56 protein-coding genes and 1 tRNA gene (2 of these 57 only partly in view) are annotated in these 56,218 nt (G+C 62.1%); 25 read left to right on the plus strand and 32 right to left on the minus strand.

The features are described from left to right. Positions 1–170 carry the 5' portion of a phosphopyruvate hydratase gene (gene eno, locus LZ496_RS01990; RefSeq protein WP_249902917.1) on the minus strand. The gene continues 1,120 nt to the left of window position 1, outside the view, so only the first 170 of its 1,290 coding nucleotides appear in the window; its start codon is at positions 168–170; the stop codon falls past the left edge of the window. Positions 171–319: 149 nt separating this feature from the next. On the opposite strand from eno, the gene LZ496_RS01995 reads away from it, so the two are divergent. Genes LZ496_RS01995 through LZ496_RS02015 form a run of 5 tightly spaced genes read left to right on the plus strand, consistent with a single transcriptional unit; the run spans position 320 to position 2,244 of the window. After that, a complete protein-coding gene (locus LZ496_RS01995; protein WP_249902918.1) occupies positions 320–808 on the plus strand; it encodes a hypothetical protein in 489 nt (162 codons plus the stop codon). A 3-nt stretch (positions 809–811) separates the two neighbouring features. Further along, positions 812–1,150 (plus strand): phage holin family protein, encoded by a 339-nt coding sequence (locus LZ496_RS02000; RefSeq protein ID WP_249902919.1) that lies wholly within the window; start codon positions 812–814, stop codon positions 1,148–1,150. Further along, positions 1,147–1,566 carry a DUF3618 domain-containing protein gene (locus tag LZ496_RS02005; protein WP_249902920.1) on the plus strand — a complete coding sequence of 140 codons (420 nt, stop codon included), beginning with the start codon at positions 1,147–1,149 and terminating at the stop codon, positions 1,564–1,566. The genes LZ496_RS02000 and LZ496_RS02005 overlap by 4 nt, the downstream gene beginning before the upstream one ends. Further along, positions 1,566–1,970: a hypothetical protein gene (locus LZ496_RS02010; protein WP_249902921.1), complete on the plus strand. Its 405-nt coding sequence runs from the start codon at positions 1,566–1,568 to the stop codon at positions 1,968–1,970. Before LZ496_RS02005 ends, LZ496_RS02010 begins: the two co-directional genes overlap by 1 nt. A gap of 37 nt (positions 1,971–2,007) precedes the next feature. Beyond that, positions 2,008–2,244: a DUF4170 domain-containing protein gene (locus tag LZ496_RS02015; protein WP_249902922.1), complete on the plus strand. Its 237-nt coding sequence runs from the start codon at positions 2,008–2,010 to the stop codon at positions 2,242–2,244. Here LZ496_RS02015 and LZ496_RS02020 read toward each other — a convergent pair. The 7 genes from LZ496_RS02020 to carA all read right to left on the minus strand — a co-directional run bounded on the left by LZ496_RS02020 (position 2,241) and on the right by carA (position 9,016). Continuing rightward, positions 2,241–2,855 (minus strand): rhomboid family intramembrane serine protease, encoded by a 615-nt coding sequence (locus LZ496_RS02020; RefSeq protein WP_249902923.1) that lies wholly within the window; start codon positions 2,853–2,855, stop codon positions 2,241–2,243. The two genes, LZ496_RS02015 and LZ496_RS02020, sit on opposite strands and share 4 nt — an antisense overlap. Positions 2,856–2,868: 13 nt before the next feature. Next, complete coding sequence (greA, locus tag LZ496_RS02025; protein ID WP_249902924.1) at positions 2,869–3,345, minus strand: transcription elongation factor GreA; 477 nt, start codon at positions 3,343–3,345, stop codon at positions 2,869–2,871. An 80-nt stretch (positions 3,346–3,425) separates the two neighbouring features. Then, a complete protein-coding gene (gene carB, locus LZ496_RS02030; protein ID WP_249902925.1) occupies positions 3,426–6,764 on the minus strand; it encodes a carbamoyl-phosphate synthase large subunit in 3,339 nt (1,112 codons plus the stop codon). A 1-nt stretch (position 6,765) separates the two neighbouring features. After that, the gene (locus tag LZ496_RS02035; RefSeq protein ID WP_249902926.1) at positions 6,766–7,098 is read right to left on the minus strand and encodes a ribonuclease E inhibitor RraB; all 333 of its coding nucleotides are present in this window, start codon (positions 7,096–7,098) and stop codon (positions 6,766–6,768) included. Continuing rightward, the gene (locus LZ496_RS02040; RefSeq protein ID WP_249902927.1) at positions 7,098–7,376 is read right to left on the minus strand and encodes a hypothetical protein; all 279 of its coding nucleotides are present in this window, start codon (positions 7,374–7,376) and stop codon (positions 7,098–7,100) included. The genes LZ496_RS02035 and LZ496_RS02040 overlap by 1 nt, the downstream gene beginning before the upstream one ends. 3 nt (positions 7,377–7,379) lie before the next feature. Beyond that, on the minus strand, positions 7,380–7,838 hold the full coding sequence (locus LZ496_RS02045; protein ID WP_249902928.1) for a hypothetical protein: 459 nt from the start codon (positions 7,836–7,838) through the stop codon (positions 7,380–7,382). A gap of 2 nt (positions 7,839–7,840) precedes the next feature. Next, positions 7,841–9,016 (minus strand): glutamine-hydrolyzing carbamoyl-phosphate synthase small subunit, encoded by a 1,176-nt coding sequence (gene carA / locus LZ496_RS02050; RefSeq protein WP_249902930.1) that lies wholly within the window; start codon positions 9,014–9,016, stop codon positions 7,841–7,843. Between the two features lie 148 nt (positions 9,017–9,164). On the opposite strand from carA, the gene LZ496_RS02055 reads away from it, so the two are divergent. After that, positions 9,165–9,617, plus strand: a complete 453-nt coding sequence (locus LZ496_RS02055; RefSeq protein ID WP_249902931.1) for a GatB/YqeY domain-containing protein — start codon at positions 9,165–9,167, stop codon at positions 9,615–9,617. A gap of 63 nt (positions 9,618–9,680) precedes the next feature. Here the strand turns inward: LZ496_RS02055 and LZ496_RS02060 are convergent, their stop codons facing one another. Continuing rightward, complete coding sequence (locus LZ496_RS02060; protein WP_249902932.1) at positions 9,681–10,028, minus strand: hypothetical protein; 348 nt, start codon at positions 10,026–10,028, stop codon at positions 9,681–9,683. A gap of 212 nt (positions 10,029–10,240) precedes the next feature. Here LZ496_RS02060 and dnaG point away from each other — a divergent pair, with 212 nt between their 5' ends. Together dnaG and rpoD are read left to right on the plus strand one after the other, a co-directional pair. Then, the gene (dnaG, locus tag LZ496_RS02065) at positions 10,241–12,106 is read left to right on the plus strand and encodes a DNA primase (RefSeq protein ID WP_249902933.1); all 1,866 of its coding nucleotides are present in this window, start codon (positions 10,241–10,243) and stop codon (positions 12,104–12,106) included. 14 nt (positions 12,107–12,120) lie between these two features. Beyond that, a complete protein-coding gene (gene rpoD / locus LZ496_RS02070; protein WP_249902934.1) occupies positions 12,121–14,151 on the plus strand; it encodes an RNA polymerase sigma factor RpoD in 2,031 nt (676 codons plus the stop codon). Between the two features lie 160 nt (positions 14,152–14,311). Here rpoD and LZ496_RS02075 read toward each other — a convergent pair whose 3' ends face one another. Further along, a complete protein-coding gene (locus LZ496_RS02075; protein WP_366516675.1) occupies positions 14,312–15,334 on the minus strand; it encodes a DUF1353 domain-containing protein in 1,023 nt (340 codons plus the stop codon). Between the two features lie 160 nt (positions 15,335–15,494). Here LZ496_RS02075 and LZ496_RS02080 point away from each other — a divergent pair, with 160 nt between their 5' ends. After that, positions 15,495–16,190 (plus strand): hypothetical protein, encoded by a 696-nt coding sequence (locus LZ496_RS02080; RefSeq protein WP_249902936.1) that lies wholly within the window; start codon positions 15,495–15,497, stop codon positions 16,188–16,190. 175 nt (positions 16,191–16,365) lie between these two features. Here the strand turns inward: LZ496_RS02080 and LZ496_RS02085 are convergent, their stop codons facing one another. After that, positions 16,366–16,692: a nuclear transport factor 2 family protein gene (locus LZ496_RS02085; RefSeq protein WP_249902937.1), complete on the minus strand. Its 327-nt coding sequence runs from the start codon at positions 16,690–16,692 to the stop codon at positions 16,366–16,368. Between the two features lie 134 nt (positions 16,693–16,826). Continuing rightward, positions 16,827–17,405 carry a TetR/AcrR family transcriptional regulator gene (locus LZ496_RS02090; protein WP_249902938.1) on the minus strand — a complete coding sequence of 193 codons (579 nt, stop codon included), beginning with the start codon at positions 17,403–17,405 and terminating at the stop codon, positions 16,827–16,829. A gap of 80 nt (positions 17,406–17,485) precedes the next feature. On the opposite strand from LZ496_RS02090, the gene LZ496_RS02095 reads away from it, so the two are divergent. Next, positions 17,486–18,124 carry an NAD(P)H-dependent oxidoreductase gene (locus LZ496_RS02095; protein WP_249902939.1) on the plus strand — a complete coding sequence of 213 codons (639 nt, stop codon included), beginning with the start codon at positions 17,486–17,488 and terminating at the stop codon, positions 18,122–18,124. A gap of 380 nt (positions 18,125–18,504) precedes the next feature. Here LZ496_RS02095 and LZ496_RS02100 read toward each other — a convergent pair whose 3' ends face one another. Beyond that, positions 18,505–19,569, minus strand: a complete 1,065-nt coding sequence (locus tag LZ496_RS02100; RefSeq protein ID WP_366516676.1) for a glycosyl transferase — start codon at positions 19,567–19,569, stop codon at positions 18,505–18,507. Between the two features lie 118 nt (positions 19,570–19,687). Between LZ496_RS02100 and LZ496_RS02105 the strand changes: the two genes are divergently transcribed. Then, positions 19,688–20,692 (plus strand): glycosyltransferase, encoded by a 1,005-nt coding sequence (locus LZ496_RS02105; RefSeq protein ID WP_249902940.1) that lies wholly within the window; start codon positions 19,688–19,690, stop codon positions 20,690–20,692. On the opposite strand, the gene LZ496_RS02110 is transcribed toward LZ496_RS02105, so the two are convergent. From LZ496_RS02110 to LZ496_RS02120, 3 genes are all read right to left on the minus strand, one after another. Then, the gene (locus LZ496_RS02110) at positions 20,689–21,588 is read right to left on the minus strand and encodes a glycosyltransferase (protein ID WP_366516677.1); all 900 of its coding nucleotides are present in this window, start codon (positions 21,586–21,588) and stop codon (positions 20,689–20,691) included. The two genes, LZ496_RS02105 and LZ496_RS02110, sit on opposite strands and share 4 nt — an antisense overlap. A gap of 277 nt (positions 21,589–21,865) precedes the next feature. Beyond that, positions 21,866–22,336 carry a PilZ domain-containing protein gene (locus LZ496_RS02115; protein ID WP_283937863.1) on the minus strand — a complete coding sequence of 157 codons (471 nt, stop codon included), beginning with the start codon at positions 22,334–22,336 and terminating at the stop codon, positions 21,866–21,868. A gap of 142 nt (positions 22,337–22,478) precedes the next feature. After that, complete coding sequence (locus LZ496_RS02120; protein WP_249902942.1) at positions 22,479–22,997, minus strand: hypothetical protein; 519 nt, start codon at positions 22,995–22,997, stop codon at positions 22,479–22,481. Positions 22,998–23,227: 230 nt separating this feature from the next. Here LZ496_RS02120 and LZ496_RS02125 point away from each other — a divergent pair, with 230 nt between their 5' ends. Together LZ496_RS02125 and LZ496_RS02130 are read left to right on the plus strand one after the other, a co-directional pair. After that, on the plus strand, positions 23,228–23,914 hold the full coding sequence (locus LZ496_RS02125; protein WP_249902943.1) for a hypothetical protein: 687 nt from the start codon (positions 23,228–23,230) through the stop codon (positions 23,912–23,914). Between the two features lie 191 nt (positions 23,915–24,105). Continuing rightward, complete coding sequence (locus LZ496_RS02130) at positions 24,106–25,008, plus strand: hypothetical protein (RefSeq protein ID WP_249902944.1); 903 nt, start codon at positions 24,106–24,108, stop codon at positions 25,006–25,008. Here the strand turns inward: LZ496_RS02130 and LZ496_RS02135 are convergent. From LZ496_RS02135 to LZ496_RS02145, 3 genes are read right to left on the minus strand one after another with little or no spacing between them, the layout of a single operon-like run. Continuing rightward, on the minus strand, positions 25,005–25,628 hold the full coding sequence (locus LZ496_RS02135) for a TorF family putative porin (RefSeq protein WP_249902945.1): 624 nt from the start codon (positions 25,626–25,628) through the stop codon (positions 25,005–25,007). The genes LZ496_RS02130 and LZ496_RS02135 overlap by 4 nt on opposite strands. Before the next feature lie 6 nt (positions 25,629–25,634). After that, entirely contained in the window at positions 25,635–26,651 is a 1,017-nt protein-coding gene (locus LZ496_RS02140) for an inorganic phosphate transporter (protein ID WP_249902946.1), read from the minus strand. A 15-nt stretch (positions 26,652–26,666) separates the two neighbouring features. Beyond that, positions 26,667–27,773 (minus strand): DUF47 family protein, encoded by a 1,107-nt coding sequence (locus tag LZ496_RS02145; RefSeq protein ID WP_249902947.1) that lies wholly within the window; start codon positions 27,771–27,773, stop codon positions 26,667–26,669. 230 nt (positions 27,774–28,003) lie between these two features. On the opposite strand from LZ496_RS02145, the gene ppk2 reads away from it, so the two are divergent. The 3 genes from ppk2 to LZ496_RS02160 all read left to right on the plus strand — a co-directional run bounded on the left by ppk2 (position 28,004) and on the right by LZ496_RS02160 (position 31,108). Continuing rightward, complete coding sequence (ppk2, locus tag LZ496_RS02150; RefSeq protein ID WP_249902949.1) at positions 28,004–28,876, plus strand: polyphosphate kinase 2; 873 nt, start codon at positions 28,004–28,006, stop codon at positions 28,874–28,876. Between the two features lies 1 nt (position 28,877). After that, positions 28,878–30,584 (plus strand): SulP family inorganic anion transporter, encoded by a 1,707-nt coding sequence (locus tag LZ496_RS02155; RefSeq protein ID WP_249902950.1) that lies wholly within the window; start codon positions 28,878–28,880, stop codon positions 30,582–30,584. A 209-nt stretch (positions 30,585–30,793) separates the two neighbouring features. Beyond that, entirely contained in the window at positions 30,794–31,108 is a 315-nt protein-coding gene (locus LZ496_RS02160; protein WP_249902951.1) for a PspC domain-containing protein, read from the plus strand. Between the two features lie 229 nt (positions 31,109–31,337). Here the strand turns inward: LZ496_RS02160 and LZ496_RS02165 are convergent, their stop codons facing one another. Then, entirely contained in the window at positions 31,338–31,544 is a 207-nt protein-coding gene (locus tag LZ496_RS02165; RefSeq protein ID WP_249902952.1) for a hypothetical protein, read from the minus strand. On the opposite strand from LZ496_RS02165, the gene LZ496_RS02170 reads away from it, so the two are divergent. Beyond that, a complete protein-coding gene (locus LZ496_RS02170) occupies positions 31,494–32,057 on the plus strand; it encodes a DUF6975 family protein (protein WP_436286459.1) in 564 nt (187 codons plus the stop codon). The two genes, LZ496_RS02165 and LZ496_RS02170, sit on opposite strands and share 51 nt — an antisense overlap. A 44-nt stretch (positions 32,058–32,101) precedes the next feature. Next, entirely contained in the window at positions 32,102–32,944 is an 843-nt protein-coding gene (locus tag LZ496_RS02175; protein ID WP_249902954.1) for an AAA family ATPase, read from the plus strand. 18 nt (positions 32,945–32,962) lie between these two features. Here LZ496_RS02175 and LZ496_RS02180 read toward each other — a convergent pair whose 3' ends face one another. Continuing rightward, the gene (locus tag LZ496_RS02180) at positions 32,963–34,360 is read right to left on the minus strand and encodes a methyl-accepting chemotaxis protein (RefSeq protein ID WP_249902956.1); all 1,398 of its coding nucleotides are present in this window, start codon (positions 34,358–34,360) and stop codon (positions 32,963–32,965) included. An 83-nt stretch (positions 34,361–34,443) separates the two neighbouring features. Beyond that, on the minus strand, positions 34,444–35,841 hold the full coding sequence (locus LZ496_RS02185) for a methyl-accepting chemotaxis protein (RefSeq protein ID WP_249902957.1): 1,398 nt from the start codon (positions 35,839–35,841) through the stop codon (positions 34,444–34,446). A 158-nt stretch (positions 35,842–35,999) separates the two neighbouring features. On the opposite strand from LZ496_RS02185, the gene LZ496_RS02190 reads away from it, so the two are divergent. After that, the gene (locus LZ496_RS02190; RefSeq protein WP_249902958.1) at positions 36,000–37,178 is read left to right on the plus strand and encodes a vWA domain-containing protein; all 1,179 of its coding nucleotides are present in this window, start codon (positions 36,000–36,002) and stop codon (positions 37,176–37,178) included. 4 nt (positions 37,179–37,182) lie between these two features. Here LZ496_RS02190 and LZ496_RS02195 read toward each other — a convergent pair whose 3' ends face one another. The 5 genes from LZ496_RS02195 to LZ496_RS02215 form a co-directional block, all read right to left on the minus strand. Continuing rightward, positions 37,183–37,752, minus strand: coding sequence for an energy transducer TonB (locus LZ496_RS02195; RefSeq protein WP_249902959.1), 570 nt, complete (start codon positions 37,750–37,752; stop codon positions 37,183–37,185). 132 nt (positions 37,753–37,884) lie between these two features. Next, entirely contained in the window at positions 37,885–38,466 is a 582-nt protein-coding gene (locus LZ496_RS02200; RefSeq protein ID WP_249902960.1) for an energy transducer TonB, read from the minus strand. A 78-nt stretch (positions 38,467–38,544) separates the two neighbouring features. Beyond that, positions 38,545–39,087, minus strand: coding sequence for an energy transducer TonB (locus LZ496_RS02205; RefSeq protein ID WP_249902961.1), 543 nt, complete (start codon positions 39,085–39,087; stop codon positions 38,545–38,547). A gap of 79 nt (positions 39,088–39,166) precedes the next feature. Then, positions 39,167–40,372 carry an exo-beta-N-acetylmuramidase NamZ family protein gene (locus tag LZ496_RS02210; RefSeq protein WP_249902962.1) on the minus strand — a complete coding sequence of 402 codons (1,206 nt, stop codon included), beginning with the start codon at positions 40,370–40,372 and terminating at the stop codon, positions 39,167–39,169. Beyond that, the gene (locus tag LZ496_RS02215; protein ID WP_249902963.1) at positions 40,369–41,031 is read right to left on the minus strand and encodes a DOMON domain-containing protein; all 663 of its coding nucleotides are present in this window, start codon (positions 41,029–41,031) and stop codon (positions 40,369–40,371) included. Before LZ496_RS02215 ends, LZ496_RS02210 begins: the two co-directional genes overlap by 4 nt. On the opposite strand from LZ496_RS02215, the gene tyrS reads away from it, so the two are divergent. Next, the gene (gene tyrS / locus LZ496_RS02220) at positions 41,012–42,238 is read left to right on the plus strand and encodes a tyrosine--tRNA ligase (RefSeq protein WP_249902964.1); all 1,227 of its coding nucleotides are present in this window, start codon (positions 41,012–41,014) and stop codon (positions 42,236–42,238) included. The genes LZ496_RS02215 and tyrS overlap by 20 nt on opposite strands. On the opposite strand, the gene LZ496_RS02225 is transcribed toward tyrS, so the two are convergent. Together LZ496_RS02225 and recG are read right to left on the minus strand one after the other, a co-directional pair. Further along, the gene (locus tag LZ496_RS02225) at positions 42,235–42,684 is read right to left on the minus strand and encodes a DMT family transporter (protein ID WP_249902965.1); all 450 of its coding nucleotides are present in this window, start codon (positions 42,682–42,684) and stop codon (positions 42,235–42,237) included. The two genes, tyrS and LZ496_RS02225, sit on opposite strands and share 4 nt — an antisense overlap. A gap of 10 nt (positions 42,685–42,694) precedes the next feature. Next, positions 42,695–44,752, minus strand: a complete 2,058-nt coding sequence (recG, locus tag LZ496_RS02230; protein WP_249902966.1) for an ATP-dependent DNA helicase RecG — start codon at positions 44,750–44,752, stop codon at positions 42,695–42,697. Positions 44,753–44,910: 158 nt separating this feature from the next. Here recG and LZ496_RS02235 point away from each other — a divergent pair, with 158 nt between their 5' ends. Further along, a complete protein-coding gene (locus LZ496_RS02235; RefSeq protein ID WP_249902967.1) occupies positions 44,911–45,171 on the plus strand; it encodes an FAD assembly factor SdhE in 261 nt (86 codons plus the stop codon). 133 nt (positions 45,172–45,304) lie between these two features. Then, the gene (gene mfd / locus LZ496_RS02240) at positions 45,305–48,805 is read left to right on the plus strand and encodes a transcription-repair coupling factor (protein WP_249902969.1); all 3,501 of its coding nucleotides are present in this window, start codon (positions 45,305–45,307) and stop codon (positions 48,803–48,805) included. Here mfd and LZ496_RS02245 read toward each other — a convergent pair. Continuing rightward, the gene (locus LZ496_RS02245) at positions 48,802–49,578 is read right to left on the minus strand and encodes an EAL domain-containing protein (RefSeq protein ID WP_249902971.1); all 777 of its coding nucleotides are present in this window, start codon (positions 49,576–49,578) and stop codon (positions 48,802–48,804) included. The two genes, mfd and LZ496_RS02245, sit on opposite strands and share 4 nt — an antisense overlap. A gap of 216 nt (positions 49,579–49,794) precedes the next feature. On the opposite strand from LZ496_RS02245, the gene LZ496_RS02250 reads away from it, so the two are divergent. The 3 genes from LZ496_RS02250 to LZ496_RS13875 all read left to right on the plus strand — a co-directional run bounded on the left by LZ496_RS02250 (position 49,795) and on the right by LZ496_RS13875 (position 51,273). Next, positions 49,795–50,553 (plus strand): NAD kinase, encoded by a 759-nt coding sequence (locus tag LZ496_RS02250; protein ID WP_249903839.1) that lies wholly within the window; start codon positions 49,795–49,797, stop codon positions 50,551–50,553. 99 nt (positions 50,554–50,652) lie between these two features. After that, positions 50,653–50,727: transfer RNA gene (locus LZ496_RS02255), tRNA-Asn, on the plus strand. 132 nt (positions 50,728–50,859) lie between these two features. Then, positions 50,860–51,273 (plus strand): hypothetical protein, encoded by a 414-nt coding sequence (locus LZ496_RS13875; RefSeq protein WP_283937865.1) that lies wholly within the window; start codon positions 50,860–50,862, stop codon positions 51,271–51,273. A gap of 166 nt (positions 51,274–51,439) precedes the next feature. Here LZ496_RS13875 and putA read toward each other — a convergent pair whose 3' ends face one another. Together putA and secA are read right to left on the minus strand one after the other, a co-directional pair. Then, positions 51,440–54,553 (minus strand): bifunctional proline dehydrogenase/L-glutamate gamma-semialdehyde dehydrogenase PutA, encoded by a 3,114-nt coding sequence (putA, locus tag LZ496_RS02265; RefSeq protein WP_249902973.1) that lies wholly within the window; start codon positions 54,551–54,553, stop codon positions 51,440–51,442. Positions 54,554–54,567: 14 nt separating this feature from the next. Then, a protein-coding gene (gene secA / locus LZ496_RS02270; RefSeq protein ID WP_249902974.1) for a preprotein translocase subunit SecA crosses the window boundary here: on the minus strand, positions 54,568–56,218 show its 3' portion. Its footprint extends 1,097 nt past the window's final position; only the last 1,651 of its 2,748 coding nucleotides appear in the window; its start codon lies off the right edge, out of view — the gene reads right to left on this strand; it ends in the stop codon at positions 54,568–54,570.

Here is a 56,218-nt window from a genome sequence, read left to right on the forward strand (position 1 = left end):
GACTTGTCGCCGTCGCGACGCTCGACCGCTTCGTGTGCGCCGGTCGAAGCGCCGGAGGGAACCGCGGCCCGGCCCATCGAGCCGTCTTCCAGAGTCACATCGACCTCAACCGTCGGATTGCCTCGGCTGTCGAGGATCTGGCGGGCGTGAATGTCGACGATCGCGGTCATGTGGGTCCCTTTTTCGATGAAGAGCCAAGTGAATTCGTTGCGGCCCCTATACGGCGCGCGGCAAAGGGTGCAACTTATGGATCGTTGCGAATGCGACGCCGGAACGAGGGTGGGCGTGCCGGGTTGAAGTGCGAAAGGAGGATTTCAACATGGCCGACCCGAAAGAACTTCCCGAAGGCACGGATGCCGTTATTGCCGGCGCATCCATTACCGAAAGTGAGGAGGCACTGATCGTGCGTGAACCCACTGCCCGTGACAAAGCGATCGAAAAGCTGCGCGGCAGCACCGACAAGATTTCCGGCCAGGCCGCCGATAAGGCACGCGAGCTGGTGGGCCAGGGCCTTGAGCGCGGCGGCGAAGCATTGGCCAACGTCTCGAAGCTGGTTGGCGACACGGCCGCGAGCCTCGATGACCGGCTGGGCGAGGAATATGGCGAATACGCGCGCCGTGCCGCTTCCGCGCTGGAAGATGCCGCCGGTAAAATTGCGGCCAAGAATCCTGACGAGCTGATCGACGACACTCGCGAATTCGTCCGCAAGAGCCCGGGCGTCGCCTTGGCCGGAGCGGCGATCATCGGTTTCGCGCTGGTCCGGCTGGTGAAGGCCGGCCTCGATCAGGGCAATAACGACAAGAGCTAGACCATGGCCAACGGGGGCGACGACGATCTTCAGGAGCGGCCGATTGGCGAGCTGTTCGGCCAGCTGATCGACGAAGGAAAGGCTTACGCCAAGGCTGAACTGGGGCTTGCCAAGGCCACGGCGGAGGCGAAGGCGGACGCGGCGAAGAAGCCTGCTCTGCTGGCCGGAGCAGCGCTGCTGTTCCTGATCGCAGGTGTCGTGGTCCTCTGCATGACATTGGCGCTGGCCCTCGCAACGCTGGTCGGTCCCTTGGCAGGCGGCCTCATCGCCGCGCTCGTCACGTTCGGGATCGCCGGATGGCTCGGGCTCTGGGCCAAGAAGGAATTGGGGAAACTCAAATGACCGACACGCCCAAGGTCTCGGCGGCCCGGATAAAGGTGGCGCGAACTCGTGCGTCGCTGATCGACACGGCGCGCGAGCTTCAGGTTCGCCTGCAGCCGAAAACGCTGGCCAATGAGGCTTGGGAAAAGGCCAAGGACAAGGGTGCGGACCTGGCCGAGGATGCGGTGGACGCGGTGAAGAAGCGGCCGGTGGCGGCCGGTGGTGTGGTTGCGGCGTTGACGATGTTCCTGGCGCGGGAGCCGATCAAAGACGCAGTGAGCAATTTGTACGACGCCATGACGTCAAAAAAGGAACCCAAGCGCAAAGCTGCGGCGTTGAAACCCAAAGCAACGTCAACCAAGTCGGGTAAGGCGCCCGCACGGCGGCCGGCTCGAACGACCGCCCGCACGGCACCGAAGAAAGTGGAGAAAGCGTAATGGCCAGGCAGCAGCAGAAAAAGAACCAGACCAGCTCGGCTCAAAGTCCACGCGAACGGGCGATCGAAGCTTATGACAGCGCTCGCGAACGGACCCGTGACGGGATCGACGCCGCCCCGATCATGGCCTTGGGTGGTGGGCTTGCCCTTGGCGCGCTCATCGCCGCGCTGCTGCCGAGGACGGAAACCGAAAAGAAGCTTGTGGGACCGCTTGGCGGGCGGATCACCGATGGCGCCCGTGCCGCGGCAAGCGCGGCAAAGGAAGCAAGCCGTGAGAAACTATCCGAGCTCAACATCACGCGGGAAGCCGGCAAGGGCGTCGTCCAGTCCGTTCTCGATGGAATCGGAGAGGCCGCACGAACGGGCGGGCAGGCGGCCGTCGGCGCAGTCCGGAACAAGGGCTGATTGAAGGGCACGCGGTTTTGATGCTAGCGGCCTCGCTATGAGCAAACTTCATCTCGTCTTCGGTGGCCGGGTCAAGGATCCGCAGGGCCTGGAATTCGTCGACCTCGAGAAGATCGACCTGGTCGGCCTGTACGACAGCTATGCGGCGGCCGAGGATGCCTGGCGCGGCGCCGCACAGCGGTCGGTCGACGATGCCGAGATGAAATATGTGGTCGTCCACCTCCACCGGCTGCTTGAGCCGGACATGGAAGGGATATCCCGCCCGAAGGCCTAGGCTTTCCGGTATCTCCACAGCAGCAATGGCCGCTGGAGCAACAATCCGGCGATGAATCCGCCGATGTGCGCTGGGGTGGCGAGCATTACGCCCCCGCCGCCAGCAAGATAACCTGCCATCCATTGTAGCACGACCCAGGCCACCAGCAGCCATGCGACGTGGAGCCAGCGGTTGAGTTTCTGGTTGCGAGTGACCTGCTTTGGTGCGCCGAAGAACAGAGCGTATAGGCCGAATAGCGCGCTGATCGCACCGCTTGCGCCGACCATTGGGATCGGGCTGCCCGGATCGACGATGAATTGGGAGAATGCGGCGACAAGCGCACCGATCACATAGGCGAACAGCAAACCTGTCCCGCCAATGACCCGCTCCACCATCGAGCCGGCGAACACCAACATCAGCATGTTGACGCCGAGGTGTAGCCAGCCGCCATGCACGAGTGCGGAGCTGAACGGCGTAATCCATGCCGGCAATGCGCCCGCCAACTGAACCACGCCGGATATCCGGGCCGGAATGAAGCCGGCGAACACAGCCGAATAATCGACGCCCCAGAAGATCGCGATCGCAGACACCGCCACCGTGACGATGGCGATGATAGCGGTCGCGCTTCTCAATTTCAGCACGTGCCTAGATGAACTCGATCTTGGCGACTTCGTAATAGCGGTCGCCCGCCGGAGTGGTCACTTCGACCTCATCGCCGACCTCGCGGCCGATGAGGGCGCGGCCAAGCGGCGAATTATAGCTGATCCGCCCGACCTTCGCGTCTGCTTCCTGCTGGCCAACCAGCTGATAGCGGATCTCCTTGTCGTCCTCGTCGACGAGCGTAACGGTTGCACCGAACACGACCTTGTCGCCGGAAAGCGTCGTCGGGTCGATAACCAGGGCGCGGCTCAGCCGGTCGTCGATATCGGCGATACTGGCTTCGATATGACCCTGACGTTCCTTTGCGGCATGATATTCCGCGTTCTCGCTGAGATCGCCATGGGCGCGAGCTTCCTCGATCGCGTCGATTACCGCCGGGCGTTCGACGGTCTTCAGCCGCTTTACCTCATCGGTCAGCGCCCGGTGGCCTTCGGCCAACATCGGCACCTTGTCGCTCGCCATTGTTCACTCACCTCTTGATCAAAAACCCGCCCGGGCGCCGGACCCAATGTCGGCGCGTGCTCAGGCACATTGTAAGAAAATTACGCTTTGGACGCTGAATAATAGGATTGGAGCGATTTTACTTCAAGCGCATGTCCGCGAAGCGCCTCGATCGCCCGCGCTGTCGCCACGCTTGCCGGCGCCGTCGTGAAGTAGGGCACCTTGTTTTTCAGGGCAGCTTCGCGGATCGCCTGGCTGTCTTTCAAGGACTGCCAGCCTTCCGTTGTGTTAAACACCAGCTGCACGTCTCCGTCGACGATCCGGTCGACAATGTGCGGGCGGCCCTGCGCTACCTTGTTGACCCGCTCGACCGGCAGGCCCTGATTTTCGAGATGCGTGGCCGTACCACCCGTAGCGATGAGCCGGAATCCCAGCTCCACCATCTTGGCCGCCGCCGCGACGATATGCTGCTTGTCGGTGTCCTTGACCGACACGAACACCGTTCCCTGCTCCGGAAGATGCACGCCGCCACCAAGTTGTGACTTGGCGAATGCGATATCGAAATTACTATCGATTCCCATGACTTCGCCGGTACTCTTCATTTCTGGCGAGAGGACGGGATCGGTGCCCGGGAAGCGCGCGAAGGGGAAAACCGACTCCTTGATCGCGATATGTCCGATGTCGCGGTCGATCGGATCGAAACTGCTGAGCGGCTCACCGGCCATCACCCTTGCGGCGATCTTGGCGATCGGGCGACCGATGGCCTTGGCCACGAAGGGCACGGTGCGGCTGGCGCGTGGATTGACCTCGATCAGGTACAATTCGTCGTTCTTGACCGCATATTGGACGTTCATCAGTCCCTTGACGTTGAGCGCAAGCGCCAACGCCCTGGTCTGGCGTTCAATCTCCGCAACGATCTTGTCGGACAGGCTATAAGGCGGGATCGAACAAGCGCTGTCGCCCGAATGAACGCCGGCTTCCTCGATGTGCTGCAGAATTCCGGTGACCGCCACGTCTTTGCCATCGCAGATCGCGTCTACGTCGACTTCTACGGCGTCGCGAAGGTAGCGATCGATCAGCACCGGCGAAGTTCCCGATACCTGGACGGCCGTGGCGATATAGTGATCGAGCTGTTCCGGTCCGTCGACGACCTCCATGGCACGGCCGCCGAGGACATAGCTGGGTCGCAGCAAGACGGGGTAACCGATGCGCTCAGCGACCGCGATCGCCTCGTCACGGCTACGGGCAAGGCCGTTTGCCGGTTGCTTCAGGCCAAGCTTGTCCACCAGCTTCGCGAAACGCTCGCGGTCTTCGGCGAGATCGATGCTGTCGGGGGTCGTTCCGAGGATCGGAATGCCGTCGGCGAGAAGCTCTGCCGCAAGTTTCAGCGGGGTCTGCCCCCCAAGCTGGACGACCACGCCCTCGAGCTTGCCCTTCTCGGCCTCTCGGTGGACGATTTCCAGCACGTCTTCGGCGGTCAGGGGCTCGAAATAGAGCCGGTCGCTGGTCTCGGGATCGGTCGAGACCGTCTCCGGGTTGCAATTGACCATGATCGTTTCGAATCCGGCGTCCTTCAGCGCGAAGGAAGCGTGGCAGCAGCAATAGTCGAACTCGATCCCCTGCCCGATGCGGTTCGGCCCACCGCCGAGGATGACCACCTTGCGCCGGTCGCTGATCTCCGCTTCGTCCTCGGGCTCGCCGAACAACGGGGCTTCGTAGGTCGAATAGAGGTAGGGCGTCGCCGCATCGAACTCGGCCGCGCAGCTGTCGATCCGCTTGAACACCGGACGAACGCCGAGCTTCAGGCGCGCCTTGCGCACTTCCGCCTCGGTGACACCGCCGGTCAGGCCTCGAAGGGCGTCATGAACAACGCCGCCGCCGCGGGCTGCGACTTCGGACATTTGACGTTCCACATTGGCCGAGCGCAGCGCGAGCTGTGAAAGACGCTTGTCGGAGAAGCCCATGGCCTTCAGCTGACGCATGCCCGCCGCGTCGTGGGGAAGCCCCTCGTCGCGAACTTGCTCCTCGGCCCGGACGACTTCGGCGAGGCGCTCGATGAACCAGGGATCGAATCCGCTGATTTCGTGGATACGCTGAATGGTGAAGCCATGACGAAGCGCTTCGGCCGCAACGAGCAAGCGGTCGGGCGTCGGTCGGCCCAGGGCATTCTCGATTTCCTGTTCCGACGCATTCATCAGGTCGGGCACGCGATCGAGACCTGACAAGCCTGTTTCCATGCCACGCAGCGCCTTCTGAAGGCTCTCGGCGAAGTTGCGACCGATCGCCATCGCCTCGCCGACCGACTTCATCGCGGTCGAGAGTTGATCGGACGCACCCTTGAATTTCTCGAAGGCGAAGCGCGGGACCTTTGTCACGACATAGTCGATCGTCGGCTCGAAACTTGCCGGCGTGGCGCCGCCGGTGATGTCGTTGGAGATTTCATCCAGCGTGTAGCCTACCGCAAGGCGTGCGGCGACCTTTGCGATCGGGAAGCCCGTGGCCTTGGAAGCCAGTGCCGACGACCGCGACACGCGGGGGTTCATCTCGATCACGATCATCCGTCCATTCTTCGGATTGATCGCGAACTGGACGTTGGAACCGCCCGTTTCGACGCCGATTTCACGGAGCACCGCGATCGATGCCGACCGCATCCGCTGATACTCTTTGTCGGTCAGCGTAAGCGCGGGCGCGACGGTGATACTGTCGCCGGTATGGACGCCCATCGGATCGACATTCTCGATCGAGCAGATGATGATGGCGTTATCGGCACGATCGCGGACCACCTCCATCTCATATTCCTTCCAGCCGAGCAGCGATTCCTCGATAAGCACCTCGTTGGTCGGGCTTGCGTCGAGGCCGCTCTTCACGATCTCGACGAATTCCTCGCGGTTGTAGGCGACGCCGCCACCGGTGCCGCCGAGCGTGAAACTCGGCCGGATGATTGAGGGAAGGCCTGTGGATTCAAGGACCTTCAGCGCGTCTTCAAGATTGTGCGCGATGCCCGAACGGGCGCTCTCCAACCCGATCTTGTCCATCGCCTCGCGGAACTTCTGCCGATCCTCGGCCTTGTCGATCGCCTCTGCCTGGGCGCCGATCAGCTTTACCCCATGCTTCTCCAGCACCCCCGTGCGGTTGAGCGTCAGAGCCGTATTGAGCGCAGTCTGTCCGCCCATCGTCGGCAGAAGCGCATCGGGCCGCTCCTTTTCGATGATCCTTTCGACGATCTCCGGCGTGATGGGCTCGATATAGGTTGCATCGGCCAGCTCCGGATCGGTCATGATCGTAGCCGGGTTCGAATTGACGACGATGACGCGATAGCCCTCGGCCTTCAGCGCCTTGACCGCCTGCGATCCTGAATAATCGAATTCCGCCGCCTGTCCGATGACGATCGGGCCGGCGCCGATAATGAGGATGGAGCTGATATCAGTACGCTTGGGCAATTTAGTTCTGCTTTCCCTTGCGGACCATGGATGCTTCCCAACCGTCGTATTCCGCGCCGAACCGGTTGGCCAAATCGCACATTTTCTTCATCTCGGATTCCGACCAGTCATGGTCGGTCACCGCAAAAATCTCCGCGATCACGCCGGGAGATGTATTTGTTGGGCTGACGACGTAGCCATCTTCGCCCAGGGCGGCCTTCAATCCATCGACATCGCCGTCGTAGAAATAATGGATCACATGGCGCCCGTCGGACAGGTCCTCGCCGTTCGACGTCAGTGCCGCGAACACGGACTCATTCATCAGGACCTGCTGCTGCCAGTCGTTGTCAGCCACTATTTGGTCTCCTCTGGGAACTGGATGCCGTCGATGACCACCAGTTTGAGATGGTTCTGGCGCGCCCACTTGTAGACGCATTCGCGATGTTCTGGGCTGGGCGCAGCCCGGAACATGATTAGCAGCTTCTTCTCTTCTTCGTCCTGGATGAGCTCGCCATAGGTCAGGCCGCATCCCAAGCTCGCGCTGTTCAGTTCGTCCTGGCTATGCATCCGCGCGGTCGCGCAGGCCGCAACCAGCATGCAGGATCCCAAGGCAGCAAGACGAGCAAGACCCACTGGCTAGCCCACCTTCGCCGGGTACAGAAGTGCCGGGTCGAGATCCGGCAGGGTCGGCGCGGTCAAGTTGCAGCTCTTGGCAACGCCCTTCACGACGTTGTTGACCTGCTTGCGCACCTTCTTGCGGTTATATTTCCCAGGCTTGTTGCCCGGTTCCATTTCGCTGAAGCCGACCGCCTCGCAATTCCTGAAGCCCGCAATCAGGCGGACAAACTTCTCCGAACGTTCGACGCTCACCGCCAGTATCCCGTCGGTATAGCCCGCTTCGCAATGCTGGATGTCGCAGGGCGCGTTCCCGCTCCAGAGTTGCTTGGCGTAATGCCACTGGCCGGGCGGAAGGTTGAACAGGTCGTCGGGGCGCGAAACAGTCGGCGCTTCCTTCGCCGGGATCTTCACGACCTCCTGCGCCAATGACGGCGCCGCCAGCAGGGACAGCACCGGGACGATCAGCAACGTTCGCATGATTACGCCTCCTTCATCTGGGCCACGAAGCGCTGGAACAGGTAGAAACTGTCCTGCGGTCCGGGGCTTGCTTCCGGATGATATTGGACGCTGAAGGCAGGGCGGTCGATCAGTTCGATCCCGCAGTTGCTATCGTCGAAAAGACTGACGTGGGTTTCGCGGACATTGCCGGGCAGCCCCTCGCGCTCGACCGCAAAGCCATGGTTCATGCTGGTGATTTCCACCTGACCATCGCTGAGGCGCTTGACCGGATGGTTGGCGCCGCGGTGGCCCTGGAACATCTTCGATGTCTTGCCGCCCACCGCCAGCGCCAGCATCTGGTGGCCGAGGCAGATGCCGAACAGCGGTTTTTTCGTTTCCAGCATCTGCCGGATGACCGGCACGGCGTATTCGCCCGTCGCCGCCGGGTCGCCCGGGCCGTTCGACAGGAAAAAGCCGTCGGGCTCATGGCCCATCACCTCTTCAAAGGACGCGGTGGCCGGCAGAACCGTTACCCGGGCACCGGCTTCGACCAGGTTGCGGAAGATGTTGCGCTTGGCGCCATAGTCGATCGCCACGACGTGCGGGCGGTCGTTGCCCTCGCCGCCCATCGCATAGCCCTCGCCCAGCTCCCACTTGCCGCCGCTCCAGGCCTCCAGCTGGTCGCGGCTGACTTCCTTGGCGAGGTCCATGCCTTCGAGACCCGGCCATTCCTGCGCGAGCTGCTGCAGCGCTTCGAGATCGAAATTGCCCTTGGCGTTATGCGCGATGGCGATCGTCGGCGGCCCTTCGCGGCGGATGAGGCGAGTGAGGGCGCGGGTATCGACGCCGGAAATGCCGATGCGGCCGGTCGCGGCCATCCAGGTTGGAAAATCCTGCTGGCTGCGGAAGTTGGAAGGTGACGTCACGGCTTCGCGAACCAGGCAGCCGAGCGCATGGGCGTCGGTAGCTTCGACATCCTCTTCGTTGGCGCCGACGTTGCCGATGTGCGGGAAGGTGAAGGTAATGATTTGCCGCGCGTAGGAGGGATCGGTCATCACCTCCTGATATCCGGTCATGGCGGTGTTGAAGCAGAGCTCGCCGACCGCCTGGCCTTCGGAGCCGAAGCCCCTGCCCCAAACCGTTCGGCCATCCGCGAAAACAATGACTCCCGTAGCACCTGCGGGTTGTTGGGTGCGCGCGGGATGTGCATCGGCCATCGGCGGAGGGAGCCTTTCCGTTGAGTGTTTTGCGGCGATTTCGCTAAGCGATGGCCGCTACGCGCGATTGCCCGGCTCGTCAACGCTGTGAAAGCTTGGAATTGGCGGCTAGGACTGGTCTTTTCCGGTTGAACGAGACGGGACGCGCATGATTCGCGATGACATAAAGGCTGCGCTGGTGAGCGCCATGAAGGGTGGCGACAAGGACGCGACGGCGACGATCCGCCTAATCCAGTCGGCAATCAAGAATCGCGACATCGAACTTCGCACCGCTTCGCAGCAGCCCGATGACGACCAGCTCGTCACCGAAGTCATGCAGAAGATGATCAAGCAACGCCGCGAATCGGTCGATCTCTATCGCAAGGGCAACCGCGAGGAGCTCGCGGCCAAGGAAGAAGCCGAGATTGCGGTCATCGAGCGCTTCCTGCCCCAGCAAATGGACGATGCCGAAGCCAGTGCCGCGATCCAGGCGATCGTCGCCGAGCTTGGCGCTTCGTCGATGAAGGATATGGGCCGGGTGATGGCCGAGGTGAAAACCCGGCACCCCAGCTCGATCGAACCTGCCCGGGCCAGTGCGCTGGTCAAGGCCGCGCTTTCCTGAGCCGTGAAAAAAGGCCCCGCCGCGAATGCGGCGGAGCCCATGCGAATGGAATGACCTGGGCTGCTATTTGCTAGCAGTAAGCCCTGTCACACCTTCCATCGTAAGCTCATACAGGAAGATGACCATCGCGCTTGCCAGTGCGCCAGCCACACCGAGCTGGAGGTTGGTCATCACGGCTGCGAGTTGTTCGCCTATTGTTGGTATGTTGGCGAGCGCAGCGCCAACCAGCGGCAGTGCGATGACGATCGCGGCGGCCAATACCATCCTGTCTTTGGGCATTGTGATGCCCGCAATCAGGCCGAGCACGACCAGCACCAACGCTACATTCATCCCGCCCATGGCAACGAAGCCGGCGGCAATTGCGAGTATAATGTAGAGTGAGCGGGCGAGCCCGCTGATCTTGTTCAACATATTTCTCCCCCTCCTAAACATTCCGTCTCAGCGATCTTCGCCGCTGTATGTCGGAATAGGGAGAGAGTACGCTCAATTGGCCTTATTCGCAGCGGTAATTAATCATTGTAAATCAAACTGCTGACCGCAGCGTTAAATTTTCACCTAAGCGTTGGGAGCCCAATTGAACGACTCGGTTGAGCAGCCCAGCCCGGCGCACTATCGGTGTTGAGGTGACGCTTTCTCCCCAATGGCTTGATGAACTCCGCGCCCGGACGACTTTGTCGACGGTTATCGGGCCGTCGGTGAAGCTCATCAAGGCAGGTCGCGAATTCAAAGCCTGCTGCCCCTTCCATAACGAGAAGACGCCGAGCTTCACGATCAACGACGAGAAGGGTTTCTACCATTGCTTCGGTTGCGGGGCTCATGGCGATGCCATCCGCTTCCTGACCGACCACCGCGGCCTGCCCTTCATGGATGCGGTGAAGGAGCTGGCCGGGAAGGCCGGGATGGATGTCCCTGCCCCCGATCCCCGCGACCGGGAACGGCAGGAGCGGTCCGCTGGACTCCATGACGTCATGGGTGCTGCGCAGAAATGGTATGTGGAGCAGCTTGATGGGATCGAGGGTGGTGAGGCCAGGGCTTATCTCGAGAAAAGAGGCGTCACTGCAAGCACCATACGGAACTTCGGAATCGGCTTTGCGCCGGATGCCAGGGGGAAGCTCAAGGCTGCGCTAAAAAATCTTGGTGAAGACAAGCTGATAGAGTGCGGTCTTCTCATCCAGCCTGAAGAAGATGGAAAGTCCAGTTACGACCGGTTCCGGGGCCGGATCATGTTCCCGATCCGCGATGCGCGCGGGCGGGTGATCGGATTTGGTGGGCGGATCCTGGGCGCGGGCGAGCCGAAGTATCTCAACAGCCCGGACACGGTGCTCTTCGACAAGGGGCGGACGCTCTACAACATCGACCGGGCCGGGCCGGCATCGCGCAAGACGAACCGGCTGATCGTGGTCGAAGGCTATATGGACGTCATCGGCCTGTCGCGGGCCGGGATCGACGAGGCGGTGGCGCCGAACGGCACGGCAGTAACGGAAACGCAGCTGGAGCGGATGTGGCGGCTGGATGGGCAGCCGATCTGCTGCTTCGACGGCGACGCGGCGGGGCAGAAAGCGGCGGTGCGGGCGGCGATGCGCGCCCTGCCTCACCTGGGCCCGGAGCGGACGCTGCGGTTCGTGGCGCTTCCGGCAGGTCAGGACCCCGACGATCTCGTCCGGCAAGGCGGCAAGGCAGCGATCGAGGCGCTGCTGGAGAAGCCGGAGCCGCTGGTCGACCGGCTATGGCGCCACGAAGTCGATGCGGCACCCCTCGACACCCCGGAATCGCGCGCGGGCCTGAAGGCGCGGCTGATGGAGCATGTGCAGGCGATCGGCGAACCCAATGTCCGACAGCTCTACCGCGACGAATGGCTGCAGCGGTTCGACACGCTAGTGCGGCCACAGCGCGGCCAACAACAGCAGGGACAAGGACGCTCTCTCTTTCCCCGGCGGGAATGGAAGAAGCAGGGCGGCAGGTTCGTGCCCCCGCCCCCGATGCCGCAGGCCGCGACGAGGGCGATCGGCGCCGGCGGGATCGACCGGACGACGGCCCGCGCGCTGGTGCTTGGCCATGCGCTTTATCCGGACGCGATCGGCGATCATGTGGAGACGTTCGCGCATCTTCCGATCGACGACCGGGCCGCGGCGAAACTGCGCGACCGGATGGTCGATCTCACCATGTCCGGACAAATGCTTGATCGAACGGGCATAACCACCATATTGGCGGACACGGAGACGGCTTCGGAATGGAAGCAGGTTTCCAAGGGCGGCGATATCGGCTTCAGCTTCACCAGGTCCAAGAGCGATCCGGAGCTTGCGCGACGCGACCTCGGCCTGGCGGTCGAGGCGCTTCACGCCAAGACGGAGATCGAGCTGGCATTGGCTGAGGCGACACGCCGCCTTGAGCAGGAATTCAGCGAGAAAGCCTATGCGGAACAGCAGCGGCTGATTGCAGCGAAGAAGAGTTACAACGACAGGCTGGCGTCTCTCGCCGGCAATGAGTAAGCGGCGAACCCAATATGGCGAAAAACGAAACCCCCGAGACCGAAACCGAGACCGGCGATGCGCCGCTGATCGACCTGAACGACGCGCAGATCAAGAAACTGATCGCCCGCGCGAAGAAGAAGGGCGTCATCACCTATGAAGAGCTGAATGAGGCTCTTCCGCAGGACCAGATGAACAGCGAGCAGATCGAGGACATCATGTCCGCGATCAGCGAGATGGGCGTCAACATCGTCGAAAGCACCGATTCGGACGACGAGGAAGAAAAGGACGAGCCCGAGGACGAAGTCGATCCGCTGGACGACGGAAGCCCGCGCCCGGCAGTCGCGACCAAGAAGGAAGCGGTCGACCGCACCGACGACCCGGTGCGCATGTACCTGCGCGAAATGGGCGCGGTGGAGCTGCTGTCCCGTGAAGGCGAAATCGCCATCGCCAAGCGCATCGAGGCCGGCCGCGACACGATGATCTGGGGCCTGTGCGAAAGCCCGATCACCTTCAACGCCATCATCGAATGGTCCGACGCCCTCAACGAGGGCACGATGCAGCTGCGCGAGATCCTGGACCTGGAAGCGATGCTTTCGAAGGGCCCGACCGCCGAGCAGATCAACGAGAGCGAAGAAGGCGGCGGCGAAGGCGAAGGCGAGATCAGCGCCGCCGTTGCCGGCCCGGCCTTCAAGGAAGAGGAAGAGCCGGAGGAAGAGGAAGCCGCGAGCTCCGACGACGAAGACGATATGGTCGAGCGGCGCACCAAGCCGCAGGCCGAGGAAGAAGACGACGACAACACCCTCTCCCTCGCGCAGATGGAAGAGACGTTGAAGCCGATGGCGCTGGAAAAGTTCGCCGGCATCACGTCGCTCTACAAGAAATTCTCCAAGCTGCAGCACGCCCGGCTGGAAGCGCTTGGCGCCGGCCAGGAACTGCCCTCGGCCGACGAGAAGAAGTATCAGAAGCTGTCGGAACAGCTGACCGCGGAAGTGGAGAGCGTCCAGTTCCACCAGGCCAAGATCGAATATCTGGTCGACCAGCTCTACAGCTACAACCGGCGCCTGACCGCGCTGGGCGGGCAGATGCTGCGCCTGGCCGAGCGTCACCGCGTGCCGCGCAAGGCCTTCCTCGACAGCTATATGGGCAGCGAGCTGGATGACAGCTGGCTCGACCGCGCGTCGAAGATCGACAAGAAGTTCGCGGCCTTCGCCGATGCCGAGGCCGATAGCGTCGAGCGCATCCGCGGCGAGATCGCGGAAATCGCCCAGTCGACCGGCATGGCGCTCACCGAGTTCCGCCGGATCGTCAACCAGGTCCAGAAGGGCGAGCGCGAAGCCCGCATCGCCAAGAAGGAAATGGTCGAAGCGAACCTGCGCCTCGTCATCTCCATCGCCAAGAAATACACCAACCGCGGCCTGCAGTTCCTGGACCTGATCCAGGAAGGCAACATCGGCCTGATGAAGGCGGTCGACAAGTTCGAGTATCGCCGCGGCTATAAATTCTCGACCTACGCCACCTGGTGGATCCGGCAGGCGATCACCCGGTCGATCGCCGACCAGGCGCGGACCATCCGTATCCCGGTCCACATGATCGAGACGATCAACAAGCTGGTCCGTACCAGCCGCCAGTTCCTGCACGAAACGGGCCGCGAGCCGACCCCGGAAGAACTGGCCGAGCGCCTCTCCATGCCGCTGGAGAAGGTCCGCAAGGTGATGAAGATCGCCAAGGAGCCGATCAGCCTCGAAACGCCGATCGGCGACGAGGAAGACAGCCACCTGGGCGATTTCATCGAGGACAAGAACGCCGTCATCCCGGTCGACGCCGCGATCCAGGCGAACCTCAAGGAAACCGTCACCCGCGTGCTGGCGTCACTGACCCCGCGCGAGGAACGCGTGCTGCGCATGCGCTTCGGAATCGGCATGAACACCGATCATACCCTGGAAGAGGTTGGTCAGCAGTTCAGCGTGACACGCGAGCGTATTCGTCAGATTGAGGCGAAGGCGCTGCGGAAGCTGAAGCATCCGAGCCGGTCGCGGAAGATGCGGAGCTTCCTGGATCAGTAAGTCTTGAGCGCCCGAGCATAAGCGTGCGGATCGCTCGCGATCCGGGAGCTTATGTCGAAGAGAGCGCGAAATGACGAAAACGCACTGTCCCCCAGACAGTGCTGGTTTTCGTCATGGCCAGCGGGTCGCCGTCAGGCGAACCCGACTGACGTCACGGGATTCACTCCCGTGACGGTTCTCGAAGGTCGTCCACGAGTTTTTCGATTTGCTCCGGTGACATGTCTTCGCTTTCAACGATATTTGCCAGCCGTTGAAACTCGATCTCAGTAGGCTCAAATTCCGGTGTCGATTTGGTGCTGCCACCAACTGCCGCCGGATTCTGACGCTTTAGCGTTGCTAGGAATTGTGCCGCGTCCTCGCTGAAATTTGCAGCTAACGAGTTCTGTGCATTTTGAGCGGCGACTGAAAAATCACCCTGTTCATACGCGAGACGCGCTCGCTCAAACTGCAAGCTGGCTAATGCTTTGTCATCTGGCACTCCGCTGACAACCATTGCTTCAATTGCGGTTGATGCGGTCGCTTTATCGTTTTTGGACAAGGCGATATTTCGTGCGAGTGAAGCCACTGCGAACTGATCTCCATTCGTTCGCATTGCGGTCTTCGCGGAGGCAAGCTTTGCCTCCGCATCGGTGACATTGCCAATGCTCAGAGACGCGTTCGCTGAACTCATTGCTTCAAAGACCTCAGGATTAACGCGCCTCATCTCAGCGCTCAGGAGCCGGGAATTTCGCATGGTGAGTTCATCCCACCGCGGTCCGCCATAGAGGACTGCAAGATACATGATCCTGGCCTTGGCGGATGAAACCCCAGAGGCCATCATTCCTTGATGGAACATTTTGTGCACCGCCTTCCAGGGTTGGGTGCGTACAGAACAGTACCAATCATGGATCACCGAAGCATTTCTATAGGGTCCTTCCCACGGGCCACCAATAATCGACCAAGCCCATCGAGGAATGGAAGCACCGTCAACAACGGCGCCCTTGCGCACGCTCCAAGTTACGCAATTTTTGTCCCGAAACGCGTAAGGAGACTGAAGCGTCATTGATCGTCCGTTTGAATCCGGACTTAAGATCAACTCTCCAAGGTATTCTGGCTTGCATTCCCGGGGCGATTGAGCCGCAAGAGCTGGCGTTGCACTAGCAAAGAATATAGCTACAATCGGATATACGCAGGGTCTCAACATTGCTTTCCCCCAATTTTCCGAGCATTTGCATTACTTCAGCAATATTTCATCAAAATCAATACAGACGGAAACGAGCGTTTTGGCGCCTCATTGAATTTCCGTTAAATTGTGCGAAACTTGCCCTGCCGAATCAATGATACGGTCAGTCCAGGGGGAGTTTATGAAAACCGCAATTTTTGCTGCGGCCACGCTCGTGGCATCCACTGCTGGTGCTCAAGTTACAGCAGTTGGAAACCCAAACGCGTATAAGCCTGACAAACCCGCTACTCAGGCTCCCATCGACCAGCCCGTTGCTACTCCGGCGCCTATCGCTGCAACTCCCACCACAAACGCGGTTTTACGCGTCGGTACCGAAGTACCGCTCCGCCTGCTGGAAGAGCTCACTACCAAGGGAAAGAAGTTACGTGTCGGTAACCGCTTTCGGCTCGAGACCTCCGAGCCAGTCATGATCCATGGCGTCACAGTCATACCTGTTGGCAGCCCGGCGGTCGGCGAGATTACAGACGTTCGAAACAAAGGAATGTGGGGCAAGTCCGGCCATCTGGGAGCACGATTGCTTTATGTTACTGTGAATGGCCGTCAAATCCGGCTGACAGGGGCGTTTGACGATAAGGGGGTTGCTGGAGGCGTTGGCGCCGTTGCCGTCTCGGCGCTGGTCTTCCTGCCCGCTGGATTCTTCATGACGGGCACCAGTGCCAGGGTACCAGTAGGAACCACGCTCAAAGGCTTCGTCGACGAAGATGTGCCGCTGGCACTTGCTAATGTCGCGCCAACGCCAATGGTGGTTGGCGCTCCTTCTGCGCCCCTTCAAATTGCCCAGCCGGCGACCAGCAGTTCAGCCGGCAACAGGAAATAGGAGTCAGAAAAAAAGCGGATCCCGGATCAAGTCCGGGATGACGAAAGGGGGAAGTGAGGGCCGTCACGGAGTGAGTTCGTGACGTCGATCCTCGCTCCGCGAGGTCGGCCGGCTTTCGCCCTCTCTTCGCGCTGCTAACGATTGCTTCGCAATCGCTTCGCTGCGCTCGGTGGCTCTAGCCTATCTTCAACTCCCTGATCCGCTCGCCCTCAACCATAAACCGGAAGTCGAGTTCGATCGGGCTGCCGGGGAAAGTGCCGGAGACCTCCGCCGTCACGACCGTGTTGCTGCCCTCAGCCCGTGCCTGTCCGGGCGTCTGGACCATTGCATATTGGCGGAAGGTTTCCTCCGCCCAGCCGCGGATCGCTTCGGTACCGCGATGATCCTGGCGCTCGTCGTGGACCCAGCCGTCGGGGGTGAAGAGTGAGGCGACGGCCTCCGCATCATGCGCGTTGCTGGCTTCGAAATAGGTCGAGACCGGTGGCTGAAGCTCAGGCGGCATGGGGGTTCGCTTTTTGCTGTGTAAGCGGTGGAGATGGGTTGCTGCTGTGGTGCGGGCAAGGTGCCGGCGCCGGCAAGGGAAGAAAAGGCGGATCCCGGATCAAGTCCGGGATGACGAGGGAGGAAATGCGCAGCTTAGCCCGGTCGCCCAACCACCGAGGCGATGATTTCGGCCAGCTCGCGCTTTGCCGCTGCTTCGCTTACCTCGCCACGCACCGCCGATCGCCCCAGCGCCTGGGCAGCGCCCAACATCCCCGCCATCTTGGCGTCACTCAAGGGTCCTTGGGCAAATGGTTCGAGCGCTCTGCGGCATTTGTCGCGGAACGCGATTTCGGCCTCCGACTTGACTTGCTCAAGCTCCGGCGATCCGGAGAGGGCCGCGACGACCCCGGGCAGCTCGCGCCCCTGGGTTACCACGCATTCGACATAAGTCGCGGCCAGCACCCCGGCGCGTGAGCCAAGGTCCGGGCCGCTTTCCCCGATCGCGACATCGATGAGCTCATTCTGCCGCGCGTCGAACGCCTGATAGAGTTCGATCAGCAGCCCCGTGCGGCTGCCGAAATGATCATAGACGATCGGCTTGGTCACCCCTGCCCGCTGCGCAAGGCGGCCGAGGGTAAGCGCCTCGCTTCCCTCGTTGCGAACCATCTGCCTCGCAAGCTCGAGCAGTTGCTCATGCCGTTCGCTTCTGGACAGGCGGCTGCGCTTCTCCACTTGATCCCCTAAGTTACCATTAGTATGTTACTATTAGTATATAGAAGTCTCGCTCGGGGGCAAAGGAGCAGGAGTCAGTGATGCACGCCTTGATCGTCGTTTCCCACCCTAACCCAGCGTCCCTCACCCATGCGGTGGCGGATCGCCTGGTCAGCGCCATCCGTTCAGGCGGTCCCGGCCACAGCGCAGAGCCGGTAGACCTGGCCGCCGAAGGCTTCGATCCCCGCTTCACGGCGAACGACGTTGCAGTAAGCCTAAGACAGGCGCCGCCGGAGGAAGCGATCCTCCGCGAGCAGGCGCGTATCGATCGCGCAGACCTTCTGTTGCTGGTCTACCCGATCTATTGGTGGTCCTTCCCCGCCCTGCTGAAAGGCTGGATCGACCGGGTATTCATCACTGGCTGGGCCTATGACGAGACCCAGGCCGGGGTGGTCAAGAAGCTCCACCATCTGCCGATCCATCTCATCGGGCTCGGCGCTGCCGACCTCCGCACCTATGCCCGCCATGGCTATTTCGGCGCGATGCGGACCCAGATCGATCATGGCATATTCGATTACTGCGGCGCGCCGGTGATCACGACCGAACTGCTGCTTTCCGAGGCGGGCACCGACGCGATGCTCGAACGCGCGACCGAGATCGGCCGCAGCCTGTTCGAAAGGACTTCGAAAAGAACCGCTGCCGGGGCCCGGCTTGGCGGTCCAGCCGAAGCACTAGGGTGAATTGCGGGAGCTAAGGCTATTGCTGGGAATCACCGAAATACGAATTCATGGGGTTCCCATACTGGGTCGTTGGCGGCCGTGCTTGCCAAGGGGGCCGCGCCCTTGCCACGTCGTTCGAGGAGCTTCCTTGCGCGGCGGCATCCTTCGATTTGCCGCCAGAGGTTTATGCTTTTGTCGTCCATTTGGTCGTCGAACGTTGGGTGGACGGTGGTGGTTCCGGGAATGCGAAGATGGATCCCGGATCGAAGTCCGGGATGACGAAGGGGGGAGTGGGCCGTCACGAAGTAAATTCGTGACGTCAGTCCTGTCCGCTGTGCGGCAGGCTGGCCGGCCTTCGCCCAGTCTTCGACATAGCTAACGTTTGCTCACGCAATCGTTAGCTATGCTCGCGGGCTCAGGCTCAGGATCGCGTCCGCCTGTCTTTGCGAAGCGGGCCGATCGCTATCATCGATCGCGTCCCGCATCGCCAGCTCTTGCAGAGGCTCGAATTGCGGCTGGAGGATCATCGCGCGATCCAGTGCCTGCTTGAGCTGGTCGGCCCGTTCGATGACTTGCCCCAGCTTGAAGTGGGCGAAATCCTCCCTGCCCTGCCAATCGAGGCGATGGCTGTTCACGAAGATGCAGGGGCGCGGGCGGATCAGAAATTCGTAGAGCTGGCTGCTCGCGTCGCCGAGGTAGACCGACGCCGATTGGGTGTAGGTCATGTCGATCGAACGGACGCTGCCCCGGTCGATCAATATGTTGGCCGCGTCGGATCGAACGTCCGGCCCGCCATCGAGCCTGACGTGCGGGGCGACGATGAAATTCCATTCGATCAGCTTCTCCATTTCGCGGACCAGGGCCGGACCCTCATTGAACCAGCTCGACAGGTCGGGGCGGCTGTGCGGGTTGTAGAGGACGATCGGCTTGTCGTTGGGGAACAGCCGTTCGGGCGGGCGGACAAGCTCGAACTTAGAATAGCCGGTGACGATGATATTCTCTTCCGTCCCCAGGCCCGCGGCAACCAGGCGCCTTTTGTCCTTTTCCCCGCCGACCAAGGTTAGATCGAACAGCCTGACCCGCGGATCGTCGAGGCGAGTCGCCGCGTCGCCGGCCCCGTGCCGGATGCGGATGAGACGGGAGGTGAACTTGGGATCCTCCTTCAGGCGCGTGCTGGTCGTCTCCGTCGTGACCAGCACCGGGTAGCGGCGGAATAGCCAGGCGTAGCGCTTCTGGACGCGCTTTCGCGGCGGAAGGTCGAACAGGCCGTCGCGCCATTGGGCCGGGATCCAGATGCATCGAAGCCGCTTTTCGGGATCGTAGCGCCCGATGAAGCGCAGGTTCGCGCGGCTCGGGCAGAGGACATCGACGCGCACGCCCGGCCTTTTCGCGAGTTCCAGCGCGGCCGGCAGCCAGTGGAGATGCTGGTGCGCCTGGGCCAGGGCAAGGAAGGCGATCCGAACCATCAATATCCTGTCACCGCCATTCGCCGCCAAGACTTGCTTAGCGGAGAGGCTGGCGGAAATGTTCCCACCAATGCACGTTACTGTATTAGCGCAACGACGCGAAAGGGAATGAGACAGGTTGGCCGACGATATACCCCAACTTCCGCCGGTAACGATCGTGATCGAGTGGGAAAATGCGATCGATGTCGCCGACGAATGGACCCGCAAGGCGATGGTCGCCCTGCAGGACGAGCTGGGCCGGGTGCGCTTCGTGGAGAAGCCCCGCATCCTCTATCTCTTCGACGAGACGAAGGTCCCTGCGGGCACCGTCGAGACGGTCCTGGAGGCGGTTGCGCCGCGAATGCGCGAACTTGCCGATGTGGAGATCGTCCCGACGCCGGGGCTGACCTACTATAAGCTGAAGAACTTCGGCGTGTCGCGGTCGCGCACCGGGATTACGCTGATGCTGGACAGCGATGCCGCTCCCCAGCCGGGATGGCTGGAGCATCTGCTGGCGCCCTTTGCCGATCCGGAGACGATGGCCGTGGGCGGTTTCACGGTGCTGGGCACGACGGATTTCCTGTCGCGAACCATGGCGCTGAGCTGGGTGTTCAACCTTCCCCATCAGAAGGCGAAGACCAAGCGGCGGTCCAAGATCCATGTGAACAATTGCGCGGTCCGGACGGATTTCTTCCAGAGCCACCCTTTCCCGGACCTGCCCGCGTTCAAGAAGCAATGCGTTTTCTGGCTTCGGGGGGTTTTGGCCGAGGGCCATAAATATGTTCGCACGGCGGACGCGACCGCAATCCACGCGCCCCACCCCGGCCCGCGCTTCCTGGCTTGGCGGGCGTGGACCGGCGGGATGGACAGCGATTTCCTGGGCTTCCAGACCGGGAGTCGCTCGCGGGCAGGGCGGCTGGCCTATGCGTTTCGATATTTCGGGCGGAAGACGCTTCGGGCGTGGCGAAATACAGTGAGGCATGGCGGCAAGGTCGGACTTCCGAAATGGCAGTATCCGGCGGCGATGCTCGTCTCGCTGACCTATTATCTGGTGACCTTGGCGGGCCAGCTTTACAGTGTCTTCACGAAGGATTGGGAGCCACTCCCCGCGCTCTACACGGGGCAGCCGCAGGGCGCCGTTTAGCCCGTCGACGCTTTGCCACGAATAGCGCGGCGGCGGGACCTGAACAGGCCGGCGCCTTCCACGGTCAGGCGGACCAGCGGGACAACGCCGAGTGTCGACGACAGCAGCTTCGCGTCGCGTAGCGCCTGAGCCCATTGTCGGCGCTTGCCCAGCCGGACGAAGTGGCGGCCAAGGTCGTGCGCCAAGCCGGACCGATAAGCCGGGTTATCCCGATACTCCGGATGCCGTTCCAGGAAGCTCAAGGTCGACCCAGCGAAATTGTCGAGTTGGCCGGAGATTGCGTCAGTGGAGTAGGTCTTGATCCACAGCAGCTCGTCGGTCGTGGCGCAGCGCGCGACGGCTGCGAGCCTCAGGATGAAGTCGAAATCCTGCCGGCGCCGCAGCGAGGGATCGAACTTGCCGGCGCGCAACGCCGCGTCCCGCCGCACCGCGATGCCGGGTGTCGCTTTCCAGATTCGCCGGGTGAAGAGCGCTTCCAATATGGCATCGTTGGAATCGAGCACCGGGTTACGCAAATTCACATCGGGCCGGTCGCGCTCTGGGCGGTATCGTTTGATGAAGCTGTCCAGAAGCACGTCGACATCCGGATGCGCCGCGAAATAGTCGTTCAGATAGCCAAGCTTGTTGGGCAGGTAGCAATCGTCGCTGTCGAGGAAGGCGAGAAGTGGGGCCCGGGATGCTTCTATTCCCCGGTTGCGGGCGGCATTTCCGCCAGCGTTGCGCGGACTGGTCAGGACACGCAGCCGCCGATCCTCGATCGCCTTCAGGACTTCCAGCGTGCCGTCCGTTGAACCGTCGTCGACGACGATCAATTCGAAATCATCGAACTGCTGGTCGAGAACGCTCTGGATGGCTGCGGTGACCTGCCTTGCGCGATTATAGACCGGCATGATCACGGAGATTGCCGGTTGCGCTGGGTCTGAAGTCTTCGAAACGCCAGCTGTCATGGGGCGATCGCCGAGTGCAGGAAACTCCGGACGGTCTAAGCCGCCATCGGTCCATCGGCAACAGCGTTTGCCAAGGGCGTAACCCCTTTGCCTCCGCGTTCCGCCAGCTTCTTTGCGCGGCGGCATCCTTCAATCTGCCGCCAGAGGTTTATGCTTTTATCGTCCATTTGATCTGCGAAACGTCGGGTGATGGCGGTGGTTCCGGCAAGAGGATGGGACGAACGGCTCAGCCTAGCGCTTGGCGCACCGCCTCCAGCGGCGTCGCCAGAAGCTCCCCCACCAGGCTTGTCGCGAAGATGGCGACGCCTGCACCAAGCAGCGCGAATGTACCGAACTCGATGGCTCTCGACCGGAAGCGGCTGGCGTCGTGCCGGGTTGCCACCAGGCGCGGTTCCCGCCGTCTTTCGACGGGCGTTGCGGACTTCGCCGACCGCGCATGGTCGCGGATCAGTTGCTCCGCTGACACGATGTCCTGCGTCCGGACGCCGCAGCGAATGGCATTGGACCAGACCACGCGGGCGACGACCACCTGGCTACCCCGGCGAATTTCGAGATAGCTTCCGCGAGATGGCGTTGGCTGGGCCTGAATCAGCATTCCGCGCGAAGACATGTTGAGGATGCAAGCGTCGCTCCACGTGGCGCCGCAGCGGACGCGCGCCTCGATCATGACTTTCCGTCGCGGCTCACGATTTTTCAACGCACACAGCCCCCGCCGATCAGATCCATGCGGATGCTGAATTCGTCTTGGGATGACGTGCCCGGGGACTGGTCGCCGCAGGCTTAACTCAATCTCCGGATTGGAGCAGGTTGTCTCGACCTAAAGAGCCGCAGGCTCCGGCCTATTTTTGCTCGGGGCCCCGCGGAGCAAGCCACGTAACCAGGTCCCACTCGTTGCGGATGCTGACCAGGAGAATCGCGTTGATGACCACCGCGACGCCATCCACCGCCCAATGCTGGTCAGTCCAGAAGGCCCATGCCACTGCGGCGAGCAAGACATAGATGGCGGCCGGAATAGCACCGTAGAACCATGCGTCGGTCCAGTGCGGCGGTTCCTCATCCCAGACGAGCGTCCTGATCCCGGTGAAGGACATGATGCTGCGCGCGAAACCCCAGAGCGCAATGGCCGCGCAGATAAGGGCCATGGCGGATGCCGTGATGTGCCCGGCCAGCGCTGCGGCGCTTAGTACCAGGACGAAGCTGACGTTGAGGACGACCGGGCCCATATAATAGCGGGAGCCGCTAAGCATCGTCGAGCGCGGCTTGTCCTGCATCAGGGTGACGACGACGAAGATGAGGCCGATCAGGACGGCAGCGGCCGATCCGACCAACAGGTAGAATTCGCCCCAATGTTCGAACATGGTTTGAGCCCTCCAGCAGCGATGAACCTAGCGCGTGACGTCGAACGCGCAAGCGGAGCGGCTTGGAGTATGAACGCGAGCCGCGGGCCCTTTATCGAAAAATGCGCGACATCAGGCGCCTTGCCCGCTAACCTGACGCAAGGCCAATCCCCATTATTTATAATCCCTTGAGCGCGACGCATTACCTTCCACCATCGGCAAGAGACCGCCCCTCCGCGAGCCGCCGAGCCTTGTCGTTCGCGCTCGCGCTGGCGATCGAAGTGGCGCTGCTGCTGGCCCTCCTGACGCTCGACTGGCGGGAGAAGAAGGCGCCGGAATTCGCGGGCGATCGGCTGACTACCTTCGACATCTCCGCCGAGACGGAGCAGGACAAGAGTCGGGCCGTGCAAAAGCAGCCCGAAGTGGTGGCGAACCCGAAGCCGCCCCGCCCTGCCCCGCCCGTCCCCAAGCCGATCGTCGAGCTGCCGCCGCGGCCGCTGCAGATGATCGAAATGACGCAGGAGGAGTTCAAGGCGGCCGATATATCCAAACTGGGCACGGCCGGTGGTGGGGAGAGCCAAGGACAGCAGATGGCCGAAGGCCCGCGCCCGGGCGACAGCGCCCGCGTCGGGACCGCGCCCAACGGCGAACCCCTCTACCGCGCCGAATGGTATCGCGAGCCGACCGATGCGGAGCTCCACGCCTATCTGCCCAAGCGGATGCCCGAAGGCGGCGGTTGGGGGATGATCGCCTGCAAGACCGCGCCCCGATTCAAGGTCGAGGATTGCGTCGAGCTGGGCCAGGGCCCGGCGGGGTCTCACCTGGCTGGAGCGGTGCGGCAGGCGGCCTGGCAGTTCATGGTCCGGCCTCCGCGTGTCGGCGGAAAGCCGATGATCGGCGAATGGGTCAGTATCCGCATTGATTACACCGTCGAATGACGGCAAAAAATTCATGAATTGCGCCATTAAATATTGGTTAAGTGCCTAACTTGTGTTAGGCGCCCTTCCCGGACGACTCGGCCTTGGGGGAGGCCGCGCCGCCTGACTGCCCGACCGTGACTTGTCGCCAGCGATGGGCTGGCAATACGGTCCTGCAGCCCATGTGAAATCGAATTTTACAGGGGGCCGTCATGGTGCGCATTTCCACATTTGCATTGTCATTGCTTGCAGCTTCGGCGCTTGTCGAACCTGCATCTGCAGCGGGACCGCCGATCGCCTATGCGAAAGAGGTCGGCTCGGGTTTCTCGATTTTCGTTACCAACCCGAACGGTACGGGTACGCTCAAGCTCTATTCCGGGCCGTCGAAGAACTCGCTCGTCTTGGACATGAACCCGGCGCTATCGGGAGGCTTCAACGAGTTGGCGGTCGTCGCAAGCCGAGCGACGGGCTTTAAGATCATCCGATATAGCGATGCGGGGGTCGTTCAACCGATCCAGAATTTCGACGACGGCTGCTATGTCGACAGCCTGGACTACCATCCGACCAATGGGTCGCTGTTGGTCGTTCGGCGATGCAACAACCCGCAGCTGGTTGAGCTCCGCATTTGGTCCGGCGGCTCCTACGGCGCGCCCATTGCTTCGACTGACGGAATGAACAACAGCTATCGATCGGCCCGCTGGCTGGGCGACGGCAGCGGTTTCCTGGTGCGATATGGTGAAGTCGGTGTCGGAACCGTGATCCAGCGCCGCAATATGAGCAACCCAAGCACGCCAAGCCCGGTCTGGTCCAGTACCGACCTTGGCGCAGCGCTTAACCTCGATACGGCGCGCTGCGCGGGCGCGCTCGATTCAAGCTGTATGAAGTTCCTCTACGGCGACGGGGCCGACCGCGTGCACGAGGTACGGTACAGTGACTTCGGAATGGAGTCTGACACTGTGGTCATCGCCAACGGATGGGGCGGCCGCTATTCCCCGGACAATAGCCGAATTCTGCATCGGGTCCGGGTGAAAAACGGGTTCACCTTAAATGTCACCAATCCGCAGCAGGAGACAGCTGCGAAGGCCGTCTACAACGACGCGGACTGGCGGCCCTAGAAACTCATCCGCGCGCTGACGACCAGGCGGTCATCGAAGAATTCGCCGAGATCGCTGTGATTGTTACCGTAATAGCGAGCGTCGAGCGTCACACCCTTGAACAACGTTCGGGCAACGCCGGCGTTGAACGCGGTGTAATCCGGCGCATTGACGCGATCACGGCGGCCGATGGCGCCTGAAATGCGGGTGTTCTTGTCGATCTCCAGGGTCGGGCCGCCCTCTACGAAGATGGAGCGCTCCGCCCCGCCCAGATCGTCGGGGCTGTAAATGGCGTTGACGCGAATAGTTAGCTTGCCGAACTTGCGGGTGACGTTGCCGGTGAACTCCCAACTCTTGTCGTCGGTGGGTTCGCGGACTCCCGTTTGCATCTTGTATGCGGCGCTGGCGCCGAACTGGAATTTGCCAAGCTTGGGCGCGACGCTGACAATCGCCGAAGCCTCTCCGCCAGCTACCGGGGAAGACAGGTTCTTCCATTGGGCGGCCACTTGCACCGGACCCAACTGGACATAGGGCTTGATGAGCGCCTGCGGGCCTTCGGTCTGGGCAATGCCCTTGGACATGCCGCGGCTGGCAATGACGAATTCAATCCCGGGATCGGGCGGTGGGAGGTCGAACATCATAGGGCGTTAAGCGAAGAAGGTTGTGAGCCAGTAGAAGAATGCGGCGACCGCCGCGGAGCATGGGATGGTTATGACCCATGCCGTGACGACGTTGCGCGCGACGCCCCAGCGAACCGCCGAAGCGCGGCGGGCCACGCCGGCACCGATAACGCAGCCGGTGATTGTGTGGGTGGTCGAGACCGGGATACCGAGCGCGCTTGCAGTGAAGATGATGATCGATCCGCCGAGCGACGCGCTGAACCCCTGGTGCTGCGACAGCTTGGTGATACGGCTTCCCATCGTCTCGATGATCCTCCAGCCGCCCATCATCGTACCGCAGCCGATAGCGATATAGCAGCTGATCGCGACCCAGTGCGGAACCTCGAAATCGCCGGTCAGATAGCCGGTTGAATAAAGGAGAACGGTGATGATCCCCATCGTCTTCTGCGCGTCGTTAAGGCCGTGACTGAGCGAATAGGCAGCGGACGACACGAGGTGCAGCGAACGGAACGTCCGTTCGGCCATCGACGCGCTTGAGCGAACCAGCAGCCAGCTCGACACCAGCATGATCAACATCGACAGGATCATGCCGAGGGTTGGCGACAGGACGATCGCGATGAGCGTCTTGTTCAGACCCGTCCATTGCACGCCGGTAAGGCCGGCATGGCATACGCCGGCACCGACGATGCCGCCGACCAGCGCGTGGCTGGACGAGGACGGAATGCCCTTCAGCCAGGTGACGACGTTCCAGAACATTGCGCCAACGAGGGCCCCGAACACCACCGAAGGAGTCACCAGGTCCTTGTCGATCAAGCCCTTGCCGATCGTGTCGGCAACCGCATGCAGCTGCGGCCACGCCAGGGTCAGGAAGTAAGCTGCGAAATTGAAGAAGGCGGCGAAGGCCACCGCCTGCACCGGGCCGAGCAGTTTTGTCGCGACAACGGTTGCAATCGAATTGGCCGCGTCATGAAGCCCGTTCAAAAAGTCGAATGCCAGCGCCAGGACGATCAGTCCTATCAGCAGCGGCAATGCCAGTTCGTGCATCTTGAGAGCGCCGTATCAGCTATGGTCGATGACGATGCCGTCGATGACGTTGGCGACGTCTTCGAAGGCGTCGACGATCCGTTCGAGATGCTTGAAGATCTCTCGCCGGACGACGAACTCGATGGCATTGCCGTTGCGATGCGCCTGGAAGGCGGCCTTGAGGCCCGCGGAATGAATCTCGTCGGCGTGACCCTCCATGCGAACCAGGCGCTCGGTCAGCTCGTGCAGCCGCTCGCCGTTGGCCCCGACGTTGCGGAGCAGCGGCATTGCCTCGGAAACGAGGCGTGCGGAATCGACGATGATCGCCGCCATGTCCGTCATCTCGCCGCCGAAATCAGAGAACTCGTAAAGCTCGATCGCCGATGCAGCTGCCTGCATCTCGTCGATCGCATTGTCCATCGAACTGACGAGGGCGGTGATTGCGCTGCGGTCGAACGGCGTGAGGAAGGTCTGGCGCACCGTCTTCAGCACGTCGCGGATGATCATGTCCGCGTCATGCTCGCGTTCGAAGATCTCACGAGCGTTTTCGTGCATTTCCGGACCGCCGCGGACCAGCCGCCCCATCGCATCAGCTGCCGCCGTCAGTGCAACAGCATGGGCTTCGAACAGCTCGAAGAAGCCGCCGGTTTTCGGCAGCAGGCGTTGGAACCAGGCAAACATTGGCCCTACTTTCGATTTTTCGGCGACGATGCTGAGGACGCTGACGCCCTGGGCCGCCTGGTTGAATTCCGTTGAGTTGAAGGATCGGATGAGGTCACGGAGGTCCGGCTCCTCAACCGCGTTCGCGGCGTCCTTGAGCGAGAACCAGCGGCGATTGCGCTGCTTCTTTTCCTTCCAATCGGGCAGTTCACGGCTCACGGCGAGCGGGAATACCTCGACATCGGCCATCAACGATGCCCCGCTGCCCTTGCGCTTGCGGTATCGGTAAGTGCCGAGCGGGGTCGGGCAAACGACGCCGACGACCCCCGCCTCTTCCTCTGCCTCCTGCGCGGCCGCGAGGTGGGGCGAGGCGGTATTGGCGAAGTTGCCCTTTGGGATCACCCAGCGCTTTGATTCGCGCGAAGTTACCAGCAGCACCTGGACGGGAGCGTTTAGCCCCCTGCCGACGTTGCGGTAAGGCAATGCAGCAATCTGGCGAATGGTATAGATCCCTGTTTACACGCGGTTCCGGACGGCCCGCGTTATCAGCGATGGGCACTAGTGTGGAGCTTTTCCGCTCGCAAGAAAAATGACGGATTTGTTACATGGTGGTTGGGCCATCCAACATTGAACCCGGCGATATGGGTTCATTACCCGATACCCTGCCCCGCCTCCCTGTGATTGGCTGCTTCGCCTTCCCGCGGAGAATAAGCATGAACGTTCAGAAGCCTGGATCATTCAGCAGAGCGGCCCCGGCCCCCGCCAAAGCCAAGAAGCATGGCAAGGACAAGAAGGCCGACAAGCCCGAGAAAATGTCCCGCAAGGACTATGAGAAGGAAATGCAGAAGCTGCAGGTCGAGCTTTGCTACATGCAGGACTGGGTCCGCGAGACCGGTGCCAGGATCATCATCGTCTGCGAAGGACGTGATACTGCCGGTAAGGGCGGGCTGATCAAGCGCCTGACGGAGCGGGTCAGCCCCCGCACCTTCCGGGTCGTCGCGTTGAGTGCGCCGACCGAGCGCGAGCGCTCGATGCTCTACCTGCAACGCTACCTCCAGCATTTCCCGGCCGGCGGCGAGATCGTGATCTTCGATCGCAGCTGGTACAACCGCGCCGGGGTCGAACGGGTCTTGGGCTATGCCAACAAGGAGGAGGTCGAGACCTTCCTGCACAATGTGCCGCGCTTCGAGGAGTGGCTGGTCGAGCAGGGCATCATCCTGATCAAGCTGTGGCTCGAAGTCGGCAAGAAAGAGCAGGACCGCCGCTTCGCGCAGCGGATCGAGGATCCCCTGCGGCAATGGAAGCTGAGCCCGATGGACCTCAAGTCCTATTCGCATTGGTATGATTATTCACGCGCCCGCGACGCGATGTTCGAGGCGACCAGTACGAAGGCCGCGCCCTGGTATGTGATCCGCAGCGACGACAAGAAGCGCGCGCGCCTCAACGGCATCAAGCACATTCTTTCCATCGTCCCCGACAAGCGGGTCAAAAAGGACAAGGTGAAACTGCCCAAGCGGTCGGATAAGGGTCGCTACAAGGACGATATCGACCTCAAGCAGGTGAAGCTTGTGAAGGAGGTCTATTGAATTGGCCGCAAGCGTGCAGGACTGGGTACCTGGCGTAAAGGTCCTGCACGAATATCAGCCAGCCTGGCTTCGAAACGACATCACGGCAGGCATCGTCCTTTCGACAATGTTGGTGCCAGTCGGCATTGCCTATGCGGTCGCGTCAGGAGTGCCGGCCATCTACGGGCTCTACGCCACCATTGTGCCGCTGCTCGTCTATGCGGCGCTGGGACCGAGCCGGATCTTGGTGCTTGGACCGGATTCCTCCCTTGCGCCGATCATCCTTGGTGTCGTTTTGCCCCTGTCGATCGGCGATCCGATGCGCGCGATCGCAATCGCCAGCGCAATGGCCGTGGTGTCGGGGGCGGTTTGCATATTGGCGGGCCTGTTCAAGCTGGGCTTCATTACCGAGCTGCTCTCCAAGCCGATCCGCTATGGATATATGAACGGCATCGCGCTTGCCGTGCTGATCAGCCAGCTGCCCAAGCTGTTCGGCTTTTCGATCAAGAGCAGCGGTCCGCTTCGCGACCTGATGCAGATCGGTCAGGCGCTGATCGACGGCAAGGCCAATTGGGTCGCGGCCGGGCTGGGCCTTGGGACCCTGGCACTGATCCTTGCCGCCAAGCGGTTCACGCGTTTTCCGGGCATATTGGTGGCCGTCATCCTGGCAACGGTCATTGCCGGGGTGTTCCAGCTGGGCGAGACTGCTGGCGTGAACGTGCTGGGGCCAGTGCCGCAGGGGCTTCCCGCACTCACCATCCCATGGATTGCGCCGGGCGATGTAGTCACCATCCTGGTCGGCGGAGTCGCGGTCGCCATCGTTGCCTTCGCCGACACCAGCGTCCTTTCGCGCACCTATGCGGCGCGGACCAACACGCGCGTCGACCCCAACCAGGAGATGATTGGCCTGGGTGCCGCCAATCTTGCCGCGGGCTTCTTCCAGGGCTTCCCAATCAGCAGCAGTTCGTCACGCACCCCGGTTGCCGAGGCGGCAGGTGCGAAGACCCAAATGACGGGGGTCGTCGGTGCCATCATCGTCGCGCTCCTCATCATCGCCGCACCGAACCTGTTCCAATATTTGCCGAACGCGGCGCTTGCGGCCGTCGTTATCGCCGCCGCGATCGGCCTGTTCGAATTTCGGGACCTCGCCAGGATTTACCGGATCCAGCAGTGGGAATTCTGGCTGTCGATCCTTTGCACGGTCGGCGTCGCGGCTTTCGGGGCCATCCCCGGCATCTGCATCGCCATCATATTCGCCATTATCGAATTCCTCTGGGACGGATGGCGGCCTCACTGGACAGTGATGGGCCGGGTCGATGGCATCAAAGGCTATCACGATGTCACCCGCTATCCCGAAGCGCGCCGAGTTCCGGGCCTGGTCCTGTTCCGTTGGGATGCCCCATTATTCTTTGCCAATGCGGAACTGTTCAATGACAGCGTCCGCAATGCCATCGCGGCGTCCCCCACTCCGGTCCGAAGGATCGTTGTGGCCGCAGCACCGGTGACCAGCGTCGATGTCACCTCTTCCGACAGCCTTGCCGAACTCATCCGGTCCCTGAACGACAACGGCATCGAACTCTACTTTGCGGAAATGAAGGACCCGGTGAAGGACAAACTGAAGCGCTTTGGCTTGTTCGGAAAGCTGGGTGAGGCAAACTTCTACCCAACGCTTGGTTCAGCGGTCAGCGATTATCTCGAAGACTATTCGGTCGACTGGCAGAAGGACTAGCCCTAGGAGGCCGCTCGTCGGCCTGCCGAATGGATGGTGCCGATCATCGATCCGCAATGGAATTCCTCGCCAGCGACGGGCACCAGCCAATTGGTGGTATTTCCCAAACTTGGTGTGGGAATTGGCGCCACGCACCAACTCTGGCCCCCTGCTTGGGGCCATTTTTGGCTGAAAACTGACACTGGCACAACCCTTGCTCATGGATTGGCATGAGCAACCTGACTGCCAGCCACAAGGAACAGATCATGACGAACCAGACCCCGCTTCCCCTGCGTAACGACACCATCCTTGGTGTGTGCGAAGCGATCGGCCAGGACTTCGGCTTCAACCCATTGTGGCTGCGGCTCGCCTTCATCGCCCCCATCTTCTTCGCGCCTTACGCCGCCGTCGGTGCCTATCTCGGCCTTGGCGTGATCGTCGCCGCGACCCGTTACTTCGCACCGAACAAGCCGGCTTCCCAGCAGGTGGTCGATGCGAAAGCGGTCGAGATTGTGGACGAGGGCAGTTTTCCGATGGCGGCCTAACCTAATTCGTCATGCCAGCGGAGGCTGGCATCCAGGTCGATGAGACATGGGCCCCAGCCTCCGCTGGGGCGACGATCTTGGGAAAACGATCAACTTATCCCCAGTTTTTGTGCTTCGAGTGGCTAGTCGGCTTCAAAATGTACCAATTTGAGCCGTTTCTTAACCTCGCTCACCAAAATATGAAGCCGGCCTAAACCGCCTATTTACGGAACCGGGATAGAAATGCCGCCTAGGGTTCGGACGCCAGAACCTTGTCTAAGGTGAGGAGAATATAGGAATGGCGATCAATCAGGCAGTCGACCGGTCGGCGATGAGCGCCGCCCAAGCGCAGCTCGCGCGGGTCGATTCTGAAGGTTGTGCTGATCATTCCTACCGCCGCACCCTGCTGGCTGCGGCCGGTCCTGCTGCGAATCGCGATCTGGCGGATGCGGTCCATCTGCTATGCTCGCTTTACGGACGCTATCCTGGCCTCATCGAAATTGCCCTGAACAGCTGCCCTACGGGTCCCGTGAGGGATTGGCTGCGGCAGGCATCGGACTCATATGAGCGCGAACGCCTCTATCTGGTCCGGCTGACCGCATCGGTTGGTCCCCTGCCCTCCACGCCTGGCGCGGCGGAGACCGAAGCTGCGCTGGTCGCCCAACGCCACGCCATCGAAACACTCGCCACTTCCGAACGCCGTGGCTGCGCGCTCGGCGCTGCGACGGCATTGATGGCCGATTGGCCGGCAGTGCGCGAACTGCTCGATCGCGCCGCCGACCGCATCGGCCTTCAGAAGCCGGCGATGATCCTTCCCGACCATGATTCGATCATGCGCGTGATCGGCGAAGGCACCGACGGATTGGCGAGCGAACGGGCCCTTGGCTTCGGCGGACAGCAGCTGCTGCTCCAGAACCGCGGGCTATTCGATCTGCTCGAAGCGCGCGCCGCTGCTCGCGGCGACTTCTAAAGCCCAAGCTTGCACCGCGCCGCTGCGCCCCATAGGGCGGAGCCATGCGTTTCGAAGGCACTTCCAATTATGTCGCGACCGAGGACCTGAAGGTGGCGGTCAATGCCGCGGTCCAGCTTCGCCGCCCGTTGCTGGTCAAGGGCGAACCGGGCACCGGCAAGACGATCCTGGCGCATGAGATCGCCGGAGCGCTTGGCGCGCCGCTCATTGAATGGCACGTCAAATCGACCACCCGCGCGGTCCAGGGCCTTTACGAATATGACGCGGTGGCGCGCCTCCGCGACGGCCAGCTCGGCGACGAGCGGGTCCACGACATCAAGAATTACATCAAGCGCGGCAAGCTGTGGGATGCGTTCACGTCGCCCGAGCTTCCAGTGCTGCTGATCGATGAGATCGACAAGGCCGACATCGAGTTCCCCAACGACCTCCTCCAGGAGCTCGATCGGATGGAATTCCATGTCTACGAAACCAATGAGACGGTGAAAGCGATCGACCGCCCGATCGTGGTCATCACGTCGAACAATGAGAAGGAATTGCCGGACGCATTCCTACGCCGCTGCTTCTTCCACTACATCCGCTTTCCCGAGCGGGACACGATGACCGACATCATCGAGGTGCACTTCCCCGGCATCCAGAAGATGCTGGTTAGCCGCGCGCTCGATATCTTCTACGATATCCGCGAGGTGCCGGGCCTCAAGAAGAAGCCGTCGACCAGCGAGTTGCTCGATTGGCTGAAGCTATTGCTGCACGAAGACATGCCACTTGAAGTGCTGCAGACGCGGGATCCGACCAAGGCCATTCCGCCATTGCACGGTGCACTGCTCAAGAATGAGCAGGACGTGATGCTATTTGAACGGCTGGCCTTCATGGCGCGGCGGCAGCACTAAGCCGCCGCCAGCGCTGACCTACTCATCGCGGTAAGCGAGCTCGAAATTGCCCCAGCGCCGGCCCTTGAAATAGATGGGCACGAAGACGTTCTTCACCGGGAAATATTTGTCGCCGAGCTCCATCCGGTAGGTTGCGAGCGTCGCGGGCTTATCGCTTTCGCAGGCCTTGCGGGTCGTCTCGTCCATGAAGATGCGCTTGTTGCGGCAATGCTCGTCGTTCCACACCGGATCCGGTCCCGGGGTATGGCAACGCTCGCTAAGGTGCGTCGGCAGATAGCCGTCGAGATTGGTGATGGCCGAACCGATGATCCGCGAGTCCCCGGCCTTGAAGCGATCGAGGATCGGACGGATATGCTTGTCGGCGAAATCGGCAAAGCCATTGTCATACTGCGGCGGGTTCGACCCTTCGATCAGGACATAGTTGCGGTCATGGACCTGATCCATCGCGATATCCCCGCGATCGATACCCTGCTCGACGGCAGTCGTGATGGCCCGCATCGCTTCCTGTGCGCGCAAGATCATCGGCGTGTCGTCGATCTCGGCGCCGGAATTGGCGAGCGTGTCGAGCATGTTGTTCGACAGCATTTCGAGGTGGCTGAGGCGCTTCTGAGCCTTGATAAGCTGCCCGCCATTGTCGCGCGCGTCGCCGGCGAATTCGCTTAAGCCCGCCTTCACCCTGTCTACGCTGGTCTGGATAAGGCTGGTCGAATGGGCGATGCCTTCGGTCTGGCGATCCACCATGCCGACAATTTCGGTCACTTCCTTCACCGTATCGCTGATCTGGCCGAAGCCGGTCTGAGCGGCACGGCTGCGTTCGACGCCGGTCTTGATTTCGCTGGTAACGGCGCTGGCTTCCCGGGTCAGTTCGCCGATGGTCGAAGCGATCTGGCTGGTCGCCGAGCGCGTGTCATGGGCAAGCTTTTTCACTTCGGCGGCGACCACGGCGAAACTGCGCCCGGCATCGCCGGCGCGGGCAGCTTCGATCGTGGCGTTCAGTGCCAGCATGTTGGTCTTGCGGGCGATGGCCTCGATGGTCGAGCTGACGGTCTGCACCTGGTTCATCGCTGAAGCGAATCCGGCCATGCGCTCGCCCAGCTGGACGACCAGCTCGGTCAGCCCCTTGAAGCCGCCGATCGTCCCCTCGATCGCCTCGCGACCTGCCTCCAGCTTGGCCTTGGCCTGTTCGGACAGGAGGCGCGCCTCGTCGGTCGAATCCGACACCCTCGCCTGGTCGGCAAGCAGGCGCGTGGTCACTTCTTCGAGCGTATCCAGCACCTTCAGATGTTCGCCGATCCGTTCGGCAACGCCTTCGACATAGCCGGCGACGTCACTGCATTCGATCGACAGCGAACCGCAGTCGCGCGCCACCGCGCGGATGGCGTTTTCCGTTACTTCTTCAATCCCGAGCGTGGCCATTTATCGCACATCCCCATCTGCGAACTTGACCATGGCTTAGCGGCCAATCGCTAATGGCTAGTTAACCACGGGATTTGCGAGACCTATTCGTCCAGATAGGCGAGTTCGAAATTGCCCCAGCGTTTTCCCTTGAAGCTGAGCGGCACGAACACGTTCTTCACCGGAATGAACCTGTCGCCCATTTTCATCCGATAGGTGTTCAACATTGCGGGCCGATCGCTCTCGCACGCGCGGCGCGTCGAATCGTTCATCAGGATCCGACGGTTCCGGCAATGTTTGAAGTTCCACGCCGGATCGGGAGTTGGCGCGTGGCAACGTTCGCTGATGTGGGTCGGCAGATAGCCGTCGAGATTGGTGATCACCGCGGCGAGAATATTTGGATGGTGTGCCTTGTACCGGTCGAGCAGCGAGCGGACATGCTTATCGGCGAATTCGGCAAACCCATTATTATATTGTGGTGGGTCCGACCCTTCGATCTGAGCATAGTTGCGATCCATCACGGCATCGAAGCTGATTTCGCCAGAGTCGATGCCCTGCTCCACCGTGGCGACGATTTCGCGCATTGCGTCCTGCGCGAACAGGATCATCGGCGTGTCGTCGATCTCCGCGCCCGAGTTGGCGAGCGTGTCGAGCATGTTGTTCGACAGCATTTCCAGGTGGCTGAGGCGCTTCTGCACCTTGATCAGCTGCCCGCCATTGTCGCGGGCGTCTCCGGCGAATTCGCTTAGGCCCGCCTTCACCCGGTCAACGCTGGCCTGGATAAGGCCGGTCGAATGGGCGATGCCTTCGGTCTGACGGTCGACCATGCCGACGATCTCCGCCACTTCCTTCACCGTATCGTTGATATCGCCAAATCCGGATTGGGCGGCGCGGCTGCGTTCGACGCCGGTCTTGATCTCGCTGGTGACGGCGCTGGCCTCGCGGGTTAGCTCACCAATGGTCGAGGCGATCTGGCTGGTCGCCGAGCGGGTGTCGTGCGCCAGTTTCTTCACTTCCGCAGCTACGACCGCGAAGCTGCGGCCCGCGTCACCGGCACGGGCCGCCTCGATGGTGGCATTAAGCGCCAGCATGTTGGTCTTCCGCGCGATGGTTTCGATGGTCGAGGAAACCGTCTGCACCTGGTTCATTGCCGAGGCGAAGCCGGCCATGCGCTCGCCCAGCTGAACGACCAGCTCGGTCAGTCCCTTGAAACCGCCGATGGTTCCCTCGATCGCCTTGCGGCCGGCCTCCAGCTTGGCCTTCGCCTGTTCGGACAGCATCCGCGCCTCGTCGGTAGAATCCGACACCCTCGCCTGGTCGGCAAGAAGGCGCGTGGTCACTTCTTCGAGCGTATCCAGCATCTTCAAATGATCGCCGATCCGCTCGGCAACTCCTTCGACATAGCCGGCGACGTCACTGCATTCGATCGACAGCGAACCGCAATCGCGCGCAACCGCACGAATGGCATGTTCCGTTACTTCCTGAAACAAAGGCGTGGCCATTCAACGCTATCCTCATAGCCAGCCTCGCCCCGCCCGAAGTTCGGACGCGGCGCGGCGCGTTGCCACCCTCCTGCCGGCGAAATATTCGACGATTGCTAAAGCATGGTTAACCACGGCGGCACTCGACTTCCGCCTTCGCACGGCGCAGAGCCGACCTCATGTTCATCGGTTTCGTCGAGGCACTGCGGCGTGGCGGCATCCCCGCATCCTTAAAGGAGCATTTGCTCCTGCTGGAGGCGCTCGATGCCGATGTGATCGGCGCGGACCCCGAGCAATTCTACTATCTCGCCCGAGCGACCTTCGTTCATGACGAAAGCCAGCTCGACCGGTTCGACCGCGTATTTGCCGAGGTTTTCAAAGGCCTGGTCGCCAACGGCGAGGAGGTTCGCGCCGAGATTCCCGAGGATTGGCTGCGCATGGTGGCCGAAGCCTATCTGACCCCCGAGCAGATGGAGGCCATCAAGAGCCTCGGCAGCTGGGAAGAGATCATGCAGGCGCTGAAAGACCGGCTGGCCGAGCAGAAGGAGCGCCACCAAGGCGGCAACAAATGGATCGGCACCGGCGGCACCTCTCCGTTCGGGCATGGCGGATTTAATCCGGAGGGCGTCCGGATCGGCGGGCCGGGACGGCATGGCCGGGCGATCAAGGTGTGGGAGAAGCGCGAATTCCGCGACCTCGACGGCGACCGCGAGCTGGGCACCCGCAACATCAAGGTCGCGTTACGCCGTCTGCGCCGTTTCGCCCGCGAAGAGGCGGCGGAAGAGCTGGACCTGGACGGGACCATCGACGGGACAGCGCGGCGCGGTTGGCTGGACGTGCATATGCGCCCGGAGCGGCACAATGCGGTCAAGCTGCTGCTGTTCCTGGACATCGGCGGATCGATGGACGGCCATGTGAAGGTGGCCGAGGATCTGTTCTCCGCGTGCCGCGCCGAGTTCAAGCATCTGGAACATTTCTACTTCCACAACTGCATCTACGAAGGAGTGTGGAAAGACAATCGACGGCGCCACGTCGAGAAAACGCCGACCCATGACATCATTCACAAGTTCGGGCGGGATCATAAGCTGGTGATCGTCGGCGATGCGTCGATGAGCCCCTATGAAATCAGCCACCCCGGAGGCTCGATCGAGCATTTCAACGAAGAGGCGGGAGCGGTCTGGATTAAGCGCCTGACCGATGCCTATCCGAGCGCGGCCTGGATCAATCCGACGCCGGACGCCTATTGGGGGCACAGCGCATCGACAGCGATCCTCAAGCGACTGATGGACGAACGCATGTATTCACTGACTCTCGACGGCCTCGACGAGGCGATGCGCGAGCTAGGCCGGAAGCGCTAACGCACTAATTTGGAGGATTGATGGGTGGAAGAGTTCCGAGCTCGGGCTCAGCCGGATAAGTGTTCCCAAATTTGCCCTGGATCTCCCCATATCGATCCTGGTTCTGTTCCGCATATCGGGCCCATTCTTGCCGGGTCAGACATAGGCGGCTGCGAGAAATCAGCGATCCAGTTTTGGTGATCCGCTTGCAAACCACCTCATCAGGCGCCTTTCCAGCGATCTTCGCCGGTGCCGGGGCGACGCCCGGGATGCGCCAGTTCACATAACCCTCGTGAACGGCATGGCGACTCTTCCCATCTCCGTCGAGCACAGGCTTGAACCTTGCATGACCAACAATCAGGTCGCAGGTCTCACGGTCGAGGCGTTCATGCCCGCTGCTTTCGGTGATCCGACAACTCATGGCGTTGCCCTTGTCGTCTACCTCGGCGCGGAAGCGGACCGAGCCCTGTTCGCCGGCGGCAAGTGCGCGCGGTGGATACTGGCTGAAAATGAATTCGCCATTCTTTGACTGAACGCTGCTCTCTGCTGGCGCGACGACGGTCATTGCGGCGATTAACAGAAGGCCCTGCAGCATGATGCATCTCCTTGGGAAACATCATCGGTTGGAATTGCAGGTCTTCGCTATCACGTCCTTAAATTGTCGCGCGCGCAACTCTACGGCACCGGCGTTGCCAGCGTCGCAGTCCGCATTGCCATTCGCCTGGTCCTATTGGGGCGGCCGATTGCCAAGCCCCATGTTGATTTCGCTTGGGAACGTGGGTTGGTCCTCGCGGCTGCTGCCCAACCGTCCCTGGATTTCGCCTAACTCGTCTTGATTCTTTTGGGCGTAAGCGGTCCACTCTCGCTGGGTTAGGCACAGCCGACTGCGCCCGACGAGCGAGCCCGTCTTGTTGGTGCGCTTGCAGATGACTTCGTCAGGCGATTTGCCCGCGACCTGCGTCGACGCCGGAGTGACGCCCGGAATACGCCAGTTTACGATACCCTCGTGGATTGCTTCTCGGGCGGTGCCTCCCGAATCCAAAGTCGGCTTGAACGAGGCATGGTCGACAATCAGGTCGCAGGTCTCTCGGTCAAGCCGCTTGTGGCCGCTGCCCTCGATAACCTTGCACTTCATCACATTGCCCTTGTCATCGACTTCGGCACGGAAGCGGACCGCCCCCTGTTCGCCGGCTGCGAGAGCGCGGGGGGGATATTGGCTGAAAATGAATTCGCCGTTCTTGGATTCCAATGACTGGCCGCTGGCCGGTGAAGTCATCGCCGCGGCGACCAGAAGCAGGCTGGAAATCATCAGAGGCCTCCTATCCATGGGATTATTTGCACTACCACCTTTGCCAGAGCGGCAGCAAATTTGTTCTACCGGGCCATATCACGGGCTGCGGCTGGATCCCTGGCGGCCCTGGATTGCGCCCCAATCCTCCTGGTACTGATCGGCTTGCTGGGACCACTCCCGCTTGGTCATGCAAGTTCGGGAATTGGAAACCAGTGATCCGGTTTTCTGGACACGCTTGCAAACGACCTTCTCCATCGGTCTCTGGCCTGTAGCGGCAATCGTCGAGGTCAACGCGACACCCGGAATTCGCCAATTCACAAATCCAAGATGCGCAGCACTTTGCGCCTTGCCCATGGCATCCAGCACCGGGTAGAATTTTGCATGCTCGACCATCAGGTCGCACGTCTCGCGATCGAGCCGCTCAAATCCGCTCGAGGCAAGCACTGTGCACGCAGTAACATTGCCCTCTTTATCGATATCGACGCGGAACTTGACCCGGCCTTGCTCACCCGCAGCAAGCGCCCGCGGCGGATATCGGTTGAAAATGAATTCATTGTCTATCGTGGGAGTCTCGTCCCTCGCAGAACCGGATTCAGAGCTTGCAACAGCGGCCGCAATCAAAAGCAACCTGAGCAGCATCGAATATTCCCCCCACGAACCTATTCAAGGTACGTTGTTTAATAATCCGACAATTGCAATTGCTATTCACCCAGCTTGATCAATAGATCAGATAAGGCTTCCGATCCTCGGCCCAGGCAGCCTCATCACTCTCCGTCAGCTTGTCCAAGTCGCCGGGTTCGGCATTGTCGTCATCCACCCACTCGCGGAGCAGCGGCGAGCCGTTGATGACGTCGATTGCCAGCACATCCTTGGTATATTCGTAAGCGAAATCCTTGCCCCGCCAGATCGGATATTCCGGGAACAGCTTGCGGATAGCCTTGAACGCCAGCGCCTGGAGTCGCCACGGCTTGAAGCGTTCATGATCGTAGCTATCGCCCTCGGCGTGGATGTGGACGCCGCTGCACAGCTGATGGACATGTTTGTGGAAGGTGGGCTCGAACCAGATGTCGCGAAGGATGCAGCCTTCCAGCCATTGCGGGGCCATTTCGCGCATAATCCTGATCACCGCCCGGGCCTCGATGTCTGGCGCGCCGAACAGCTCTAGCGGACGGGTGGTGCCCCTGCCCTCGCTCAATGTCGCGCCCTCGAGCATCACCGTTCCGGCGTAGCAGCGCGCCATGTTGAGGTTGGCGGCATTGGGCGAAGGGTTCACCCAGATGCGGTCGGAAGGCCAACCGAAACCCGGGCCTTCGTCGGGGCGATAGCCTTCCATCTCGATCACGCGATAGTCGACGTCCAGCTTGAAGTGGTCGACGAACCATTTGCCGAGCTCGCCCAGGGTAAGGCCATGGCGCATCGGGATCGGCCCGGCGCCGACGAAGCTTTCATAGCCCTGGCGTAGGGTCAGGCCCTCGATCGGGCGACCGGCGGGATTGGGCCGGTCGAGTACCCATACGCTCTTCTTATGCTCGGCCGCGGCCTCCAACATGTAGAGCAGGGTCGTGATGAAGGTGTATATGCGGCAACCGACGTCCTGGAGATCGATCAGGACGGTGTCGAAGGTCGACATGGACTGGCCCGTCGGCCGGCGAACTTCGCCATATAGGCTGAATACCGGGATCTCATGCTCCGGATCGATGAAATCCGGGCTTTCGATCATATTGTCCTGCTTGTCGCCGCGAAGGCCGTGCTGGGGACCGAAGGCGGAAGTGACCCGCAGGTCGCCGCACACGGAAAGGGCATCCAGGCTGTGCGTCAGATCGCGGGTGACCGAGGCGGGATGCGCAACCAGCGCCACGCGCTTTCCAGCGAGCGGCTCGCGCAGTTTCGGGTCCGCGAGCAGCCGTTCGATCCCAAGCTTCATTCCGCACTAACTCCATCCAACAAAAGCGACCGCGTGGCGGCGGCATGAAAATCCGGTTCCCCGGGGGCAAAGGCGGTTGCCCAATAACGGATGAGGCCGTCGGTTTCTTCAATCACCGCCGTCAGTCCAATCGGAGCCGGATCAGGAAATTCAGATTCAATCTTTGCAGTTATCGACAAGCGCTTGTTATCAAGAGACGTTTCTATTTCGATACCAGCATCGATGTCACGCCGTCCGCTGCGGTGGCTGTCGAATTCATAGGCCGCCCAGGCTCCGGACGGGGATAGATTGAACTCCCGATAGGTTTCGCCCGCGCCCGCGACGAACAGTTCGAAACAGGTGGTGCGCCACAGATCCTCGGCCCTCGCTGACGTGGCGGGCGCCGGCACGACCAGCTTTGCCGTGTCGCCGATCGCGTGAAAGGTCGCGACGACCCCGCCGGGAACGCGGCGAAGCTCGGCATCGACGGTGTGGATCGCGCCGGGCGGCGTATCGGGATGGCGGGAGAGCAAGGGCATGAAGGCCACCACTATCGTCATTCCCGCCGACGCGGGAACCCAGATTTTTTCTTTTGTTTTGCTGGGTCCCCACTTTCGTGGGGATGACGAAGTGAATTGGCGCCGGTAAGCGGTGCTCCCAATGACCGAATTCCAGTCCACCCTCCTCCGCCTGCTCGACGAGCGCGGCTATATTCACCAGGCCACTGACGCAGCTGGCCTCGACGCATTGGCATCGAAGCAGGTCGTGCCGGGCTATATCGGCTTCGACGCGACAGCGCCGTCGCTGCACGTCGGCAGCCTGGTGCAGATCATGATGCTGCGCCGGCTCCAGCAGGCCGGGCACAAGCCGATCGTCTTGATGGGCGGCGGGACAACCAAGATTGGCGACCCGTCGGGCAAGGACGAGAGCCGCAAGCTCCTCAGCCACGACGACATCCAGGCCAATATCGCCTCGATCCGGCGCGTATTCGAACCTTTCCTGACGTTTGGCGACGGCCCGACCGATGCAATCATGGTCGACAATGCGGAGTGGCTGGACAAGCTGGCCTATATCGACCTGCTGCGGACAGTGGGCACGCATTTCACCGTCAACCGGATGCTGACCTTCGATTCGGTCAAGCTGCGTCTCGACCGCGAGCAACCGCTGACCTTCCTTGAGTTCAATTACATGGTCCTTCAGGCCTATGACTTCCGCGAGCTGTCGCAGCGCCACGCCTGCCGGCTGCAGCTCGGCGGATCGGACCAGTGGGGCAACATCGTCAACGGCATGGAACTGGGCCGCCGCATGGACGGGACCGAGCTCTATGGCGTCACGACGCCCCTCATCACGACAGCGGACGGTGCGAAGATGGGCAAGACCGCGAGCGGCGCGGTATGGCTCAATGCCGACCAGCTACCCGCCTATGACTATTGGCAGTTCTGGCGGAACACGGCCGATGCCGATGTCGTCAAGTTCCTCAAGCTGTTCACCGACCTGCCGCTGGAGCGGATCGCCGAGCTGGCCAAGCTGGAAGGCCAAGCCATCAACGAAGCGAAGATCGTGCTCGCCAATGAGGCGACGGCATTGCTTCACGGACAGGACGCTGCTTCTGCCGCCGCCGAGACGGCCCGAAAGACCTTCGAGGAAGGCGCTGCGGGCGGCGATCTTCCGACCCTCAACGTGGCGGAAGGCAAGATCGGGATCGTCCAGGCGCTGACCGGGCTGGGTTTTGCCGCCTCTAACGGCGAAGCGCGGCGGAAGATCGGTGAAGGCGCGGTGAAGCTGAATGACGTCACCATCGACGATCCGCACCTCGTCGTTGCGATCGGCAGCGAGCCGATGAAGCTCAGCCTCGGCAAGAAGAAGCACGGCCTTCTGGTCGGCTAGCTCCGCCGGACAAGCACGACTCCGGCGACGACCAGCAAAGCGCCGACGATCCGACCGACGTTTACCGGCTCTCTCGGCAAGCCAAGCAGACCATAGTGATCCATCAGCAGGGCAGCGACGATCTGCCCGGTGATTGCGATCGTCACCAATGATGCCAGACCGATACGCGGAGCGGCAAAGGCGGCTGCGCCTACGAAGAATGCTCCATAGAGGCCGCCAATCCATGCATACCAGGGCAATCCAGCAAAGGCGGAGGCCGCCGGGCGATTTCCGCTGGCCAGCCAGGTAACGGTTAGGGCCACAGTGCCGACGACGAAGGAAATGAGCGCGGCAAGTACCGGAGAGCCGCCGGCCTTCGACAGCATGGCGTTGGTCGGGGCCTGAACCGCGATCATCACGCCGGCAGCCATGACGAGGAGCGCCGGAAACAGCACCGTGCCATTCATATATTCACTCCTATCCCGACCTCAGCAGTCCCACCGCCGCATCCCGTTCGAACAAGTAGAGGCAGAGACGGGCGGCCTGGCCTCGCTCGCTGGCAAGGCCGCCGTCGCGATCGAGCAGCAGGCGCGCGTCGCCCTGTGCGATGGGTGCCAGCTCGGCGACGTCTTCGGGCGAGGCGACGCGGAAGTTCTGCTCGCCCGACTGGCGCGTGCCAAGGATTTCTCCCGGTCCGCGCAGTCGAAGATCCTCTTCGGCGATGCGGAAGCCGTCATTGGTCTCGCGCATCAGGGCGAGACGGGCCCTGCCCGTTTCGCTGAGGTTCTGGCCGCGCAGCAGGATGCAGCGGCTGGCGCCCGCGCCCCGGCCGACGCGGCCGCGAAGCTGGTGGAGCTGCGCAAGGCCGAAGCGCTCGGCACCTTCGACAATCATCAGCGTGGCATTGGGAACGTCGACGCCGACTTCAATCACGGTCGTTGCGACCAGGACTGCAAGCTCGCCGGACGCGAATGACGTCATGACGGCATCCTTTTCCGGACCCTTCATGCGGCCATGGACGAGGCCGACGCGGTTGTCGCCGAAGCGCTGGCGAAGGATTGCAGCGCGGTCCTCGGCAGCAGCGGCATCGATAGCCTCGCTTTCCTCGACCAGCGGGCAGACCCAGAATGCCTGACCTTCGTTGGAAATGTGCCGCGCGAGACCATCCACCATCTCGCCAAGCTTTGCGTCGCTGATCACCAGTGTCTCGACGGGAGTGCGGCCCGGCGGCATCTCGTCGATGCGACTGACGTCCATCTCGCCGTAATGCGTCAGGGTGAGCGTTCGCGGGATTGGTGTTGCAGTCATGGCCAGTAGGTGCGGCGGGCGCTCGGCCTTCTCCGACAGCAGGAGCCGCTGCGAAACGCCGAAGCGATGCTGCTCGTCGATCACGATCAGGCCGAGCTTCTGATAGGCGACATGCTGTTGGAAAATGGCGTGCGTCCCGACGAGGATGTCGATCGAGCCGTCCGCCAGCCCCATCAGCACGGATTCGCGAGCACGGCCCTTCTCGCGGCCGGTGAGAATGGCGATGCGAACGCCGATCGCCTCACATTGGCGCTGTAGAGTCGCAAAATGCTGCCGGGCGAGGATTTCGGTCGGGGCGAGCATCGCGGCCTGGGCGCCTGCCTCGACCGCTTCCAGCATGGACAGGAGGGCGACCAGCGTCTTCCCCGAGCCCACGTCGCCCTGAAGCAGGCGGAGCATGGGCTTGTCTTGCGCCATATCGCCGCGGATTTCGCCGATGACACGCTGCTGAGCGCCGGTCAGGCGGTAGGGTAGTTGCAGCTTGTTCGACAGCCGCCCATCGCCCTGAAGCGGCAAGCCCTTCTTTCGTCGGGCCACCTGACGAAGCAGCAGAAGTGCAAGCTGGTTTGCGAATATTTCGTCGTAAGCTAATCGCTTATGAGCATTTGTTGCGCCGGGATCTGAATGCGTTTCAGCTAATGCAGCTCGCCACGCCGGCCAATGGTCCCGCGCCAACTGCGATGGCTCAATCCATTCGGGCAGCTCCGGGGCACGTTCCAGTGCCGTCAGTGCCAGTTCGCGCATCCGCTTGTTGGATATGCCTTCTGTCAGCCCATAAACCGGCTCACGAAGCGGTACGTCGCCAACCTTTCCGGGCTCCAGCACCTCCGGATGGACGATCTGCCACTCGCTTCCCCAGCTATCGAGCTTGCCGACGATCGTGCGCGGCTCGTGAAGCGGCAATTGCTTCTTCGCCCATGCGGGATTGTTGAAGAAAGTGAGGGTCAGTGTGTTGTCGTCGCCGTCGCGGGCATAGATGCGTAAGGGCGCCTTGCCCGCGCCGGCGCGGACGTCGACCGGCGTGACGTCAAGCACCACGATGCGGCCAAGCAATGCAGAGCTGGCGGCTGGAGCGCGAACCCGATCGATGGTTCCGGTCGGCAGGTGATACGCAAGATCGATCGCGCGGGTGAGGTCGAGCCGGGCCAGCGACTTGGCAATGCCGGGCCCAACGCCCTTCAGAGCCTCGGCCTCGGCGAACAGCGGATTGAGGATTTCTGGGCGCATGGTCTTCCGTCATTGCGAGCGGAGCGAAGCAATCCAGCCCCGCTATGGATTGCCGCGTCGCTTCGCTCCTCGCAATGACGAAATTTTCGACTACATAGAGCGCTATAACCCGCTGCGATTCCGCTGCGGGTCGATTTGCGTTGGAGGATGGCGCTCAAATGGACGAAGTTTTGCGGGCGCTGAAGTATCGCGCCTGGCATCGCGGAACGCGCGAGGCCGACATGATGGTTGGCGGATTCTTCGATGCCTATCACGCGAGTTGGGATGCCCATGATCGCGCCCTGTTCGCGGCCCTTCTGACGGAGCAGGACGTCGATATCATGGCCTGGGCCATCGGAACGCAGCAGGTGCCCGAGCGCTATCAGGGTCCGATGATGGACGCCTTCCGGCGGCTAGACTTCATCAAGGTGAACAAGTGAAACTGGCGATGCACGCGACAAAGCCCCTTCTCCGCGTGGGGGAGAAGGCTGGGATGAGGGGGTTCGACGGCTGCGGAATGCTTCGTACGCCGAGCCCCCTCACCCTACCCTCTCCCCCCCGGGGAGAGGGAAAATGAGCGACGCGCTTTCCCGCCTTCTCAAGGCCAATGAGCCGCTGACGCTGTCGAGCGTGCCGGCGGGGTTCCTGCCTTGGCTAGCGGCGGATCTTGCCCGAGCGGCCCATGGTACCGGCGCTGGTGGCCGGGCCGTCATCATCGCTGCGGATGAAGCGGCTATGCGCGCGTTGGCGGACACGGTGCCAGTATTCGCGCCCGAGGTTGAGGTGCTGACGTTTCCGGCCTGGGACTGTCTTCCCTACGACCGTGCCTCCCCTGCCCTTCGGGTGATGGCCGAGCGGCTGGCGACGCTGGAGAAGCTGCAAGCCAAGCGAAACGGCCCGCAACTGCTGATCGCCACGGCCAATGCGGCCACCCAGCGGGTGCTGACGCCGTTCAGGACCCGCCAGCTGACACGCCGACTGGCGGAAGGCGAACGGATCGAGCGCGACCGGCTGGTCTCCCTGCTGGTCGCCAACGGCTACCAGCGCACCGACGCCGTCCATGACGCGGGTGAGTTCGCGGTTCGGGGGTCGATCGTGGACCTGTTCCCGGCGGGTGAAAGCGAAGCCATCCGGCTGGATTTCTTCGGCGACGAGATCGAGACCATGCGTCGCTTCGACCCAGCCGACCAGCGCAGCACCGGCAAGGCCGACAGCTTCACCCTGATGCCGGCCAGCGAAGGACTGCTCGACGAGGACACCATAAAGCGGTTCCGTTCCCGCTATCGCGAACGGTTCGGCGCCAACGCGACCGGCGACCCGCTGTACCAGGCGATCAGCGACGGGCGGCGGCTTGCCGGGATGGAACATTGGCTGCCGCTGTTCGAAGAGAAGTTGGCGACCCTGTTCGACCATCTCGGCGATCATGACGTCATCGTCCGTGACGCCAATACCGACAGTTCGCTGGAAGCACGTCACGAGGCGATCGAGGATTATTTCGCCAATCGCGAACGGGCGATGGTGGCGGAGCCGGGCAGCTATCGCCCGCTTGCCCCCTCCACCCTCTACCTCAGCAGCAAGGAATGGCAGGGTGCGGTTACAGATCGTCCGATCCACCTGGCGACGCCTTTCCCGCAGCCGGAATCCGACCGGATCATCGACTTCGCGGTCGAAGGCCCGCGCGATTTCGCACCGGAGCGCGCTCAGAACGTCAATGTTTACGAAGCCGTAGCGCATCATGTCGCGAAGCTCAGGAAGCAGCAGAAGAAGGTCGTGCTGGCGAGCTACAGCGCCGGTGCCCGGGAACGGCTTGCCGGCCTGCTCGAGGACCATGGGCTGAAGAGCGTCAAGCTCGCCGACAGCTGGCAGGCGGCGCTTGGGGCACCGACCTACGTCGCGCTCCTCGTCCTCCCACTCGACCATGGCTTCAACGCCCCCGAAGTTGCGGTTCTCACCGAGCAGGACATGCTCGGCGACCGCCTTGTCCGCCGCAAGAAGCGGCGCAAGAGCGCTGACGCCTTCCTGGCCGAGCTCGCTGCGCTGACGCCGGGCGATCTTGTCGTGCACATGGAGCATGGCATCGGCCGCTACGAAGGGCTGACGTCGGTGATGGTCGGCAAGGCTCCGCATGATTGCGTGGCGCTGAGCTACGCCAGCGGCGACAAGCTCTATGTCCCGGTCGAGAATATCGACGTTCTGTCTCGCTATGGCGGCGCCGGCGAAGGCGCCACGCTCGACCGGCTGGGCGGCGAGGCCTGGCAACGCCGCAAGGCGCGGATGAAGGAGCGGATTCGCGAAATCGCGGGAGAGCTGATCAAGACCGCGGCGATCCGGGCAACCCGGGCGGGCCAGGTCGCGGCGGCCGAGGAATCCACCTATCCGCAATTCGTCGACCGCTTCCCCTATGAAGAGACGGACGACCAGGACCGGGCGATCGGCGAGGTTCTGGAGGATCTGGAGAGCGGCAAGCCGATGGACCGACTGGTGTGCGGCGACGTCGGGTTCGGGAAGACCGAGGTCGCGCTGCGCGCTGCATTCGTGGCCGCCATGGCCGGCTATCAGGTCGCGCTAATCTGTCCGACAACGCTTTTGGCCCGGCAGCATTATTCCAACTTCGTCAGTCGATTCCATGGCTTCCCGATCGAGATCGGCCGGCTTTCGCGCCTCGTGCCGGCTGCAGAGGCCAAGACGACCAAGGAAGGCGTCGAAAAGGGCACGGTCGATATCGTCATCGGGACCCACGCCCTCCTGTCCAAATCGATCAAGTTCAAGAAGTTGGGCCTGGTCATTGTCGACGAGGAGCAACATTTCGGTGTCGCTCATAAGGAGCGGCTGAAGGCGCTTAAGGAGGACGTTCACGTCCTGACCCTGACCGCGACACCGATCCCGCGGACGCTGCAGATGGCGATGTCGGGGCTTCGCGAATTGTCGGTCATCCAGACGCCTCCGGTCGACCGGCTGGCGGTCAGGACCTATGTGACGCCGTGGGACGCGGTCGTCATGCGCGAGGCGCTCCTGCGCGAACATTATCGCGGCGGTCAGAGCTTCCTGGTGGCGCCGCGCATCGCCGACCTGCCGGACCTTGAGAAATGGTTGAGCGAGGTAGTGCCTGAGGTGAAGGCGGTCACCGCCCACGGCCAGATGGGCGCGGGAGAGGTCGAGGAACGGATCGGCGCCTTTTACGACAAGAAATATGACGTGCTCTTATCGACGACGATCGTCGAAAGCGGGCTCGATATTCCGTCGGCCAATACGCTCATCGTCCACCGCGCCGACCGCTTCGGCCTTGCCCAGCTGTACCAGCTTCGCGGAAGGGTCGGCCGGTCGAAGACGCGTGCCTATGCCTATCTGACGACACCGCCGAACCAGTCGCTGACCGAAGGGGCGGACAAGAGGCTGCAGGTGCTCGCCAACCTCGACAGCCTGGGCGCCGGCTTCCAGCTTGCCAGCCATGACCTCGACATTCGCGGTGCCGGTAACTTGCTGGGCGACGAGCAGTCGGGTCACATCAAGGAAGTCGGCTTCGAGCTTTACCAGTCGATGCTGGAAGACGCGATCCTGGACCTCAAGTCCGGCGGCGCCGAGCGTCGCGAGGAATTCGCGCCGCAGATCAACGTAGAGGCGCCGATCCTTATCCCCGAGCAATATGTGCCGGACCTTGACCTTCGAATGGGTCTCTATCGCCGCCTGGGCGAGCTGGAGGACCGTCAGGAAGTCGAGGCGTTCGGGGCAGAGCTGATCGATCGGTTCGGCAAGCTTCCGTCCGAAACGCAGAATTTGCTCCAGATCGTGGAGACCAAAATCAACTGCAAGAAAGCCTGCATCGCCAAGCTTGATGTCGGCGCAAAGGGCGCGGTCGTCACCTTTGCCGAAAGCGGCTTCCCCGACCTTCCCGGCCTTCTCGGCTATGTCGAGCGGTTGAAGGGCGCGGCGAAGCTCCGTCCCGACAGCAAGCTGGTGGTCAGCCGCGACTGGCCGAGCGGAGAGGCGCGCCTGAACGGCGCGCTCCAGATTTCGCGTGGGCTGATGCGGGTGCTGGCGGCGGGCGAACCGAAGAAAGCGCTTGAGCCGGCTTAGGCCGCGTCCCGATTGGCTGCGGCGACGAAGCGGGCGAGCTCGGCCTCGTCGAGCGCGCCGGCGCCGAGGAAGCCCTGGTAAAGGTCGCAGCCCCATTCCTCCAGCAGGTGGAGTTGGGCGGGGTTTTCGACCCCCTCAACGATCACCTTGAGACCGAGTTCGCGAGCGAGGCGGATCATCGCCTTGACGATGATGCGGTCCCGGCTTCCGCCGACGATATCGGCGATCATCGCGCGGTCGATCTTGATCGCGTCCAGAGGCAGTGACGCCAGATAAGCGAGACTCGAGTAGCCGGTACCAAAGTCGTCGATCGCAATGCGAATGCCGGCGGCCCTCAGCCGGGCAAGGCGCCCCGCTACCTCGAGCCGGTCTTCCATCAGGCTGCTTTCGACGATCTCGGCGGTGATCTGATCGGGCCGCAGCCCGGCGGCTTTGATCTCGGCCAGCAGCCATTGCTCGTAACCGGGCCGGTCCAGGTCGCGCGGCAGGAGATTGATGGACATTTTCAGGCCGGAGAGCGGTCCGCGCCAGGCCGCGAACGTCCGAAGTGCCTTGCGCTGGATGGACCGAGACAAGCGTTCCGAGAGGCCTGCCGCTTCCGCCCGCGCAAACAGGATTTCAGGCGATTCCACCTCGTCCCATCGGGCAAGCGCCTCGACCGCTGCGATGCGGCCACTGGCTGGCTCGATTTGCGGCTGGAAGCGAAGCTCGATGCGATCGCGCCGGATGGCCTGCTCAAGACGCCGGTCGCGCCTGTTCAAAGCGGGCGCCACGATCCCTCGATCGGACGCCCGCTTCCCCCCAAACACTGGCCAGTGCCACCCTCGCATGAGATGCAATTACCCGCCCGATGCCGACGGCCCAACGCGCCATTCGGCCGCGCACCGTTTCGGGACAGTAGCGCTTTCACCGCAAATCCGTATCTTGGGCCGGTGAACCAGGCCGCACCTTCGTCCCGATCGCCCCAGCGCGACCTCGCCGCCCATGGCATCGGACTGGTCGCCTCACCCGGCCAGGCGGCCCAATCGGCGGAAACATTGCTTCGCCGGCGCTACAGCTGGGCCGATGCCGACAAGGCCGAGACGCTGGTGGCGCTGGGCGGCGACGGTTTCATGCTCCAGACGCTTCATTCCATGCTGGAGGATGGCGAGGCCCGCCCCGTATTCGGGATGAATCGCGGGACATTCGGCTTCCTGATGAACGAGTGGAGGCTCGATCGCCTTCACGAACGGATTGAGGCGGCAAAGCACATTCGCGTGACCCCGCTGGTCATGGAAGCGACGGACATTCACGGGAAGACGTGCAGGCATCCGGCAATCAACGAGGTGTCACTGCTCCGCGAGACGCGCCAGACGGCGAAGATCGAGATTTGCGTCAACGGCCGCGTTGTCATGCCGGAATTGGTAGCGGACGGCGTGCTGGTGGCGACTCCGGCGGGTTCGACTGCCTATAATCTGTCAGCGCATGGCCCGATCCTGCCGCTGGCAGCGAAGATGCTGACGCTGACCTCGATCAGCCCGTTCCGTCCGCGGCGCTGGTCCGGCGCGATCCTTCCGGACGATGTTTCGGTCCGGTTCCGCGTCCTCGAGGCCGACAAGCGCCCAGTCGCGGCGGTGGCCGACCAGTTCGAAGTGCGCGAAGTCTGCACGGTAGACGTGGCCCTCGACCGTTCGCGATCGCTCACCCTGCTGTTCGACCCCGAGCATGCCCTGGACGAGCGGATCGCGATGGAGCAGTTCGCTCACTGATACCTCCCAGCTACATTTTCTCTCGCAAGGCCTCGACAGCCGCTTGCAACCCGCGATGAGCGCGTTATAGGGCGGCGTCGCTCCGGAAGACGGAGCCGCTCCCCGGTAGCTCAGCGGTAGAGCATCCGACTGTTAATCGGACGGCCGCCTGTTCGAATCAGGCCCGGGGAGCCATTTTTCCTTGAAATGCGCTCCATGCGGCATGGCTTTCAGCCAAAGTCGCAGATTCGCCTCCGTAGTATCGCCGATTGTGACTGGACGAGCTCATTTCTAGGTCGGCCGTTTCGGCAGTGAAAGGAGACGCCCATGAAACGGCTTCTCGTCACGCTCGGCGCAATTAGCCTTTGCCTGACCGCTACGCCCGCGGCCGCCGAGCACTATCATAGGTACTACGATCATAACGATCATGACGATGATGCCGTGGCAGCCGCAGTAGTGGGCGGCCTGATTGGAGCCGTTGCCGGCTATGCCATCGGTTCGGCCCACCATCACGGCTACGGTTATGGCTACTACGGGTATCGAGGCTATGGCTACGCGCCCTACGGATACGGATACGCTGTCCCGCCATACGCCTATCCGCTTCCCCCGCCGCCTCCGGTTTATGGCTATTACGGGCGCCAATATCGTTACGGATATTATGGCGGTTACCCCGCCTATCGCGGCTATGCCGTCCGCCATGCCTATCGCGTCTATCGTCGGCCCTACTACCGGCGTTACTGAAGGGCGGAAAATAACAAAGCGGCCGGGTGTGGACCCGACCGCTTTGGCGAGATGCGTTCATGTCCCCCGAAAGAGACCATCCCGCAGCCGTATCAACACCGGCAAGGGAGACATTTGCCAGTGCCTTGTTTGGCCTGTTTCAGCACGGGACAGGAGCTGTGAGAGGCTAGCCCTCGATCGCCGCCATTAGCGACGCATTTCCTCCGGCGGCAGTCGTATCGATGCAGGTCACCCGCTCCGTAGCGAACCGAGCCACATAATGCGGCCCGCCGGCCTTGGGTCCGGTGCCTGAGAGCCCTTCCCCGCCGAACGGCTGGCTTTCGACCACCGCGCCGATCTGGTTGCGATTGACGTAGAGATTGCCGACCCGGGCATTGGCCTCGACATATTGGCGGGTCGTGTCGATCCGGCTCTGCAGGCCAAGCGTCAGGCCATAGCCAGTCGCGTTGATCGCCTCGATCACCTTGTCGAGCTTACCCGACTTCCAGCGGACGACGTGCAGGACCGGGCCGAAATGTTCGCGGTCGAGCTCTGCAAGGCTGCTGATTTCGTACATCGACGGTTTGATGAAGTGGCCGTTCCCGGTGCTGGCCGGGAGCTCGATTTCCGCAAGCAGCCGGCCTTTTGCCTTAAGGTCGTCAAGGTGAGCCTGAAGTGCCGCCCTTGCGCCTTCGTCGATGACCGGGCCGACATCGGTGCGAAGATCGGCCGGGTCGCCAACCGTCAGCGCCTTCATCGCGCCCGCGATCATTTCCAGCATCGAATCCGCGACATCGTCCTGCACGAACAATACCCGCAACGCCGAGCAGCGCTGACCAGCACTCTGGAAGGCGGAGGAGATGACGTCGCGAGTCACTTGTTCTGGAAGGGCAGACGAATCCACGATCATCGCATTCTGGCCACCCGTTTCCGCGATGAACGGGATGATCGGCCCGTCACGATCGGCCAAGGTGCGATTGATCATGCGCGCGGTTTCGGTCGAGCCGGTGAAGACGACGCCCGCGATCAGCGGATGTGCTGTCAATGTCCCACCGACCACACTGCCTGACCCTGGCGCAAGCTGAACGACTTCCTTCGGGATACCCGCCTGGTGCATCAACTTGATCGCGAGGGAAGCGACCAGCGGCGTTTGGCCAGCCGGCTTGGCGATCACGGCATTTCCCGCAGCAAGCGGCGCCGACACCAGTCCGGTGAAGATCGCCAACGGGAAATTCCACGGCGATATGGCAGCGAACACACCGCGGCCGTGCAGGCGCAGTTCGTTCTGCTCGCCGGTGGGTCCAGGCAGCTGCAGCGGGCTGGTGAACTGGCGGCGCGCTTCCGAGGCATAGAAGCGAAGGAAATCGACTGCTTCACGCACCTCCAGCACGGCGTCGATGGTCGACTTGCCGGCTTCGCGGATGCAGAGCGAGAACAGCTCCTCCCGATGCTGTTCAAACAGATCGGCAGTGCGGTCGAGACAATCGGCGCGCGCTAGTCCTCCAAGCTGGTCCCACGCAACTTGCGCTGCGTGCGCAGTGCGCACCATGCGGTCGACATCTGCTTCATTCGCCCAAATCGCCTTGCCGACTTCGACGTTCGTATCGAACGGAGAGAGGACCGAGACCTCCTTGCCGCTTCCACCGCCGGTAGGTGCCGCAGTCCAAGCCTTGGCTTCCAGTTTGGCGAGCTGCTTCATCAGCGGATCGCGGACCAGCGGATCGCTAAGGTCGACGCCGGCGCTATTGAGACGGCCCTTGCCGAAGATGGCGTTGGGCAGCGGGATGGCCGGGTTGCGCTTCGGCTCGATCTTTTCAAGCTCCGCAACCGGATCGCGAACCAGGTCGTCGACCGGGATCTCGTCGTCGGCAATGCGATTGACGAAGCTGGAATTGGCGCCGTTTTCCAGGAGACGGCGGACGAGGTAGGCAAGCAGTTCCTTATGGCTGCCGACAGGCGCGTAGATGCGTACCGGCGTCGGTTCCTCGCCAATGCCGCGCTCAAGCTTGGCCAGTTCCTCGTAGAGTCCCTCGCCCATTCCGTGGAGGCGCTGGAATTCGAAGGGCGTATCGCCAGCAAGCGCCTTGATCGCGCCAATGCTGTTGGCGTTGTGCGTGGCAAAAGCGGAATAGATGCAGTCGCCAGCGGCGAGCATCCGTTTCGCGCAGGCGAGATAGCTGACGTCCGTCGCGACCTTGCGGGTGAAGACGGGATAGTCGGGAAGGCCCGCGACCTGCGCCATCTTGATCTCGCTGTCCCAATAGGCGCCCTTGACCAGACGCACCATCAGCTTGCGATTGTGCTTGCGGGCGAGCTCGATGGTCCAGTCGACCAGCGGCACAGCGCGCTTCGAATAGGCCTGGAGGGCCAGCCCGAACCCGCCCCAGCCGTTAGCGAAGAGCGCATCGTCGGAGACGATTTCCTCGATCAGGTCCATCGACAGTTCGAGGCGGTCAGCCTCTTCGGCATCGATGGTAAGGTGGATGTCGGCTGCGGCGGCCTTCAGCGCCAGTTCGCGAAGTACCGGAAGGATTGCGGCCTTGGCTTCCTTCGCGTGGCTCCATTCGTAGCGGGGATGAAGAGCGGAAAGCTTGACCGAGATGCCAGGCGCCTCGCGGAAGCCGCCTTTTGCCATGGCGGCGATCGTATCCAGCGCGTCGCCATAGGATTTCGCATAGCGAGCGGCGTCGGCATGGGTCTTGGCGGCCTCGCCAAGCATGTCGAAGCTGTGGCTCCAGCCCTTGGCCTGTTCGGGCGCGGCACGCTTCAGCGCTTCGTCGATCGTGCGGCCGAACACGAACTGCTTGCCCAGGATCTTCATCGCCTGGCTGACGGCGGTCCGGATCACCGGCTCGCCAAGGCGGCCGACGGCACGGCCGAGGGCGGCGCGCCAGCTGTCCGACTTGTCGTTGGCTTCTTCCAGCACCTTGCCGGTGAGAAGCAGCGAGAAGGTCGCCGCATTGACGAACGTCGAGCGGCTGTCACCCATCTTCTCAGCCCAGTCGGGGCCCGACAGCTTGTCGGCGATGAGGTCGTCGGCGGTTTCGGCGTCGGGGATACGGAGCAGCGCTTCGGCCAAGCACATCAAGGCGATGCCCTCGTCCGACCCCAGGTCGTACGCCTGCAGGAAGGCGTCGAGGCCAGCAGCCTTGTGACCACGCACCGCTTTCACCAAGGTTCGGGCGATCGCCGCTGCCTCGCCTTGCTGCGGCCCGCTGAGCTTGGCCTCCGCCAGCCGAGTGCGCACGATTGCATTCTCGTCGGGGCGGTAGGCCAGACGAAGCGACTTACGATCGATCATTGATGGGCTTCCTGTCAGGCCGCCTGGCCGTGGCAATGCTTATACTTCTGCCCGGAACCGCAGGGGCACGGGGCGTTCCGGCTGGCCGGAGCGACGATGGTTTCGCCGTCGGCGAGACGATCCGGCAGCGACGGCTGCGGCGAATGGAGCGGCGGCAGGTTGGACAACAGCGTTCCGCCAGCATCGAAGTCCGCCGAGTCATCGTCGCCCGACAGCGGGTCGATGTGATGCGTGATGAAGTCCGGAAGCGCGAAGGCTCCTGCCGGAGTCATCTGCACGGGTTCCTCGAACTGGACCTGTGCGCGCATCAGGAGACGCGTGACGTCCTCGCGGATGGTGATCAGCAGCCGCTCGAACAGCAGGAATGCTTCCTGCTTATATTCGTCGATCGGCTTCTTCTGCGCGTAGCTGCGAAGGTGGATGACCTGGCGAAGCGCATCGAGCGTGGCCAGATGTTCCTTCCAGTGATGATCGAGGTTCTGAAGAAGCACGTTCTTCTCGACTTCAATCCAGCGCTCCGGCTCGACCATACCCGTCTTGACCGCCATTTTTTCGGCCGCCAGCGAGCCCAGGCGCTCGATGATCATTTCCTGATCGACCGCTTCTTCGGTCAGCCATTCGTCGACCGGCGGATCGAGATCGAGTACCTCGCGGATGCTGTCCTTCAGGCCCTCGACATCCCATTGTTCGGGATAGGTGGCTTCGGGGCAGCTGGCCATCACCAGCCCCTGGATGGTCTCGGCCCGGAAGTCCTCGACCACGTCGCTGACATTGTCGGCGTCCATGATCTCGGCGCGCTGCTCGTAGATGACCTTGCGCTGGTCGTTCATCACGTCGTCGAATTCGACGACCTGCTTACGGACGTCGTAGTTGCGAGCCTCGACCTTCTTCTGCGCGGTCTCGATCGCCTTTGAGATCCACGGGCTGACGATCGCCTCGCCATCCTCCAGATTCTTGTTCATCAGGCGCGCGAAGGCAGTCTGCGGGCCGAAGATGCGCAGCAGATCATCGTCGAGGCTGAGGTAGAAGCGCGACAGGCCCGGATCGCCCTGACGGCCCGAGCGGCCGCGCAGCTGATTGTCGATGCGGCGGCTCTCGTGCCGTTCCGTGCCAAGCACGTAGAGACCGCCAGCTTCCAGCACTTTCTGCTTTTCGGCTTCAATCTCTGCGTCGATGCGCTCGATCGCTTTCTCGCGCTCCGGCCCTTCGGGCATCTCCTTCAGCTCGTCCTCGACACGGAATTCGAGGTTTCCGCCAAGTTTGATGTCGGTGCCGCGGCCCGCCATGTTGGTGGCGATGGTGACCATGCCGATGCGGCCGGCCTGGGCAACAATATGGGCCTCGCTCTCGTGGAAGCGGGCATTCAGGACGCTGTGCTGGATGCCTTCCTTGTCGAGATATTCGGACAGCATTTCCGACTTTTCGATCGAAACGGTGCCGACCAGAACCGGCTGCCCCTTGCTCTGGCGCTCCTTGATCTCCTTGGCGATGGCGCCGAACTTGTCGGTGATGTTCTTGTAGAACTCGTCGTCATCGTCCTGGCGCTGGACCGGGACGTTGGTCGGGATGGTGACCACGTTCATGCGGTAGATGTCGAAGAACTCCGGCGCTTCGGTCGCGGCGGTGCCGGTCATGCCCGACAGTTTCGGGTACATGCGGAAATAA

This window comes from Sphingomonas caseinilytica (assembly GCF_023516455.1).
Lineage (GTDB): Bacteria > Pseudomonadota > Alphaproteobacteria > Sphingomonadales > Sphingomonadaceae > Sphingomicrobium > Sphingomicrobium caseinilyticum.

What these genes read in the sequence shown, in the direction of transcription:
- LZ496_RS01995 (WP_249902918.1), top strand. Translation starts at nt 320, where the DNA reads ATGGCCGACCCGAAAGAACTTCCCGAAGGCACGGATGCCGTTATTGCC.
- LZ496_RS02000 (WP_249902919.1), top strand. Translation starts at nt 812, where the DNA reads ATGGCCAACGGGGGCGACGACGATCTTCAGGAGCGGCCGATTGGCGAG.
- LZ496_RS02005 (WP_249902920.1), top strand. Translation starts at nt 1,147, where the DNA reads ATGACCGACACGCCCAAGGTCTCGGCGGCCCGGATAAAGGTGGCGCGA.
- LZ496_RS02010 (WP_249902921.1), top strand. Translation starts at nt 1,566, where the DNA reads ATGGCCAGGCAGCAGCAGAAAAAGAACCAGACCAGCTCGGCTCAAAGT.
- LZ496_RS02015 (WP_249902922.1), top strand. Translation starts at nt 2,008, where the DNA reads ATGAGCAAACTTCATCTCGTCTTCGGTGGCCGGGTCAAGGATCCGCAG.
- greA (WP_249902924.1), bottom strand. Translation starts at nt 3,345, where the DNA reads ATGGCGAGCGACAAGGTGCCGATGTTGGCCGAAGGCCACCGGGCGCTG.
- LZ496_RS02045 (WP_249902928.1), bottom strand. Translation starts at nt 7,838, where the DNA reads ATGCGAACGTTGCTGATCGTCCCGGTGCTGTCCCTGCTGGCGGCGCCG.
- carA (WP_249902930.1), bottom strand. Translation starts at nt 9,016, where the DNA reads ATGGCCGATGCACATCCCGCGCGCACCCAACAACCCGCAGGTGCTACG.
- LZ496_RS02055 (WP_249902931.1), top strand. Translation starts at nt 9,165, where the DNA reads ATGATTCGCGATGACATAAAGGCTGCGCTGGTGAGCGCCATGAAGGGT.
- LZ496_RS02060 (WP_249902932.1), bottom strand. Translation starts at nt 10,028, where the DNA reads ATGTTGAACAAGATCAGCGGGCTCGCCCGCTCACTCTACATTATACTC.
- rpoD (WP_249902934.1), top strand. Translation starts at nt 12,121, where the DNA reads ATGGCGAAAAACGAAACCCCCGAGACCGAAACCGAGACCGGCGATGCG.
- LZ496_RS02075 (WP_366516675.1), bottom strand. Translation starts at nt 15,334, where the DNA reads ATGTTGAGACCCTGCGTATATCCGATTGTAGCTATATTCTTTGCTAGT.
- LZ496_RS02080 (WP_249902936.1), top strand. Translation starts at nt 15,495, where the DNA reads ATGAAAACCGCAATTTTTGCTGCGGCCACGCTCGTGGCATCCACTGCT.
- LZ496_RS02085 (WP_249902937.1), bottom strand. Translation starts at nt 16,692, where the DNA reads ATGCCGCCTGAGCTTCAGCCACCGGTCTCGACCTATTTCGAAGCCAGC.
- LZ496_RS02095 (WP_249902939.1), top strand. Translation starts at nt 17,486, where the DNA reads ATGCACGCCTTGATCGTCGTTTCCCACCCTAACCCAGCGTCCCTCACC.
- LZ496_RS02100 (WP_366516676.1), bottom strand. Translation starts at nt 19,569, where the DNA reads ATGGTTCGGATCGCCTTCCTTGCCCTGGCCCAGGCGCACCAGCATCTC.
- LZ496_RS02120 (WP_249902942.1), bottom strand. Translation starts at nt 22,997, where the DNA reads ATGTTCGAACATTGGGGCGAATTCTACCTGTTGGTCGGATCGGCCGCT.
- LZ496_RS02130 (WP_249902944.1), top strand. Translation starts at nt 24,106, where the DNA reads ATGGTGCGCATTTCCACATTTGCATTGTCATTGCTTGCAGCTTCGGCG.
- LZ496_RS02135 (WP_249902945.1), bottom strand. Translation starts at nt 25,628, where the DNA reads ATGATGTTCGACCTCCCACCGCCCGATCCCGGGATTGAATTCGTCATT.
- LZ496_RS02140 (WP_249902946.1), bottom strand. Translation starts at nt 26,651, where the DNA reads ATGCACGAACTGGCATTGCCGCTGCTGATAGGACTGATCGTCCTGGCG.
- ppk2 (WP_249902949.1), top strand. Translation starts at nt 28,004, where the DNA reads ATGAACGTTCAGAAGCCTGGATCATTCAGCAGAGCGGCCCCGGCCCCC.
- LZ496_RS02160 (WP_249902951.1), top strand. Translation starts at nt 30,794, where the DNA reads ATGAGCAACCTGACTGCCAGCCACAAGGAACAGATCATGACGAACCAG.
- LZ496_RS02165 (WP_249902952.1), bottom strand. Translation starts at nt 31,544, where the DNA reads ATGGACCGCATCCGCCAGATCGCGATTCGCAGCAGGACCGGCCGCAGC.
- LZ496_RS02175 (WP_249902954.1), top strand. Translation starts at nt 32,102, where the DNA reads ATGCGTTTCGAAGGCACTTCCAATTATGTCGCGACCGAGGACCTGAAG.
- LZ496_RS02180 (WP_249902956.1), bottom strand. Translation starts at nt 34,360, where the DNA reads ATGGCCACGCTCGGGATTGAAGAAGTAACGGAAAACGCCATCCGCGCG.
- LZ496_RS02185 (WP_249902957.1), bottom strand. Translation starts at nt 35,841, where the DNA reads ATGGCCACGCCTTTGTTTCAGGAAGTAACGGAACATGCCATTCGTGCG.
- LZ496_RS02190 (WP_249902958.1), top strand. Translation starts at nt 36,000, where the DNA reads ATGTTCATCGGTTTCGTCGAGGCACTGCGGCGTGGCGGCATCCCCGCA.
- LZ496_RS02195 (WP_249902959.1), bottom strand. Translation starts at nt 37,752, where the DNA reads ATGCTGCAGGGCCTTCTGTTAATCGCCGCAATGACCGTCGTCGCGCCA.
- LZ496_RS02200 (WP_249902960.1), bottom strand. Translation starts at nt 38,466, where the DNA reads ATGATTTCCAGCCTGCTTCTGGTCGCCGCGGCGATGACTTCACCGGCC.
- LZ496_RS02205 (WP_249902961.1), bottom strand. Translation starts at nt 39,087, where the DNA reads ATGCTGCTCAGGTTGCTTTTGATTGCGGCCGCTGTTGCAAGCTCTGAA.
- LZ496_RS02210 (WP_249902962.1), bottom strand. Translation starts at nt 40,372, where the DNA reads ATGAAGCTTGGGATCGAACGGCTGCTCGCGGACCCGAAACTGCGCGAG.
- tyrS (WP_249902964.1), top strand. Translation starts at nt 41,012, where the DNA reads ATGACCGAATTCCAGTCCACCCTCCTCCGCCTGCTCGACGAGCGCGGC.
- LZ496_RS02225 (WP_249902965.1), bottom strand. Translation starts at nt 42,684, where the DNA reads ATGAATGGCACGGTGCTGTTTCCGGCGCTCCTCGTCATGGCTGCCGGC.
- recG (WP_249902966.1), bottom strand. Translation starts at nt 44,752, where the DNA reads ATGCGCCCAGAAATCCTCAATCCGCTGTTCGCCGAGGCCGAGGCTCTG.
- LZ496_RS02235 (WP_249902967.1), top strand. Translation starts at nt 44,911, where the DNA reads ATGGACGAAGTTTTGCGGGCGCTGAAGTATCGCGCCTGGCATCGCGGA.
- mfd (WP_249902969.1), top strand. Translation starts at nt 45,305, where the DNA reads ATGAGCGACGCGCTTTCCCGCCTTCTCAAGGCCAATGAGCCGCTGACG.
- LZ496_RS13875 (WP_283937865.1), top strand. Translation starts at nt 50,860, where the DNA reads ATGAAACGGCTTCTCGTCACGCTCGGCGCAATTAGCCTTTGCCTGACC.
- putA (WP_249902973.1), bottom strand. Translation starts at nt 54,553, where the DNA reads ATGATCGATCGTAAGTCGCTTCGTCTGGCCTACCGCCCCGACGAGAAT.